The sequence below is a fragment of the Streptomyces sp. NPDC034111 genome, from assembly GCF_055575375.1.
In genome coordinates, this window is sequence record NZ_JBVIST010000031.1 from 1 (window position 1) to 55,397 (window position 55,397).

The following is a 55,397-nucleotide window of genomic DNA, read 5'->3' on the forward strand; positions in this document are numbered from 1 at the left end:
TGGTACTGCAGGGGGGACCCTGTGGGAGAGTAGGACGCCGCCGAACAAATTTTGGGAAGAGCCCCACACCGAATGGTGTGGGGCTCTTCTGCGTTTAGGGTCGACTCCATGCGCTACGACCTGATTATTTTCGATAACGACGGCGTCCTGGTGGACAGCGAACCGATCTCCAATCGGATCCTGGCCGGTTACCTCACCGAGCTGGGCCACCCGACCACATATGAGGAATCGCTGCGGGATTTCATGGGCGGCGCGATGCACCGTATCCACGAGGTGGTGCTGGCGCGGTCCGGCAAGCGGCTGCCCGACGACTTCGATGAACGCTTTCATGCCCGGGTTTTTGAGCAGTTCCGCCGGGAGTTGGCGGCGGTTGTGGGGGTGGGCGAGGTGCTGGAGAAGCTGACGGCCGATGAGGTGCCGTACTGCGTGGCGTCGTCGGGGAGTCATGAGCGCATACGGGTGGCGTTGCACAAGACCGGGCTCTTCGAGCGGTTCAGGGAGGAGCGCATCTTCTCCTCGCAGGATGTCGGGCGGGGGAAGCCGGCGCCGGATCTCTTTCTGCATGCGGCGCGGGAGATGGGCGTGGCGCCGGAGCGATGTGCGGTGGTGGAGGACAGTCCGCTGGGGGTGCGGGCGGCGGTTGCCGCGGGGATGGATGTCTACGGGTTCACGGCGATGACCGCGCGGGAGAAGCTGGCGGAGGCCGGCGCCACCGCGCTGTTCGCCCGGATGGCGGAGCTGCTGGCGTTGTTGCAGTAGGGCGAGGGTCGGGGTGCGGGGGCGTCGGTGTTCGCAAGTGATTCGGGATCACCCGTCGGATGTATGTCGGAATGGGCGGTGTGATCCAGCTAGCCGGCGGTAGTGGGGAGTTCTGGGCTGACCGGCCATGACGGCCCCTTGGGTACCAGGAGCGCAGCCGCGGCACGGCCGGATCTCGCTTGCGGTCAGCTTCTTCAACCAGGGGGCGGTCTTCGCCCTCCTTGTGACGCGGTTACCGGCGATCCAGGTCAGGTACGGGACCGGGTGCTGCGGTCTGTGCAGCCCGTGGTCTGTGTGGCGCTGCTGGCCGTCGGGGCGGTCGGCTCGCTGGCGCAGGTCGCGGTGGCGCCGGCGGTGTTCGGGCTGTCGGTGGGGGCCGTTCTGGTGCCGCTGGCGCTGCTGGTGGGCCGGTGAGTCGTGGATCAGGAGTCGATGGGCCGTCAGCCCTGGTACGGGCGCGTCCAGGAGGGGAACGGTGTGGGGCCGTGGTCGCGGTGGGTGGCTTTGCGGTGGTGGCGGCCGCGCCGGGGGCCTGGGCAGGGATGGCCGGGTGCACGCTGCTGGGGTTCGGGCTGTGTGTGATCGTGCCGGAGACCTTCGCGGCGGCGGGGCGGTACGCGTACGAGAACCATGGGCCGGAGGCTTCGGACGCGGCCATCGCCCGGTTGAACATCTTCGACTAGGTGGGCTTTCTGATCGGCTCTCCGTTGGTGGGGGCGCTCGGTGAGGCCTGGAGCTATCGGGGGGCGATGCTCGTACCGATGGCCCTGGTGCTGGTGACGCTCGTGTATGCCCGCTCGTTCGGGGCGCCGAAGGCCCGATACGGTGACGGGCATGAGCGGCCGCGCACAGCTGATGTGGGATGAGGCAGTAACGGGCTACGACTTCGGGTCCGGGCATCCGATGGACCCGGTCCGGCTCGCGCTGACCATGCGTTTGGTGGAGGCGTTCGAGCTCGACCGCGGGGGGCTGGAGGTGGTCGCGGCCAAGCCGGCCGGGGACTCCACCCTGCGGCTGGTGCATCGTCAGGACTACATCGACGCGGTCCGCCGGGCCTCGGCCGACCCGGCTGCCGCGGACCCCTCCTACGGGCTGGGTACGGCGGACGATCCGGCGTTCGTGGGGATGCACGAGGCGTCCGCGCTGATCGCCGGGCAGTCGGTCGGTGCGGCGGAGGCCGTCTGGCGCGGCGATGCGGTGCATGCGGTGAACTTCGCCGGCGGGCTGCACCACGGGATGCCCGGCGGTGCGTCCGGCTTCTGTATCTACAACGACGCCTCGCTGGCGATCGCCCGGCTGCTGGAGCTGGGCGCCGAGCGGGTGGCGTATGTGGACGTGGATGTGCACCACGGTGACGGGGTGCAGGCGACGTTCTGGGAGGACCCGCGGGTCCTGACGATCTCGCTGCACGAGCATCCGCGGACGCTCTTCCCGCAGACCGGCTGGCCGGAGGAGACCGGCGGCGACGGTGCGGTGGGCAGCGCGGTGAATGTGGCACTGCCGGCCGGGACCGCGGACGAGGGCTGGCTGCGGGCCTTTCACGCGGTGGTGCCGGACCTGCTGGGGGCCTTCCGGCCGCAGGTGATCGTGACCCAACATGGCGCGGACACCCACTTCGAGGACCCGCTCGCGCATCTCGCGGTGAGCCTGGACGCCCAGCGGGCGGTGGCCGAGTCGTGCCATGCGCTGGCGCATGAGCACGCGGAAGGCCGGTGGGTCGCGCTCGGTGGCGGCGGCTATGCGGTGGTGGACGTGGTGCCGCGCAGCTGGACACATCTGACGGCGATCGCGGCGGGCCGGCCGATCGACCCGGCCGCACGGGTGCCGGAGGCCTGGCGGCACGAAGTGTTCCGCCGGACCCGGCAGTTGGCGCCCCAGCGGATGACGGACGGACGTACGCCGCAGTGGCGGGACTTCGTCGACGCCGGCTACGACCCGGCCGACCGGCTGGACCAGGCGGTGCTGGCGACCCGCCGGGCGGTCTTTCCGGCGCACGGGCTGCTCCCGTAGGGCGACGGGCCGGGGGCTTCCGAACGGCCCGTGCGCCACGGAGGTGTGACGTTCCGTCGGTCGGGGCACCCGTAGGGCGGCCAACGGTCAGCATGGTGGGTGTGTGGGGCACCGGAGAGCTGCGGGCGCATCTGATCGAGGCGCGGCTCGCGGGGACGATCGCGACCGCGCGGGAGAAGAGCCTGGGGCGCTACCGGCTCTTCGCGGCGCGTGACCCGCGGGTGCTGCTGGGGCTGGATCCCGAACGGGACTGGGCATTCGGTGAAGTACTGAGACTGATGGGGCAGAAGTGCGGGGTTTCGGTCGATCCCTCGCATACTTCCGGCCCGGATGTGATTGATCCGGACCGCACGATCGCGGCGCTCGACCGGTTCGCCGAGCGGGTCGGTGAGGCGGCCGGCCGTGGCGCACCGGTGCTGCTCGGCACCGGCCATCCGCACCGGCTGCTGGACTTCTACGCCGCCCTCGCAGACGCCCTCTCGTCGGCGGGCTGCCCCGTACTCACCTCGGCGTATGGCTCTCGTGTCGACATAGCGACCCGGTTCGGCGTACGTACCGGCATCCTCGACTACGTACGAGGAGTCGCGATGATGCGAGAAACCGGCGTGCGGGGCGCGCCCGGGGCGGGGGGCGTGCACACCCATTCGCCGCTGCCGGTACGGACCGTTCTGGGGGCCGCGGCGGACGCCGGAGGGCCGCTTCCGGAGCTGGTGATCGGGGACCACGGCTGGGTCTGCGGAGCAGGTCAGCTGGGCATTGCGGCGATCGGACTGGCCGATGCGGACGACCCCGCGCCGTTCGTCGGACAGGCGGAGGGAAGGGTGCTCGAGGTGGTGCCGCTCGACGACGGGGCGCGGGCCGCGTCCTACCGGCCACTGGTCCGCTATGTGCTTAATCGTGCGGGTCTGTCACGGTAGGCGGCTGTTCGCTGCTCCTCTTCCCCACTCGCATCACCCGCCCCTAATCTGGGGAGTGAGCGCATAGCGACGAAGAGTCACCGGAGGGGAAGCCGGTGACCGTCTTATGCGGAAGGTGCAGGTGTGGCATGGCTGGTGACCAGAGGCCTCTGAACGAGGTTGTGTTCCTTACCGTGGCGGAAGTTGCCACGGTGATGCGAGTGTCCAAGATGACCGTGTACCGCTTGGTGCACAGCGGTCATCTGCCCGCTATTCGCGTGGGGAGGTCTTTCCGGGTTCCGGAGCAGGCGGTTCACGACTATCTCCGGGAGTCCTTCGTGGGGGTGGAATCAGCCTGACGGGTCCGTTGCCGACCCTCGGATTACGCCGTTCGCCCGGCGCCGGGTAGGCTGGCCCGATGTAGGTAGTGTGGGCTCGGACGCCCCGCACCGAGTGATTCGAAGTGAGCGAGGGTAGTCGTGGGCTCTGTTATCAAGAAGCGGCGCAAGCGGATGGCCAAGAAGAAGCACCGCAAGCTGCTCAAGCGCACCCGCGTTCAGCGTCGTAACAAGAAGTAAGCGACGCTGATCGCGATTTCGCAGCCCCCTGTCGCCTTGGTGCGATCGGGGGCTGCGGCGCGTTTGTGGGCCGTATGGACGGTGGTCGGACGGAAATGTCGCCGCAGGCATCCCGTGGTCATCACAGCGCAACACCGACCCGATAGCGTGGCCTGCACAGCTGGACCAGGGGAAGTCGCGGCGGGAAGGAAGGGCTGATCTTGGGAAAGGTCGTGCTCGTCACGGGAGTCGCACGGCAGCTGGGCGGTCGGTTCGTCCGCCGCATCCAGCGCGATCCCGACGTCGACCGGGTGATCGGGGTCGACGCCGTACCACCGGAGCACCATCTGGGCGGCGCCGAATTCCTCAAGGCCGACATCCGGCATCCGGCGATCGCCAGGGTCCTGGCCGAGACGGGCGTCGACACGGTCATCCATATGGACATCAACGGCACGCCGTTGGGCAAGCGCGGTGGCCGCACCTCGGTGAAGGAAACCAACGTCATCGGGACGATGCAGTTGCTGGGCGCCTGTCAGAAGGCACCCACCGTCCAGCGCGTGGTCATCAAGTCCAGCACCAGCGTCTACGGCTCCGCGCCCAGGGACCCCGCCGTCTTCACCGAGACCACCACCCCCAAGTCGCTGCCCAGCGGCGGCTTCGCCAAGGACGTCGTCGAGGTCGAGGGCTATGTCCGCGGTTTCGCCCGGCGCCGGCCCGATGTGGCGGTGTGCGTGCTGCGGTTCGCCAACATCCTCGGACCGTGCGCGGACTCCCCGCTCGCCGAGTACTTCTCGCTGCCCGTGCTTCCCACCGTCCTCGGTTACGACCCCCGGCTTCAGTTCGTCCATGAGGACGACGCCATCGAGGTGCTGCGGATCGCCGCCGCCGCGCCACGCCGCGGCACGCTCAACAGCGGCACCTTCAACATCGCCGGGGACGGCGTCCTGCTGCTGTCGCAGACCTCCCGGCGGCTGGGGCGGCCCACCCTGCCGCTGCTGCTGCCCACGGTGACCTGGGCCGGTACGGCGCTGCGGGCCGTTGGCATCACGGACTTCTCGCCGGAACAGATCCGGCTGCTCACGCACGGCCGGGTGGTCGAAACGACACAGATGCGCGAGACACTGGGGTTCCAACCGAAGTACACGACGGCGGAGACCTTCGCGGAATTCGCCCGCAGCCGCGGCCCCGGGCTGCTGCCGCCCGAGTCCCTCGCCCGCACCGTCGACCGGCTCGCCGGAGTGCTGCCCGCACGCGGCGCCCTGACCCAGTGAGGAGTTCACCCACGATGGCGGACGCCAAGGTCATCCCCTTCGGCGAGGAGCCCAGGGCGCGCAGAAAGGCCAGGCGGGCCGGGCGCGCGGGGCGCGGTACGGCGCTGGCGCCCGTACCGGAGGCACGGACCGAGCACCCGCCGACGGCGCCGCCGCGGCCGGGACCGCGGTCCCTGGACGAGCGGATCGCGGGCGGGCTGGCCTTCCTGCGCCGGCGGATCACCGGCGACTACGAGGTCGACGACTTCGGCTACGACGAGGAGCTGACCGACCAGGTCCTGATGTCGCTGCTGCGGCCCTTCTACGAGAAGTACTTCCGGGTCGAGGTCAAGGGCGTCGAGAACATCCCCGCGGCCGGCGGGGCGCTGATCGTCGCCAACCACTCCGGGACGCTGCCGCTGGACGGCCTGATGCTCCAGGTCGCGGTGCACGACAACCATCCGGCGCAGCGTCATCTGCGGCTGCTGGCGGCCGATTTGGTGTTCGTCCTGCCGGTGATAAACGAGCTGGCGCGCAAGGCCGGGCACACCCTGGCCTGTGCGGAGGACGCCCAGCGGCTGCTGGAGCGCGGCGAGATCGTCGGGGTGATGCCGGAGGGCTTCAAGGGCATCGGCAAGCCCTTCGCCGACCGCTACAAGCTTCAGCGCTTCGGGCGGGGCGGTTTCGTCTCGACGGCGTTGAAGGCCGGGGTGCCGATCGTGCCGTGCTCGATCGTGGGCGCGGAGGAGATCTACCCGATGATCGGGAACGCCAAGACCCTGGCGCGGGTGCTGGGGCTGCCGTACTTCCCGATCACGCCGACCTTCCCGTGGCTGGGGCCGCTGGGCGCCGTGCCGCTGCCGACGAAGTGGACGATCCAGTTCGGCGAGCCGATCCCGACGGACGGCTATCCGTCGGAGGCGGCGGACGACCCGATGCTGATGTTCAACCTGACCGACCAGGTCCGCGAAACGATTCAGCACACCCTGTACAAGCTGCTCGTGCAGCGGCGCTCGGTGTTCTTCTGAGAGAACGCCGAGCGCCGTCGGCGGACGCCTTCTGCTACTTCGGCAGGTCCTCGCCGTTGATGCCCAGCTCGGGCAGCAGGCCAGGGAGCAGCGGTGGCAGGGTGACATCGGGGTGGCTGCCTGTGTCACTGCCGCCGCGGTGCCTGCCCTCCTGCGGCGCCGTGCTCTCGCCCTTGGACGACGGGTCGAGCAGACCGCCCGTATCGCCGCCGAGCAGGCCGCCCTCCTGGGACGGCGAGGCCGACGGGCGAGGGCCGTGCGAGCCGGCGGCGTGCTTGCCGGAGGCGGAGTGGCTGCCGGACGGTGCCGGGCGGCCCTCGGGGCCGGAGCCGGTGCCCGCGGAGGCGGGCGTGTCGCGGGGGTGGCTCTTGCCGTCCGGGGTGGCCGGCAGCAGCGAGCGGAGCGGACCGACCTCTTGGTCTATGGCGTCGAAGACCGAACTGACCTGGTCCCGGACGTCCATGAGCTGCACCGGGAGCCGGTCGCGCAGCTGCGACCAGGTGCCGCGGTGCGACTTGGTGAAGGAGTTCAGCGCCTGGATGGGACCGAGCGAGCCGTCGCGCTTGTACGCCGCGTGCAGCAGGCGGTGGCCCTCGCCCGCGTCGTGGGTGACGCCGGAGAGCGCCCTGCGGACCGCGCCGAGCGCTTCATGGTCGAGGTGGCCGACCCGGTCGCGCTCAATCAGACGGCGGGCCTCCAGCATGCGGGTGGAGGCCTGGTCGAGGTAGAGCCGGCCGCGGTCGGAGTCGTCGTCGGCCATGCCCAGCCTGAGGTCCTCCATGCCCCGCTTGAGGCCGTAGAGGGAGTCGCCGGGGAGGGCGTCGGAGCTGGCCGCGGCGACCCCGCTGAAGGCCCCGGCGGCGACACCGACCGTCAGCCCGCCCGCCGCCAGCCCCTTGGAGAGGCGGGAGCGCGGCCGGAGCCGGCCGATCGTTTTCCCGGCGCGGTGCGCGCCCCTGTGTTCTCGCTGCTCGGGCACCCGGGCACCCTCGGACGGAGCGCCTTCGGCGAAGGCGGCCTCCATCGCGGCGAGGAGCTGGGCGCGCTGGACAGTCTTGACCTCGGCAGCCATCTCGGGCCTCGGGAGCCTCCCGAGGCCGTCGGCGACCGCCAACAGCCGTGTTTCGCCCGGCGCTTGCGCCGGATTGTCGACCTGGTCCTCGGCCGCCGCGCCCTCGAGGACCTGCTCCTCCAGGGCCTGGGCGAAGGCGTTGGCCCGCCGGTGCACCGAGACATTCACGATCACGGGCGGCACCTCCTCTCGTCATCCCGCTCGACTCCCCGGACTGGCTTTGACTATCCAGACGGGCCGGACGGTTGCACGCTGCTGTCCACGGCCACCCGATCGAGTGAGGGGCAGCGGGCATGGCGTGACCGCATGGAGCCTGCATCCCGCACAACGAGCGGCGCGGCACTCGGGTTACGCACTCACGATGATCTGACCGACCAGACATGGACGGTCACCGAGCGTGAGCGAAGCGCGGCGTGCGGACGGTCGGAGAGAGGCGTACGGGGGGGTGGGTAGGGGTCAGCGGGCGTCTTCGGGGAGAAGACGCGCCAGGGTTCGGACGGCGCGGTACTGGAGGGTCTTGATCGCGCCCTCGTTCTTGCCCATCACACGGGCGGTCTCGGCGACCGAGAGGCCCTGTAGAAAGCGCAGCGTGACGCATTCCTGCTGTTGGGGGTTGAGCTTGCGTACCGCCTCCAACAGGGCGGCGTTGGAGAGGGATTCGAGGACCGAGTCCTCGGGGCTGCGCTCGACCTCGTTGGCGTCGAGCATCTCTCCGGTGGTGACTTCCAGGCGGAAGCGCGAGGACTTGAAGTGGTCGGCGACGAGGTTACGGGCGATGGTCACCAGCCAGGCGCCGAAATCACGGCCCTGCCAGGTGAAGGTGCCGATGCGGCGCAGGGCGCGCAGAAAGGTCTCGCTGGTGAGGTCCTCGGCCGTGGCACGGCCGCCCACGCGGTAGTAGATGTAGCGGTAGACCGTGTCGGCGTACTGGTCGTAGAGGCGGCCGAAGGCCTCGGCCTCACCGGCCTGGGCGCGTTCGACGAGGTCCATCATGCGACGGCTGTCGCTGTCGGCGGGGCGGCGGGCGGTGGCCGTGCCGGCGCCGGAGCGGCGGGTCCTGCCGGCGGCCTTGCCGACCGCAGCACTCCCGTCGGCCAGGGCGTAGCAGGGTCCGGCGGCGGGGACGGCTGAGGCGAATGCGGGGACGGCGTACGCGGTGGGGACAAAACTGCGCAGGTGGTCGACGAGTGTCGTACGCAGCGTAGCCAGGCCCGAGGCGTCAACCCCGACGTGTGGGTACACGGGACTCCCAGAGGCAGAGCTTCCATCACGTGCAGTGCGGGACCGTTCACTCGTCGTAGGGACGTGTGGGTTCCGGATTGCGTCTGAGGAGAATAACGCTTCGTACAGGCAGCGCTACACCCAGTTGCTCAAATCATCGATTACTTACGGTCCGTGCCGGGTTGGTGGCAGATCAAGTATCGAATACTGAGCAACTATTGATCGGAAGGGAACGCAATCTGCCTGGTTGGAGGGCGTGTTGTGGCTGAGCGTCAGCAAGAGGACTGACGGGGCGGCGCGGGGGGTAGAGACCGGGGATGGCCCGCCCCGCCGCGCGGCGATCACACCTGGTCAGCGGCGTCGGCGCTGGAGGGCGACCGCGGCCGCCGCGCCGCCCGCGAGGGCGCCCACACCGGCCGCCGCCGGGATGCCGATCTTGGCCGCCTTGCGGCCGGTGCGGTAGTCCCGCAGCCGCCAGCCGTGCTCCCGGGCGTGCTTGCGCAGCCGGCTGTCGGGGTTGATGGCGTACGGATGTCCGACGAGCGAGAGCATCGGGATGTCGTTGGCCGAGTCGCTGTAGGCGGCGCAGTGCGACAGGTCCAGGCCCTCGGCGGCGGCCAGGGCGCGGACCGCCTCGGCCTTGGCCGGGCCGTGCAGCGGTTCGCCGACCAGCTTGCCCGTGTAGACCCCGCCGACGGACTCGGCGACGGTGCCCAGGGCGCCGGTCAGGCCGAGCCGGCGGGCGATGATCGTGGCGGTCTCCACGGGGGCCGCGGTCACCAGCCAGACCTTCTGGCCGGCGTCGAGGTGGGCCTGGGCGAGGGCGCGGGTGCCCGGCCAGACGCGTTCGGCCATGTACTCGTCGTAGATCTCCTCGCCGATGGACATCAGCTCGGCGACGCGGTGTCCCTGGACGATGGAGAGCGCGCTGTTGCGGACGTCCGCCATGTGCTCGGGGTTCTCCGAGCCGGCGAGCCGGAAGTAGATCTGCTGCCAGGCGAAGCGGGCCAGATCGCGCTTGTGGAAGAAGTGCCGCTTGTACAGGCCGCGGCCGAAGTGGAAGAGCGCGGCGCCCTGCATGACGGTGTTGTCGAGGTCGAAGAAGGCGGCCGCGGCGGTGTCCCCGACGACCGGGAACTCGGGCTCGGCGGCGGTCTCCTCGACGGGCGGTGCCTCCTGCGAGGACTTACGGGCGGCCTCGGCCGCGGCCTCGCCGGCCAGCACGCTGCGGGCCGTGGCGGGGCGTCGGCGGCGGGGGATCCAGCCCAGGTCGAAGAGCGCCGCGGAGGGCAGCCAGCCGGATCGGCGAGCGGGCGGCGAAGGGGGCGTCCCGTGGGAACTCCTGCCGGGGCGGTGGTCGGGCGACGGGCGGGCCATGCGGACAGCGTAGCCAGTTTGTTCGGTGCTTCCGGTTACGGGCGCGTGTCCGGAGGGCCTGGAGAGCCCGACGGTTGTATTACGGCCATGTCCCGGCGTGCGGCACCCGGCTCAGGCGCCCAGGGCCGTCCGCAGCCGCTTGGGGTCCACCCGCCAGAAGTCGTGCTGGGCGCCGTCGACCAGGACGACCGGAATCTGCTCCCAGTACTTGCGGTGCAGCTCGGCGTCCTCGGTGATGTCCTTCCTCTCCCAGGACGCGCCGGTCTCGGCGCACACCTTCTCGATCACCGCCTGGGCGTCGTCGCACAGGTGGCAGCCGGGCTTGCCGATGAGGGTGACCATCCGGTCGGCGGGGCTCTTGCGGGGGCTGCGGCTGAACAGGGGGGCCATGACCCCATTGTGCCGGGTCACCGCGGTCCGGGGCGGCTCTCCGCGGGGCGGGGTCGCTTACCATCGATGGGCGATTTGTAGGTTTCCGGGGGGATGGTGGTGAGGAGTGAGGGCGCGTGCTGCCGTTGGTGCTGCCGTGTTTCACGGGTGGCGCGAGTGAACGGTGTGACGTGGGAGTTGGTTCCACGGAGGCCCGTAAAGGGCGCGTGACCCCCATCACTTTGGCCGGACAAAGCGGACACCATCTTTGTGCACGCGTTCACAAAGACATAGCCTGCTGTAGACAGGGCGGTCGGGTTCCGTACGGGCGCCCGCAGCCCCGCTCTACCCGCAGGAGCACCGTGGCAACTGGCCGAACTCACCGACCGGCGACCCGAAGCCGAGGGATTCCCGAGGCCACCGTCGCCAGGCTTCCGCTGTATCTGCGCGCACTGACCGCGCTCTCCGAGCGCTCGGTGCCCACGGTCTCCTCCGAGGAGCTGGCCGCCGCGGCGGGGGTCAACTCCGCCAAGCTGCGGAAGGACTTCTCCTACCTGGGCTCCTACGGGACCCGGGGCGTCGGCTACGACGTGGAGTACCTCGTCTACCAGATCTCCCGTGAGCTGGGGCTGACCCAGGACTGGCCGGTTGTCATCGTCGGTATCGGTAACCTCGGCGCCGCGCTCGCCAACTACGGCGGCTTCGCCTCCAGGGGCTTCCGCGTCGCCGCGCTGATCGACGCCGACCCGGCCATGGCCGGCAAGCCCGTCGCGGGCATCGCGGTCCAGCACACCGACGAGCTGGAACACATCATCGAGAGCAACGGCGTCTCGATCGGCGTCATCGCCACGCCCGCCGGGGCCGCCCAGCAGGTCTGCGACCGCCTGGTCGCCGCCGGTGTCACCTCGATCCTCAACTTCGCGCCGACCGTACTGACCGTCCCCGACGGGGTGGACGTACGCAAGGTCGACCTGTCGATAGAGCTCCAGATCCTCGCCTTCCACGAGCAGCGCAAGGCCGGCGAGGAGGCCGGGCCCGAGGGCGGTGCCCCGGCCGACCGTGCCGCCGCCGTCGCGGCCGAGGCGATCGCGGGCGACCGCAAGGGACCTGACGGGGACGTGCCCGCCGTGATGCCGGCATGAGCGAGCGCAGCGAGCGAATCATGGAAAGGTGCGTCACAGACGAAGGCTGTGCCTCGCGAAGCGAGGTGCAAGCATGAGTCTGCTGGTCGTCGGACTGAGCCATCGCAGTGCGCCGGTGAGCGTGCTGGAGCGGGCCGCGCTCGCCCCGGAGGCGCGCGGCAAGCTGTTGCAGGACGCGGTGTCGGCCGAGCCGGTCACCGAGTCCGCGGTGCTCTCCACCTGCAATCGCATCGAGCTCTACGCCGACGTGGACAAGTTCCACGCCGGTGTCGCCGAGCTGTCCACCCTCCTGGCCCGCCACAGCGGCGTCGGCCTGGAGGAGCTGACCCCCTACCTCTACGTCCACTACGAGGACCGCGCCGTCCACCACCTCTTCTCGGTGGCCTGCGGCCTGGACTCGATGGTCGTCGGCGAGGGCCAGATCCTCGGCCAGATCAAGGACGCACTGGCCGTCGCCCAGGAACTGCACACCGCGGGCCGGCTGCTGAACGACCTGTTCCAGCAGGCCCTGCGGGTCGGCAAGCGCGCCCACAGCGAGACCGGCATCGACCGGGCCGGCCAGTCGCTGGTCACCTTCGGGCTCGAACAGCTCGCGGCGGGCCAGGACGTCGAGGCCTGGACGCGCGGCAAGCGGGCTCTGGTCATCGGCGCGGGCTCGATGTCGTCGCTGGCCGCCACCACCCTCGTACGCAACGGCATCGGCGAGCTGGCCATCGCCAACCGCACCGTCGAACGCGCCGAGCGGCTGGTACAGATCCTCACCGAGCCCGGCGGGCCCGGTGCCGGTGGGGGTACCTCCCTGTTCGAGCGGAGCCGAGAACTTGGGGGACGGCTGCGCGCCCGCGCGGCCGCGATGAGCTGCATCGAGCACGAGCTGGCGGTCGCCGACATCGTGGTCTCCTGCACCGGCGCGACCGGGCTGGTCCTCGGCGGCGAGCTGGTCGCGGCCGCGCTCAGCGGCCGCGAGGCGCCGCTCGCGCTGCTCGACCTGGCCATGCCGCGGGACATCGACGCCGCGGTCCACCGGTTCGAGGGCGCGCATCTGGTCGACATCGAGTCGCTGGCCGACGCGTCCGCCGACGCTCCGATGGCGGCCGATGTGGACACGGTGCGCGGCATCGTCTCCGACGAGGTCGCCGCGTTCGGCGCCGCCCAGCGTGCCGCGCACATCACCCCCACGGTGGTCGCCCTGCGCACCATGGCCGCGGACGTCGTCAGCAGCGAGATCGCCCGGCTCGACGGCCGCCTCCCCGACCTCGACGACAAGCAGCGCGCCGAGATCACCCAGACCGTACGCCGCGTCGTCGACAAACTCCTGCACGCGCCCACGGTGCGGGTCAAGCAGCTCGCCAGCGAGCCCGGTGGCGCCGGGTACGCCGATGCGCTGCGGGAACTCTTCGACCTCGACCCGCAGACGGTTGCCGCCGTCAGCCGGGCCGACACGCGCGGCGGCAGCCACGATGCACGGGAGCGGGCATGAACGACAGCACTACGAGAGCACTGCGGCTGGGTACCCGGCGCAGCAAGCTCGCGATGGCCCAGTCCGGGCAGATTGCCGAGGCGGTGCGCGAGCTGACCGGCCGCCCCGTCGAGCTGGTGGAGATCACCACCTACGGCGACACCTCCCGTGAGCACCTCGCGCAGATCGGCGGCAGCGGTGTGTTCGTCTCCGCGCTGCGCGATGCGCTGCTCGCCGGGGAGATCGACTTCGCCGTCCATTCGCTCAAGGACCTGCCCACCACGCAGCCCGACACCCTGGCCCTGGCCGCGGTCCCCGTACGGGAGGACCCCCGGGACGCGCTGATCGCCAGGGACGGGCTCACCTTCGAGGAGCTGACCGCCGACCCGGAGCGCACCGCCCGGATCGGCACCGGCTCCCCCCGGAGGATGGCGCAGCTCAACGCCTGGGCCAGGTCGCTGGGCCGGCGCATCGAGACCGTGCCGATACGCGGGAACGTCGACACCCGTATCGGCTTCGTCGAGAAGGGTGAACTGGACGCGGTCGTACTGGCCGCCGCCGGACTCACCCGCATCGGCCGCATCGACGTGGCGACGCAGCTGCTGTCGCCCGACGTGGTTTTGCCCGCCCCCGGCCAGGGGGCACTGGCGATCGAGTGCGCCAAGGTCAATGTGGACCTCGTCGCCAAACTGGCGGAGCTCGACGACCCGGACACCCGGGCCGCCGTGACCGCCGAGCGTTCCCTGCTCGCCGCCCTGGAGGCCGGCTGCTCCGCACCCGTTGGGGCGCTGGCCGACCTTTCCCCAAGCTCTCGACTTCGCTCGAGCAGGGGAGGCCCCAAGGCTGACGAGCAGGCTGTCACCGAATTGCATCTGCGTGGTGTCGTCGGCACGACCGACGGCAGCACGCTCGTGCAACTGTCCACCACCGGGCACGTACCCGCCTCTCCCGACGATGTGTCGGCCCCGCTGCTGCTGGGCCGTGAACTCGCCGCCGAGATGCTCGCAAAGGGTGCGGCCGGTCTTATGGGGGAGCGAGCACTTTGAACCCCACCGCCCCAAACCACTCCGCCTCCGGTCAGGTCACCTTCCTGGGTGCCGGGCCGGGAGACCCGGGCCTGCTGACGCTGCGTGCCGTGGAGGCGCTGGCCTCCGCGGACGTACTGATCGCCGACCCGCAGGTGCTGGACGTCGTGCGTGTGCATGCGCGAGCGCAGGTGGACACACCACTACAGGCATCAGCTGACGAGGCGTCAATCGCCGCCGACATCCCCACCCTTCGGGACACCGCCAATCTTGTCATGGCGGCCGCCCGTGCGGGCAAGCGGGTCGTGCGGGCGGTCACCGGTGACCCCGGCCTGGACGGGAACGTCGCCGAGGAGATGCTGGCCTGCGCCGCCGAGGGCATCCTCTTCGAGGTGGTGCCCGGCATCGCCGCGGCCGTCGGTGTGCCCGCGTACGCCGGTGTGCCGTTGCGCGATGCCCAGGGCACCGACGTGCGCTTCATCGACGCCCGCAGCGCCGATGACCGCTGCTGGTCCGAGGTCGGCACCAGCGACGCCACCGCCGTGGTCTCCACCACCCTCGACGCGGTGGCCGCGGCCGCCGCCGAGCTGGTCTCCGCCGGCCGTAAGCCCGACACCCCGCTGACCGTCACCGTCGCGGGCACCACCACACGCCAGCGCACCTGGACCGCGACCCTCGGGTCCATCGCCCAGGTGCTCAAGGCCGCCAAGGTGCTGCCCTCGCCGGACGGCGGCCAGCCGGTCATAGCCGTGGTCGGTGAGCGCAGCGCCGCAGCGCAGCGTGACCGCCTTTCGTGGTTCGAGTCCAAGCCCCTCTTCGGCTGGCGGGTGCTCGTGCCGCGTACGAAGGAGCAGGCCGCGTCGCTCTCCGACCAGCTCGTCTCGTACGGGGCGGTGCCGCACGAGGTCCCGACCATCGCCGTGGAACCGCCGCGCACCCCCCAGCAGATGGAGCGCGCGGTCAAGGGCCTGGTCACCGGCCGGTACGAGTGGATCGCCTTCACCTCGGTCAACGCGGTCAAGGCCGTCCGGGAGAAGTTCGAGGAGTACGGCCTGGATGCCCGCGCGTTCGCCGGGATCAAGGTCGCCGCGGTCGGCGAGCAGACCGCCAAGGCGCTGGTGGCCTTCGGTGTGAAGCCGGACCTGGTGCCGTCCGGTGAGCAGTCCGCCGCCGGACTGCTGGAGGACTGGCCGCCCTACGACCCGGTCTTCGACCCGATCGACCGGGTGTTCCTGCCGCGCGCCGACATCGCCACCGAGACCCTGGTCGCCGGGCTGATCGAGCTGGGCTGGGAGGTCGACGACGTCACCGCCTACCGGACCGTGCGGGCCTCGCCGCCGCCGGCCGAGACGCGGGAGGCCATCAAGGGCGGTGGCTTCGACGCGGTGCTCTTCACCTCGTCCTCGACCGTGCGCAACCTGGTCGGTATCGCCGGCAAGCCGCACAACGTGACCGTGATCGCCTGTATCGGTCCGGCCACCGCCAAGACCGCCGAGGAGCACGGGCTGCGCGTGGACGTCATGTCGCCCGAGCCCTCGGTGCACAAGCTGGCCGAAGCGCTCGCGGACTTCGGGGCGGCGCGGCGCGATGCCGCGATCGAGGCCGGTGACCCGGTCACCCGGCCGAGCGAGCGGCGGCCGGGGTCGCGCCGCCGGGCCCGCAGCTGACCCTTCCATGGCCGGCCGGGCGCCCCTTCCGGGGGCGCCCGGCCGACGCCGTGTTGGCAAAGGCGCCTGCGGGGCGGGCGTAGCGTGGACGGCATGACGAAGTACGGAAGCTTTCCGGGGGCGCGGCCGCGTCGGCTGCGTACTACCCCCGCCATGCGACGAATGGTTGCGGAACACCGCCTGAACCCGGCCGACCTGATCCTCCCGGCGTTCGTCCGGGAGGGCATCACCGAGCCGGTGCCGATCAACGCCATGCCCGGCGTCGTCCAGCACACCCGCGACACCCTGCGCAAGGCCGCCGTCGAGGCGGTCGAGGCCGGCGTCGCCGGGATCATGCTCTTCGGTGTGCCGCTGGACGAGAAGAAGGACGCGGCGGGCACGGCCGGCACGGACCCGGACGGCATCCTTCAGCACGCCATCCGGGATGTGCGGGCCGAGGTCGGCGACGACCTCGTGATCATGTCGGACCTGTGCCTGGACGAGTACACCGACCACGGCCACTGCGGTGTGCTGGACGCCGACGGCCGGGTGGACAACGACGCGACGCTGGAGCGCTACGCCGAGATGGCGCAGGTCCAGGCCGATGCGGGCGTCCATGTGGTGGGCGCCAGCGGCATGATGGACGGTCAGGTCGGCGTGACCCGTGACGCGCTGGACCAGACCGGCCACGAGGACGTCTCGATCCTCGCCTACACCGCGAAGTACTCCTCGGTGTTCTACGGGCCGTTCCGCGAGGCCGTGGGGTCGTCTCTGAAGGGCGACCGCAAGACCTACCAGCAGGACCCGGCCAACCTCCGCGAGTCGCTGCGGGAGCTGGCGCTCGACCTGGAGGAGGGCGCCGACATGGTCATGGTCAAGCCGGCGCTGCCCTACCTGGACGTGCTCGCCAAGATCGCGGACGCGGTGGACGTGCCGGTCGCGGCGTACCAGATCTCCGGCGAGTACGCGATGGTCGAGGCGGCCGCCGAGAAGGGCTGGATCGACCGGGACAAGGCGATCCTGGAGACCTTGACCGGCATCAAGCGGGCGGGCGCGAACATGATCCTCACGTACTGGGCCACCGAGGTCGCGCGGGGGCTGTGACGGAGCTCGCTGTTTGGGGGAGTCGCGGGGCGCGTATTCGTGAGCATGAGCAACTGCTCATCCGCGCCCCAACTCCCCTGAAGAGAAGAGCACTTCGGACGTGTTACGTACCCGCTTCGTCAGATGCGCGGTGGCTCCGGCCACCGCGCTCGCCCTTTTCATGGCCACCCCCGCCGTCGCCCGGCCCCGGCCCTCGGAGCCGGCCCCGGCGCTCGCCGCCTTCCGGCATGTGAAGGTCCCCGGCGCCCACGGCGCCGCGCTGGACGCCGCCACCTGGATCCACCAGGACACCACCCCCCGCCCCGCCATCGTCATGCCCGCCCCCTGGACGGGGATCGGCTGGCACACCTACACGGTGCTGGCGGCCAAGTACGCGCTGGCCGGCTACAACGTCCTCGCGTACACCCCGCGCGGCTTCGGCGCCTCGGAGGGCGAGGTGGAGGGCGGCGGCGAGGCCGACGTCCAGGACGGCTCCAAGGCGCTGGACCACCTCCTCGCGCACGCCCACGGCCGCACCACCAAGGTCGGCTTCACCGGCGAGTCCTACGGCTCCGGCCTCAGCCAGCTGATCGCCGCGCACGACACCCGGGTCGACGCGGTCGCCGCGCTGAGCACCTGGGGCGACCTGGGCGAGGCGTTCTACGAGAACCGCACCCGCCATCTCGGGGCCGTACGGGCCCTGCTGGCCATCTCCGGCCGCGCCCGGCTCAGCCCGCGCACCCGCCAGGCCTTCGACGACGTCCTGGCCGAGCGCCACATCTCCCGGACCCTGGCCTGGACGAAGCAGCGCTCCCCGCGGACCTTCCTCGCCGCCCTCAACAAGCGCCGGGTGCCGGTCTTCTACGCCCAGGCGTGGCACGAGACGCTCTTCCCTCCCAACCAGACGCTGAAGACCTTCAACCGCCTCACCGGGCCCAAGCGCATCGACCTGTCCATCGGGGACCATGCGGCACCCGAGATGGGCGGGATCACCGGCCTGCCCAACCACGTCATCAACGACTCCCGGCGCTGGTTCGACCGCTTCCTCAAGGGCGAGCGGAACGGCATCGACACCGAGGGCCAGGTCCACAGCCAGGTGATGTGGAAGTACTGGCCGTGGCTGCGCGAGACCCGGCCCGCCTGGAGCGCGTTCACCGAGCGCACCGAGCGCCTGAACCTGGCCGCGCCGGACGGCAACGGCACCGACGGCGCGCTGCGCACCGCACCGTCCACCGGCTGGCGGATGGCCCTGGCCTCCGGCACGGACACCACGGCGAGCGCCGCGGGCCCGGTCGTCTTCCTCGACGGATACCAGGAGATGCTCGGCCACCCCAGGACGTACTGGACCGGCACCATCTCCCGTCAGCACGCGGCCGTCTGGACCGGCGCGCCGGCCCAGAGCACCACCCGGCTGCGCGGCGCCCCCCGGCTGCGGCTGACCTACACCGCCGGCACGGCGCGGTCGACCGTCGTCGCCCACCTCTTCGACGTCGGCCCGCTCGGCACGGCGCATCTGATCACCCATGCGCCGTTCACCGCACCGGACGACCGTGCGGGCCGGCCCGTCACCGCCGACATCGCCCTTCAGGCCGCCGCGTACGACGTCCCGCAGGGCCACCGGCTGATGCTGGTCATCGACACCAAGGACCCGCTCTACAGCGACGCCAACGGCCCGGGCGGCACCCTCACCGTCACCTCGCCGCGGGCCAGGCCCTCGTACCTGGAGCTGCCGACCGGCTGAGCGGCCGGCCGGCCACCGCTCCGGCCGTGAAACGGAGCGGCCCCGTACAACAGCGATGCTGTACGGGGCCGTTGTGCCAGGTGCCCAGGACGTCTCCCGGGCGCCCGCGGGCTCAGAGACGCTCGGGGGTGCGGATACCGAGCAGCGCCATGCCCTGGTGGAGGGTGCGGCCGGTCAGATCGACGAGGAAGAGCCGGTTCTCGACCACCTCGGCCGGGTTGTCCGCGCTGATGACCTGGCACTTCTCGTAGAACGCGGTCAGGTGCGAGGCGAGCTGGTACAGGTACGCGGCCAGCCGGTGCGGCTCGTAGGACGCCGCGGCCTCGGCCAGCACCTCGCCGAACTGGTCGAGGTGCAGACCGAGCGCCCGCTCCGCCGGGGCCAGCGCCAGCTCCGGGTGGGCGGCCGGCCGGGTGTCGCCGGCCTTGCGCTTGATCGACTGGATACGGGCGTAGGCGTACTGGAGGTACACCGAGGTGTCGCCGTTCAGCGACACCATCTGGTCCAGGTCGAACTTGTAGTCCCGGGACGCGGACGTCGACAGGTCGGCGTACTTCACCGCGCCGATGCCGACCTGCGCACCGTTCTCGACGATCTCCTGCTCGCTCAGCCCGACCTTCTCGGCCTTCTCCCGCACGACGGTGGTGGCCCGCTCGACCGCCTCGTCCAGCAGGTCGACCAGCCGCACGGTCTCGCCCTCACGGGTCTTGAACGGCTTGCCGTCGGCGCCCAGCACGGTGCCGAACGCCAGCTGCACCGCGTGCGTCTTGTCGTTCAGCCAGCCGGCCCGCCGCGCGGTCTCGAAGACCATCTTGAAGTGCAGCGACTGCCGGGCGTCGACCACGTACAGCAGGGTCTCGGCGCCGAGGTTCTGCACCCGGTCACGGATCGCGGACAGGTCGGTGGCGGCATAGCCGTAACCGCCGTTGGACTTCTTGACGATCAGCGGGACGGGGTTGCCGTCCGGGCCCTTGACGTCGTCGAAGAAGACGCACAGCGCGCCCTCGGAGCGCACCGCGACACCGGACTCCTCCAGCAGCCGGCAGGTCTCCTCCAGCATGTCGTTGTAGCCGGACTCACCGACGACATCGGCGTCCCGGATGTCCATGTCGAGCTTGTTGAAGACCGAGTAGAAGTAGATCTTCGACTCGTCGACGAACCGCCGCCACATCTCCAGCGTCTCGTCGTCGCCGGCCTGGAGCTGCACCACCCGCTGCCGGGCCCGCTCCTTGAACTTCTCGTCGGCGTCGAAGAGGGCCCGCGACGCCTTGTAGAGCCGGTTGAGGTTGGACATGGCCTCCTCGCCGGAGACCTCCGCGCTCTTGTGGTCCAGCTCGTGCGGGTGCTCGGTCAGGTACTGGATCAGCATGCCGAACTGCGTGCCCCAGTCGCCGATGTGGTGCCGCCGGATCACCTTCTCGCCGGTGAACTCCAGGATCTCCACCATCGCCGCACCGATGACGGCCGAGCGCAGATGCCCGACGTGCATCTCCTTCGCGACGTTCGGCTGGGCGTAGTCGATCACCGTCGTCCCGGCCTTCGCCGCGTACGGCACGCCCAGCCGGGCGTCCGCGGCCCGCTCTGCCAGCGTCCGGACGATCGCCTCGTCCGAGACCGTGATGTTGAGGAAGCCGGGGCCGGAGACCTCGATCTCCGCGAGCACGTCGTCCGCGCCGATCGCGTCCACGACCTTGGCCGCCAGCTCCCGGGGGTTGCCCTTGAGCTTCTTCGCCAGCGCCAGCATGCCGTTGGCCTGGAAATCGGCCCGGTCGCTTCGGCGCAGCAGCGGGTCGACGGCGCCGGCCTCCGGCAGGGCTGCCGTGAGGGCGTCGGCGACGCGCTGGTTGACCGAGGCTGCGAGGGACGGGACCGAGGCCATGGAGCTGCACTCTCTACTGGGAGGCGGTGTCTTTGCGAGTGTGTTTGAAGGAGAAAGGGTTTGCCAGCGAGTATCCCACGCCGATACCACTGAATTTCTGTCCTGCGGACGTCTGGGAGAATGGGAGCCGTCAGGCTTTTGTGCGTCGGACGCGCAAGACGGCGCAAACGGGAAGCACCAGGAAGAGGAAGGGCCGATCGTGGCTCAGCAGAGCACCGAGACCGACTGGGTCTCCAGGTTCGCGGACGAGGTCATTGCCGAGGCGGAGCGCCGCGCCCCGGGCAAACCCATCGTCTGCGCCTCGGGCCTGAGCCCCTCCGGCCCGATCCACCTCGGCAACCTCCGCGAGGTCATGACCCCGCACCTGGTCGCCGACGAGATCCGCCGCCGCGGCCTTGAGGTCCGCCACCTGATCTCCTGGGACGACTACGACCGCTACCGCAAGGTTCCGGCCGGTGTCCCGGGCGTCGACGCCTCCTGGGCCGAGCACATCGGCAAGCCGCTGACCTCGGTACCGGCGCCGGCCGGCTCCGCGTACCCGAACTGGGCCGAGCACTTCAAGGCCGCCATGGCCGAGGCGCTCGCCGAGATGGGCGTGGAGTACGACGGCATCGGCCAGACCGAGCAGTACAACTCCGGCGCGTACCGCGAGCAGATCCTGCACGCGATGCGGCACCGCGACCGGATCGACGCCATCCTCGGCCAGTACCGCACGAAGAAGGACGGCGCCCAGAAGCCGCAGAAGTCGCAGAAGTCGCAGAAGCCGGTCGACGAGGCCGAGCTGGAGGCCGCCGAGGGCTCCGGCGCCGCGGCCGAGGACGACGGCAGCGGCGGTTCGGCCGGCTACTTCCCGTACAAGCCCTACTGCGGCCGGTGCGAGAAGGACCTCACCACCGTCACCTCGTACGACGACGAGACCACCGAGCTCGCCTACACCTGCACGGAGTGCGGCTTCGGCGAGACGGTCCGGCTGAGCGAGTTCAACCGCGGCAAGCTGGTCTGGAAGGTCGACTGGCCGATGCGCTGGGCCTATGAAGGGGTGATCTTCGAGCCGTCCGGCGTCGACCACTCCTCGCCCGGCTCGTCCTACGTCGTCGGCGGGCAGATCGTCCGCGAGGTCTTCGACGGCGCCCAGCCCATAGGGCCCATGTACGCCTTCGTCGGCATCAGCGGCATGGCGAAGATGTCCTCCTCCAAGGGCGGGGTGCCCACGCCGAGCGACGCCCTGAAGATCATGGAGGCGCCGCTGCTGCGCTGGCTGTACGCCCGCCGCAGGCCCAACCAGTCCTTCAAGATCGCCTTCGACCAGGAGATCCAGCGGCTCTACGACGAGTGGGACAAGCTCGCGGCGAAGGTCGCCGAGGGCACCGCCCAGCCCGCCGACGAGGCCGCCTACCTCCGGGCTGTCGGCACCGCGGCCGGTCCGCTGCCCGCCACCCCGCGCCCGCTGCCCTACCGCACGCTGGCCTCGGTCGTGGACATCACCGCCGGCCATGACGAGCAGACCCTGCGCATCCTGGGCGAGCTCGACCCGGACAACCCGGTCACCTCGCTCGACGAGACCCGGCCCCGGCTCGACAGGGCCGAGTACTGGATCACCACCCAGGTCCCGGCCGACCAGCGCACCGTCGTGCGCGAGGAGCCGGACGCCGAACTGCTGAAGTCCCTCGACGACACCGACCGCGAGTCGCTGCGGCTCCTGCTGGACGGCCTCGACTCGCACTGGTCGCTGGACGGACTGACCCACCTGGTCTACGGCGTGCCGAAGGTCCAGGCGGGCTTCTCCGCCGATGCGACGCCGAAGGAGCTGCCGCCGGAGATCAAGGTGGCGCAGCGGACGTTCTTCGCGCTGCTGTACCACCTGCTCGTCGGCCGGGACACCGGGCCGCGGCTGCCCACGCTGCTGCTGGCCGTCGGCGCCGACCGGGTGCGCAAGCTGCTCGGCGACTGACGCACGCGCCGGCGGGTGCGGCCGCCGAGTCGTAGCCCGCGGTGCGGGCCTGCGACCTTAGGGTGACAACGGGTTCGGCCTTGGGGAGGAGGATCCCCGGGGCCGGACCCGTCACGCTGGGGTCATGAGGGGATTCATCGGCTTCATCATCATGATCCAAGGGGCGATGGGCTTCATCGGCCAGGTGTTCTTCGACGGCGCCTGGGGGCTGCTCGCCCACTGGTTCGACGTGCCGTCACCCGCCTACCTCGGCCTCTTCGCGGCCGGCGCGGCGCTCGCCGTATGGGGCGACGCGGACAGGAAGCGCAAGCAGAAGCAGCTGGGGTCGGGGGAGGCGTAGGGCGGCGTGGGGCGGCGCGGGGGCGGCGTGGGTCGGGAATACGGCCTGCCCCCCGCCGCGTTGAGGCCCCGCAGGGGGCCCACGCGTCCCTTACGGGTTGTGTTCCCGCCCCCCTACGGAATGTGCTCGGTCCCCATTTCCATCCGGAACCGCAGCTGGAAGTCGCGGACGAACCCGCGCAGATAGCCCTCGCTCAGCGGGCCGCCCTCCCGTCCGGTGACCCCGTAGGAGTTCAGCAGATAGCGGCCGAACTGCCGGGAGTCGGGGAAGTCGTTCTTCTCCGCCACATACATGCGGTAGGCCGCGTAGTACGCCTCATCGCGCGGTACGTCGTCGGGGAGCGCCGCGACCGGCGGCAACTGCTCGGGTTCCGGCGGGAGTTCGGGCTCGGGGGCGGGCTCGGGCTCCGGCGCGTGGCCGCGTGGCCCGGGGACCGGCAGCGGATCGCCGGCGTTGCCCAGCGGGCGGCTGCGGCCGGGGCCGACCGGGACCGTCAACGGGGGCGTGGCGGTGGACTGTCCGGGCGCCGGCCCGTCGGACGCCTCGTGCAGCGGTTCGGGGGCGGCCTCGTGTACGGGCTCGTCGGCCCGCTCCCGTACGGGCTCGTCGACGAGCTCCTGGACAGGCCCGTCGGGGATCTCCTGTACGGGTTCGTGGGTCATTTCCCGTACGGGCCCTGGGGTTTGATCCCGTACGGGCCCCGGGGTTTGATCCCGTACGGGAGCCGCCACGGCCGCCGGTGCTCCGGCCGCCGCCGGCTCGACGGCCGGATGCTGCTCCGGTGCCGGCAGCTCGATGCCCGCCGCCGCCAGCCCGGCCGGCGCCGTCCTCGCCAGCGGTACGCCGTACCGCGCCAGCCGCAGCGGCATCAGCGCATCGACGGGTGCCCTGCGGCGCCAGGCGCGGCCGTAGCGGGCCCGCAGCCGTGCCTGGTAGACGAGCCGGTCCTGCTCCAGCTGGATGACCTCGTCGTACGAGCGCAGCTCCCACAGCTTCATCCGGCGCCACAGCCGGAACGTGGAGGGGAAGGCGAGCAGCCAGCGGGTGAGGCGGACGCCCTCCATGTGCTTGTCGGCGGTGATGTCCGCGATCCGGCCCACCGCGTGCCGCGCCGCCTCCACCGCGACCACGAACAGCAGCGGGATGACCGCGTGCATCCCGACGCCCAGCGCATCCGGCCACGCCGCCGCGCCGTTGAACGCGATGGTGGCGGCCGTCAGCAGCCAGGCGGTCTGGCGCAGCAGCGGAAACGGGATACGGATCCAGGTCAGCAGCAGATCCAGCGCCAGCAGCACCACGATCCCGGCGTCGATGCCGATCGGGAAGACCACCGAGAAGGCGCCGAAGCCCTTCTTCTCCGCCAGCTCGCGCACCGCCGCGTAGGAGCCGGTGAAGCCGATGGCCGCGATCACCGCCGCCCCGGCGGTGACCACACCGATGAGGATGCGGTGGGTACGAGTCAACTGCGCCGTGTGCGTCCCGGACACCCGCGGTCCCTCCCCGGCTCGGCGAAATGGCGCGCCTAGCGTGGCACACGCCCTTCAGGCCGCCGCTGGGAGGTGCCCCGGCCGGGCCGGAGCGCGGCCGGGACCGGGGCGTTCACCAGGGCGTTCGTCAGGCGTTGGCCTTGGTGGCGGCGGCGACCGCCTCCTTGGCGGCGGCCTGGGCCTTCTTCAGCAGATCGGCGCCCTTGGGGGTGTCGGCGCCGGCCAGGCCCGCGCCGTTGTAGTTGATCGTGACGACGATGTTGGAGGTACGGGCGACGATCGTGGTGTTCTTGAAGTCGTTGCCCTCCTTCTTCGCGTCGTAGGTGATCGCGGTCGCCTCGTCGCCGGTACCGGAGGTCTGGGCCGTCTTCACCTTCTTGGCGCCCTTGGCGTCCTTCGCGGCGGCCACCTGCTTGGTGTAGAAGTCCGAGGCCCGCTTCTCGGCCGAGCCGACGGTGGGCTCGGAGTCGTAGCGCTGGTAGCCGATGTCCAGCCAGCGGAACTGGGTGCCGTCGACGCCCTGCTCGTCCGAGCTGTTCCAGGAGCAGGTGCCGTGCGCCGCGTTGTCGGAGGATTCGCCCTGGTCGCCGGAGGCGTTCTTCACCTTCGGCAGCAGCTTCTTGATCGTGTCCTTGGAGAACGCCGCACACGGGTTGGGCAGCGTCTTGAACTTGGCGGGCGCGACGCTCGGCGACGGGCTGCCCGACTTGCTGGTGGAGGGCGCGGAGGAGGAGGCGTCACCGGAGCTGTCGCTGTCCGAGCCGGAGCAGCCGGCGACGAGCAGCACCGGTACTGCTGCGCAGGTGAGGAGGCTGGCGAGGCGCTTGGCTGAACGGTGCATGGTTCCTTCGCTGTTCGTCGTCGATCGGATCGGCTAGACGGCACGGTACGCGGCGCGGCGGGGCGGGTGACCGTTTCGTGTCGATGAGCACGACGGATGAAAAGGGCATGCGGGAACGAGATTGCCCCTTCGTGGCGGTTCGCCCAATCCGGACTATTCGCTGAGGCTGTCCGACAGCTCGCCGGCCAGCGAACGTGCCTTGTCCTGCAGTTCCTGGCTGTCCGGCAACATCGTCTTGTCCGTGGACCACTGGTCGTAGGTGAGCGTGACGATCACATTCGACGTGCGAAAGACCACAGTCACATCGCGGTGCACTCCGGAGTCCGCGGTGACCAGTTTGTCGTCGAGGAACGCCGCGTCGCCGAGGTCGTCCAGGACGCGCGAAGCGGTCGAGCCGCCGGGGGCCGCGCTGGGGCCGGTGGGCTGCGAAGGGCCCTTCGAGCCTGTCTTCCCGCCCTTGCCCGCCTTCTCGTCCGCGGTGTCCGCGGCCTTGTCCGTCTTCTTGCCGTCCGTCGCGGCCGCGCCCGAGGTCCCTGCCGTGCCGGTCTTGTTTGCCTCGGCGCCCTTCCTCGTCGTGGGGGAGGGCGGCGGGGTGCCCGGTGAGGCGGAGCCGGTGCTGTCGGTCGGGATCTTCGCCGCCAGCTCCTTGCTGTCGTAGATCCCCTGCGCCTTGTCGTCGTCGCTGACCGCGGCGTCGTAGGAGACCACCCGCTGGATGTCGAGGCTCAGATGGCGGGTGCCCTCGGTGGCCTCACGGGTCCAGCGGCAGCCCACCCGGCGGTCGGTGTCATAGGTGACATCGGCCTGGCCGGCGTAGAGCTTCTTCGCCTCCGCGCTCGACAGCTGCTGGTCGTCGCCGGGCAGCATGCTGCGCAGGGCGCTGCGCGACGGCAGTCCGCACGCCTCCGGGAGGGTCTGGTAGCGGCCCGGTTCGGCGGCCTGGCTCGCCGTGGAGGCATCACCGCTCTTCGCGTCCACGCCGCCACTGCCGGTGCTGGAGCCTCCGGTGCAGCCGGTGAGACCGGCGGCCAGCGCCGCGGCGGCCACCAGTGCGGCGCCGGGTACGAACGACCTCCGTGGCATCGTCCGCCGCTCCTTCCCCTGCGAAATGCGGTTGCCGCCCGATGGCGGCCGATGGACACAATGTCTACCGCACGCGTTGCCGCATACGCCGGTCCGGCGTCCAAGATCATGCATCTTGTCCGGCTTTTGCGTTTTTCGGATTTTCGGGGGAATGAGGAAGTTATGTCGTACGTCGAGGTGCCCGGCGCGCAGGTACCGATCCGGATGTGGACGGACCCGGCCACGGTCGAGGGCGTCGCCATGCAGCAGCTGCGCAATGTCGCCACCCTGCCGTGGATCAAGGGCCTGGCCGTGATGCCCGATGTCCACTACGGCAAGGGCGCCACGGTCGGCTCGGTGATCGCGATGCGCGGTGCGGTCTGCCCGGCGGCGGTCGGCGTCGACATCGGCTGCGGAATGAGCGCGGTGAAGACCTCGCTCACCGCCAACGACCTGCCCGGCGATCTCTCCCGCCTCCGCTCGAAGATCGAGCAGGCGATCCCGGTGGGGCGGGGGATGCATGACGACCCCATCGACCCGGGGCGGCTGCACGGTATGCCGACGGCGGGGTGGGGGGACTTCTGGGCGCGGTTCGAAGGGCTCGCGGACGCGGTCAAGTTCCGCCGGGAACGGGCCATGAAGCAGATGGGGTCGCTCGGCTCGGGCAACCACTTCCATGAGATCTGCCTCGACGCCGACGGGGCCGTGTGGATCATGCTGCACTCCGGATCGCGCAACATCGGCAAGGAGCTGGCCGACCACCACATGGGCGTGGCCCAGAAGCTGCCGCAGAACCAGGGGCTGGTCGACCGCGACCTCGCCGTCTTCATCTCCGACACCCCGCAGATGGCGGCGTACCGCAACGATCTGTTCTGGGCGCAGGAGTACGCCAAGCACAACCGCGAGATCATGATGGCCCTGACCCAGGACGTGATCCGCCGGGAGTTCAGGAAGGCGCAGGTGACCTTCGGCGAGGTCATCTCCTGCCACCACAACTATGTGGCGGAGGAGCAGTACGACGGCATGGACCTGCTGGTGACCCGTAAGGGCGCCATCCGGGCGGGCGACGGCGAGTACGGCATCATCCCGGGCTCGATGGGCACCGGCTCGTACATCGTCCGGGGTCTGGGGAACGCCGCGTCCTTCAACTCGGCCTCGCACGGCGCCGGCCGCAAGATGAGCCGGAACGCCGCCAAGAAGCGCTTCTCGACGCGCGACCTGGAGGAGCAGACGCGGGGTGTGGAGTGCCGTAAGGACTCCGGAGTGATCGACGAGATCCCGGGTGCCTACAAGCCGATCGAGAAGGTCATGGACCAGCAGCGGGACCTGGTCGAGGTCGTCGCCCACCTCAAGCAGGTGGTGTGTGTGAAGGGCTGACGGCCTTGGGGGAATTGAGTTCGGTGCGTGATGGCGCGGCGTTCGGCCGGGGGGTGTCGGGGAACTCCTTGGCCGGGCCCGTGCATCCGGCGTCGACCTGGGCTCTCACCGTCGGGCCACGGACCGCACGGGCCCAGGTCAGCTTCACAATTCACCCAACCCGTAAGGTCCTTGGCGCGTCACGAATTAAGCGCACCCGAGGCATTCCCCTCAATGCGGTTAGCGGGGCAAACGGGGTCGACCCACCCGCCGTCCCCCCGACACGTGCGTTCATCGCGCCGTCCGACATACTCATGCCACATGAACGAGGCATGGGAAGTACTCATTTTCATCGGCATGATCCTGTTCATGGCCGCTATCTTCGGACTCGGCATCTGGGCCTGGCGGTCAGGGAACAAAAGGGACGGCCGAAGCCCCCAACAGTGGGAAGAGCTCATCCAGTTCGTGGAGGCCCGGGGCTGGAGCCACACCGCTTGGGTTCCCGGCGGGGGAGACCGCTACTGCGGGGGAGACCCACTTCCCATGAAGGGCACCAATGTCCCCATCCGGGACCACATCGTCGGCGAATTCCGGGGTCGCCCGATCAGCTGCTTCGAGCGCAACTCGCGCGACATGAACGCGGACGGCCCGGACTCGGTGCTGTACTCCGCGGTGTTCGCCGTGACGATGCCGACGCCCGTACCTCGGATGGTCATCAAAAAGCCGCGGGCAGTGGACAAGGTGAACGCGCGCGCGGACGCCCTGTTCGGCGGCGGCAAGGTGATGGAGCTGGGCGACCCCGCATTCGACGAGGCATTTCGCCTGATCGCCAACGACGAAGAGTTCGCGCGCAGTGCCCTGACCGGCTCCATGGCGCAGTTCCTCACCTCCGACCCCCGCGCCAAGGACCAGCCTCTCCGGTTCCAGGAAAACCATCTGCTCACCTGGCACCGGGGGCGGCTCCGGGCGGAAGACATCGAACAGAAGCTGAACTACCTGTGCGACGTCCTGGACCGCTTGCCGGCGCAGGCATAACACCCCGCCTGAATGACGGCGCTTGCGGTGAGCCCCTCACGGATAAGGATCGCGAGGGGCTCACTCATGAGCGTCGAGGTGCCCAGGACTTACGCTGCGCCAGGGCTCGCCGGGCGAATGGACTTGACGAATTCCTCGTAGTCTTCCGCGACCTGATCCAGCTGGGACTGCTTGGCCGTCAACGCCAGCTCGATCACTGCGTGTGTGGACGGGTCGCGCGCATCCTGCATGAGCAGGTAGACCTGGCTCTGGACCAACTCCACAGGGAATCCGCGCAATGTGGTGGAGATCCGCAGCGTTTGGGTCAGCGCAGGCAATTCCGGGGTTCCCCCCTGCGTCTGCTTGGCGACGGTCACGGTCGCCCCCTCGCGCAGCCGCTCGACCGATTCGTGCGCGAGTGTCACCAGGTCGGTTTCATCCCGAATTTGACCGGCGATCGTGATATTCGCGGTGAACTTGTCCCGCGACCCGGGGTGCAGCGCAATGAAGGCCACTCCGGGAGCGCCCACCTCATCGGGGGGTGCAGGCTGCCAGCCCTCCGGCAATGAAAATTCGATCTTTACCGGCAGTGTGGTCGCCATCGTGGATCAACTCCTAGTGTGCGAAGTGCGAGGCCAGTGTCATCCGAAGGGGTTGATGGCATCCAGCCCATCGCCGACGGCGTCGAGGCCCTCACCCACCTTGTCACCGATGTCGCTGACCGTGTCGACGACCTTTTGCGGGTCGATCTCGGCCTGGAAGCCGACCTTGCCCCCGAGTCCGAGTCCCACGCCCACATCGGCGCCGATGACGAACTTCCCGTCTTTCATGCCGGCATCCGCATGGGCCGCAGCTCCGGCTCCGGCCCACCCTTCCGCGGTGGCACCGGCCCCGATACCGCCCACGTCCGCGTGGGCGCTCGCAGTCGCCTTGGCGCCCGCGAAAGCCTCGGCGCCCGCGTGCACTCCGTCCTTGCCCACGGATGTGTTTACCTGCGCCTCAGCGCCGGCGAAGGCCGTGGCGTCCGCCTTTGCAGCGGCGGGGCCGTACTCGACGCCACCCTCCGCGGAAGCCTGCGCCAGGTACGCCTTACCGCCGGCTCCGACCTGGACCCTGCCGTCCTTGATCGACGCACCCGCTGTGCCTTCCGCCCCGAGAAGTTTGAGACCGGCCTTCCCGGACACCTTCCCGTCGTCCCCGAACTGCGACTCGCCTTCCGCCTCTTTCTCCCAGGCATTCACCTCGGCCTTCCGCTCCCACAGCTTGGCCTCGAAGGACCGGGGCTTCTTGGCATTGGGATCCGCGGGCGCCGCATCGGGGTCGGGCTTCGACGCGCCATAGAACTTCTGACGCTGTTCGCTCAGCGGGTTGGATTCGTAGAGGTCCTTGAGGGTGGCACTGGTCTTTCCCGACTCCTTTTGCTGTTCGGCGGTCTTGCCTGCCCTTTGCAGCCAGGACGGAGCGTCGGAAGCGCCTCCGGCCGCGTCCTTCAGCTTTTCCGCCGCCGAATCAGCTTCGTCCCGTACGTGCTGTCGGGCGGTCTTCAGGATCAGCTGGGCCTGGCTTTCATCCCCGTCGTCCCACAGCTCGATTGCCTCCCGCGCCTGGCCCTGTGCCGCACTCAACGCCGTGGCGTACCTACTGACCGCGCCAGCCGCGTCGGACAGCGCATCGGAAGCGTAGAGCCAGTTCTTCTTCTCGCCGGAAAGCTGTTCCCAGAATCGGTCACTGGCCGCACCGTTCCAGCCGGATATCCGTACGGCGCCCAGCCCCTGTGCGACGGTCTCGAATTTGCCGGATTGTTTCTTCAGTGCCCGCGCGACGCTCTCGATTTGCCCTGCGTCGCCGGGGATGAGCCCCTTGGGGTCTTTGGTTTCGCCCAGCTCTTCCGTCATACCGTCCCCCGCTGCTACAGCCCCGAACCATTCTTATGCTGATCTATGTACTTTATGTATTCGCCGGTATGGGATTCGTTTTGCTCGTAGGTGTCCGCTTGGCTTTTTAGCTTGTCCGACATGTCACCTGCGCGGTCACCGAGAACGAGATAGGCCACGTCCCACGTCTCGCAAAAAGTTTCAAACTTATCGGCGAGGATCTTGTCGCCCTGGCCGGAACCATCAAAGTTCTCGTTCAGTGCTGAGAAATCGGCACCCTTTGCCGGGTTAAGGCATTTCAGTACATCCGAAGCCCCAGCCCTGAGCTCATCCGGATCGGCTTTAAAGCCATCGCGATTAATGGACACCCTCGAACCACCCCCCCGTGAACACGCGCTAATGACAGGCGAGTTGGCACTGTCGGTCGGGCGAATCTATCACCACCTGTGGGCCCGTCAGATCGCCGGGGCGGTTCGAGTCCTCCGTCCGCAACTCACCCTATTAATCCCGCTAGTTTCACAGATCGACCCATCGCCGAATTGTCCGGCCGACGCCTCGACATGAAGCAGGATGGGAGGTGGCGGCCCTCAAGTAGAGGAAAGCGCAGGGGAGTTCGAGCAATTAACCTCATCGCGACCGCGTAGGGCAATTATCCCGTCCCGCCGCTGACGATTCCTGGAGGCATCCACCCCACCTTCGCCAACCTCTTCAACGGAATGCTGACGCCCGCTCATCGTTATTCGGAAATCGCGGGACGATACGGAGCAATGAGGGTCGGTCAGGTACCACCGGCCCGGGCGCCGCCCCCAGCAGCCGTTGACCGCGCTGATGAAGGCCGCCACGGCCACCCGGTAGTCGCGCTCACTGCCCGCATCGCCGCGAGCGTGCCGACCGTGGCTCCTGGGCCCGTTCGTTGATGCGCAGGTGCAGCGCGGCGAGCACCCCTTCGACGTCGCTGAACTCCTCGTAGAACTGACGGGTGGACAGGCCCGCTTCCTCGCACAGGGCGCTCACCGACGTGGCGCGGTATCCGGGGCCGCCGCCGAAGAGTTGCAGTCCCGCTTCGAGCAGCCGCTGCCACAACTATGTGGCGGAGGAGCAGTACGACGGCATGGACCTGCTGGTGACCCGTAAGGGCGCCATCCGGGCGGGCGACGGCGAGTACGGCATCATCCCGGGCTCGATGGGCACCGGCTCGTACATCGTCCGGGGTCTGGGGAACGCGGCGTCCTTCAATTCGGCCTCGCACGGCGCCGGCGCAGGGCTGACCGGGACGGTCTCGCCGACCGGGGACGGTCTTGGGGCGGCGTGGCGCACAGGAGCGCCGCGCCGCTCTGGCCTGCCGGAGGGCTTCCGGCAGGCCAGGGGGGCTCAAGTGGTGCGGTGGACCTTGGTGTTGGAGGCCTGGGCGCGGGGGCGGACCACCAGGAGGTCGACATTGACGTGGGCGGGGCGGGTGATCGCCCAGGTGATGGTGTCGGCGACGTCCTCGGCGCTCAGCGGCTGGTCGACGCCCTCGTAGACCTTGGCGGCCTTGGCGTGGTCGCCGCGGAAGCGGGTGGTGGCGAACTCGTCGGTCTTGACCATGCCCGGGGCGACCTCGATGACCCGCACCGGCTCGCCGCACAGCTCCAGGCGCAGGGTTTCGGCGATCACATGGGCGCCGTGCTTGGCGGCGACATAGCCGCCGCCGCCCTCGTAGGTGCCGTGGCCGGCGGTGGAGGAGAGGACGACGACGGTGCCGTCGCCCGACGCGGTGAGCGCGGGCAGCAGCGCCTGGGTCATATGGAGCACGCCGAGCACATTGACCTCGTACATGGCGCGCCAGTCGGCCGGGTCGCCGGTGGCGACCGGTTCGGCGCCGAACGCCCCGCCGGCGTTGTTCACCAGGACGTCGACCGAGGGGTAGCTTTCGAGGGCCGCCGCGAAGTCGTCGACGGCGGCGCGGTCGGTGACGTCGAGCGCATAGGCCGTGGCGCCCGGCAGCTCGGCGGCGAGGGCCTCGATACGGTCCTTGCGGCGGGCGGTGAGGACCACGCGGTAGCCGGCGGCGGCCAGCGCGCGGGCGGTTGCGGCGCCGATGCCGCTGCTCGCTCCGGTGACGACGGCGGTACGGGCCTCGGCGGTCATGACGCTCTCCTCGGGACGGTGGGGGCTCCTGTTGCCGAGGAGCCTGGTGAGGTGGTGCGACCGTCAGGATATGCGGGTCCGGTCAGCGACCCCTGGGGACGTACATGATCACTGCCATGCCGGCCAGGCAGATCAGCGCGCCGATCACATCCCAGCGGTCGGGGCGGTAGCCGTCGGCGACCATGCCCCAGGCCAGCGAACCGGCGACGAAGAGCCCGCCGTACGCGGCGAGGATGCGGCCGAAGTCGGGGTCCGGCTGGAGGGTGGCGACAAAGCCGTACAGGCCGAGCGCGAGAACGCCGGCGCCGATCCAGATCCAGCCCTTGTGCTCACGGACCCCTTGCCAGACCAGCCAGGCGCCGCCGATCTCGAAGAGCGCGGCAACGACGAAGAGAGCGGCGGACCGGGCGATGAGCATGGGTGAAGCGTAGGGCGGGGCGCGTTCGTCCCGGCGCGGGATGTGGCCCTATGGGTACATCCGGGCAGGGCTGTCAGTGGGGTGTGAGAGCTTCGGAAGCATGCTGATCGAACGGGCTTACGTGGATCTTCCGCAGGGGGAGGGAACGGCCGAGGCCGGCTGGCCCTGGACGGTGCCGTGTGTGCGCCAGCTGACCGAGGAGGGGCTGGAGTTCCGTGCGCCGGTGACCTTTCTGGTGGGGGAGAACGGTTCGGGGAAGTCGACGCTGGCCGAGGCGCTGGCGGAGGGGTTCGGACTGGATTCCTACGGCGGGTCGGCGGGCTACAAGTACGCCAGCTCGCGGGAGGCCTCGGTGCTGGGCACCCGGATGCGGTTCGATCCGACCCGGGAGGGGCGCCGGATGGTGCGGGGACCGCGGACCCGCCGCCAAGGTTTCTTCCTGCGGGCCGAGACGGCCCTGGAGGCGCTGAGCGGCGAGCAGAGGGCGCAGCGGGTGTCCCGGCACCCGGACGAGATGAGCCATGGCGAGGGCTTCCTGATGGCCTTCCGCGAGCGGTTCGCACAGCGCGGGCTGTATGTGATGGACGAGCCGGAGGCGGCGCTGTCCTTCTCCTCCTGTCTCGAACTGATAGGACTGATGGACGAGTTGGCGAGCGGCGGCGCGCAGATCATCTGCGCCACGCACTCCCCGCTGCTGACCGCGCTGCCCGGTGCGGAGATCGTCGAGGTCGGCGCGCACGGCATGCGGTCGGCCACCTGGGCGGAGCTGGGGCTCGTCGACCACTGGCGGCGCTACCTCAACGACCCGCGGGCGTATCTGCGCCATGTGCTGGCGCCGGGATGACGGCCGGGCGGGCCGCGGCCATGGGGCCGGCTCCGGGGGCGGTGCCGGCCCAGTGGCGGAGCGCGGTGCGCAGGGCGGCGGTGCGCTCCGCGGGGTCGGTGGCGTCGGTGGCCCAGGCGATATAGCCGTCGGGCCGTACCAGCAGGGCCGTGCGCCGGTCGCTGTGCCAGGCGGCCCGCAGGGTCCGGTCGTCGACGGGGTGCAGGGGATCCTCGCCGCTCGGCAGAGCCCCGGGAACGGCGGGATCGTCGGCCGGGGCTATGAGGACGAACCTGCCCCGGCGGAGGAGTTCGTACAGTCGGCTGCCGTCCGCCAGCCGGATGTCGGGGGCGCGGTGGCCGGCGAGCCGGTGGGCGCCCGGCCCGGCCGGATAGGCGAGCCCGATGCCGGAGAGGGTGCGGATCGCACGACGGGAGAGCGGCCCCAGCCGGTTGATGAGCTGGGCGGCGAGACCGCGGGCGGCGCGGCCCGGTGCGGAGTGCAGCAGGGCGATACGGAGGATGGCGCCGCTGCTGCGCAGCACCTGCTTGCCCACGGCGTGCCGCTCGGTCTGATAGCTGTCCAGCAGTGACTCGGGCGCATGTCCCTGGACCACGGCCGCCAGTTTCCAGCTGAGGTTGGCGGCGTCCTGGAGGCCGGTGTTCATGCCCTGGCCTCCGGCGGGGGAGTGGACATGGGCGGCGTCGCCGGCGAGGAAGACCCGGCCGACGCGGTACTCGGGAACCTGGCGCTCATCGCTGTGGAAGCGGGACATCCAGCGGGCGTCATGCATGCCGTGGTCCGTACCGAGGGCGAGCCGGGTGACCTCGCGGACCTCGGCGAGATCGACGGGTGCGTCGTCGTCGGCCTGGCACTGACGGTTCCATCCGATGACGCGGTACCAGCCCTCACCGAACGAACCGATCAGGGCGAACGCGTCACTCGTGGCATTGACGGTGAAGGGGGACTCGGGCTCCTGGGCCAGCCGGACATCGGCGAGCACCACGGAGCGGATCACGGACTTGCCGGGGAAGGGCAGCCCGATCGCCTCGCGGACCGTGCTGCGCACACCGTCGGTGCCGACCAGGTAGGCGGCGCGGGCGCTGCCGGGGCCGTCGCCGGTGCGCAGCCGGACCGTCACCCCCTCCCCGTCCTGCTCCAGGCCGGTCACCTCCGAGTCGTACCGGAACACCACCCCGGCCTGCCGGGCCCGGCGCTCCAGCAGCCGCTCGACCTCGAACTGGGGCGTGATCAGCACGAACGGGAAGCGGGAGGGGAGCTGCGTCGGATCGAGGGTGGCCTTGCCGAACAGCCGGAGGCGGGGGATCGGATGGCCGCCGGCGACCAGCTCGTCGGCGAGACCGCGGGCGTCGAGCTGTTCCAGGGTCCGGGCATGGACGGTCAGGGCCCGGCTGAGGTTGCTGGTCGTATCGGCGCGGCGCTCGAGGAGGGTGACGGCGAGGCCGGCCTCGGCGAGGTCGCCGGCCAGCAGCAGCCCGGTCGGCCCGGCGCCGACGACGAGGACATCGGCATCGCGGGGCCCGGCCGCCGCCCGCCCCGTGCTCGCGCGCTCGCTCTCTCCCGGCTTGTGGTTCATGGCATCCATGGCTGTTGCCTCCTGTGCCTTCCGACTCCCCCGATGCCAACGCGTGTGGGTCAACGCGCGTTGGTCAACGCTTGTTGGCAAGCGTAGGACCCCTCGCGCTGGCATGTCAACAGTCGTTGGCCTACAGTTGTTGACATGCCTGAAGCCCCCGCCCTCACCAGCACCGATCCCGCCCCGGACCCCCTGCCCGGTGCCACCGCTGCCCCCGCCGGCCCCGACGCCTCCGAGGCCCCCGACGGCGACGCCCGCCCCCGCCGCTCCGCCGCCACCCGGGCCGCGATCCTCGCCGCCGCCCGGGACCGCTTCGCCGCCGACGGCTACGAGCGCGCCACGATCCGCGCCATCGCACGGGAGGCGGGCATCGACCCGTCGATGGTGATGCGCTACTACGGCAACAAGGCCGGCCTGTTCGCCGCCGCCTCCGAGATCGATGTGCACGCCCCCGACCTCACCCACGTTCCGCACGACGAGCTCGGCGTCCGCCTCGTACGCCACTTCCTCGAACGCTGGGAGTCCGACGAGACACTGACCGGCATGCTGCGCGTCGGCGCCACGAACGAGGCGGGCGCCGAGCGGATGCGGGGGGTCTTCGGCGAGCAGATCCGACCGGTCCTCGCCGCGGTCTGCCCCGTACCGGAAGAGGCCGCGGTCCGCTCCGCGTTGATCGCCTCGCAGATACTGGGCATGGCGCTGTGCCGCTACGTCCTGCACATCCCGCCGGCCGTCGGCCTCAGCCACGACGAGGTCATCGCCTGGCTGGCCCCCACCGTCCAGCGCTATCTGACGGACGAACTGCCCTGAAGCGCCGCGCCTCCGGGCTCAGCGGACGTACGCCGTCGGCGGCACCCCGACCGTCGCGGTCACCTCGCGGACCAGATGCGCCTGATCGCTGTACCCCAACTCGGCGGCCAGCGCGGCCCAGTCGACCTCCGCGTCCGAAGTGGCGCGCTCCAGGGCCTCATGGACCCGGTAGCGCAGCAGCACCCACTTGGGGCTGACCCCGACATACCCCGCGAAAAGCCGCTGTAGCGACCGTACGGACATCCCTTCATCGCGGGGGAAGTCCGCGACGCGGCGGATCGTACGGTCCCGGCGGATCCGGTCGGCCAGCCCCATCGCGAGCTCGGCCTGGGCGAGGACCCGCGGCTCGGCCCGCAGCAGAGGCATCAGGAAGGCGTCGACCGCGGCCACGCGGTCGTCCTCGTCCTCCGGCTCCAGTACGGCGGACGCGGCATCGGCGCTGCCGGGGGCGTACGGGCCGGCCGCGGCGCTCCCGAAGACCGTCGCCAGCGGCAGCCGGCGGTCCGTCCAGTCCGTGGCCGGCCGCTCCGGGGTGAACGGCCGGAACCCGCCGGGCCGGAACTGCACCCCGCACACCCGCCCCCGCCCCGCCAGCTTCTGCTCGTACAGCTCCAGCCCGACACCCGCGACCTCGCCGAACGCGGGCCGGCCGGCGTACCGCTGGAAGACCAGGTTCACGCACGGGTGCGGGACGACATGGGCGGCGTACGGCTCGGCCAGATCCCAGTCGATCAGCCAGTAGTGCTCGACGTACGGGCGCAGCGCGGCGGCGGGGGAGCGGCGACGGAACCGCACCCGTGTGAAGAGCTCCGGGGCGTCGACGATGCCCCGCGTGTCGCGCCGTGGAGCGGCCATGCCCCGGATCCTAGGGCGCCCGGCGGACCTGTCGCATTTCTTCAAGCCGTCGCCGCTGCCCGGCCGTAACGTCATCCGCATGAGCGACATGCGAGACGTAACGGACGAAAAGCGCGAAGCCGAAGCCGCCCAGGAGACCGCCCCGATCAGCGCGCTGCTGGCCGCCGCGGCCGAGGCGGCGCTCCCCGTGGTGCGGGCGGTGGACGAGGACCAGATGGGGCGGCCGACCCCCTGCGCCGAGTACGACGTACGCGCGCTGCTCAACCACCTCTTCCACGTCGTCGTCGCCTTCCAGGACCTGGCCGCCAAGAAGGACGCGGACTTCAGCCGGACCCCCGACCGGCTCGGTGAGTACGGCGCCCGGTGGCCCGACCGGTTCGCGGACGAGACGGCGCGGCTGGCCGAGGCCTGGGCGGCACCGGGCGCGGAGGACGGGCTGAGCGGCGGGATGCAGCTGCCCGCGCGGACCGTCGGGGCGATGGTGCTGCTGGACCTGACGGTGCACACCTGGGACCTGGCGCGGGCGACCGGACGGCCGTACGCACCGCCCGCGCAGTGCGTGGCCGAGCTGCGGACGCTGGTCGCGCGGATGGGCCCGACGGCCCGGAAGATGAACGTCTTCGCCGAGCCGGCCCCCGTACCGCCCGGCGCCGGCGCCTTCGACGCCCTGCTGGCGGAGACGGGCCGGGACCCCCGCTGGACCGCCGGCTGACGGAGCCCGGACGGCCTTGGAGACATGGCCCGAATGTGGCGGCTCCTGCGCCGCCGCGGTCTCTAGGGTGGATCACCACCGACATCCACACCGCCGGCCGGCGGACGAGTGGGAGGTCCCCACCGATGGACGAGCCCGGCACGACCCGCGCCCCGCTCCCCGAGGGCCTGATCGACTTCTACGGGCTGACGCCGCTGCCCCGCGAGGGCGGTCGGTTCCGGCAGACGTGGGCGGGCCCGCGGCGCCCCGACGGGCGGCCCGAGGGAACGGCGATCGTGATGCTGCTGACCTCCGAGCCGGGCGACTTCTCCGCCCTGCACCGGCTGCCGACCGACGAGATCTGGCACTTCTACACGGGCGACCCGCTCACCCTGTTCCTCCTGCCCGGGAACGAAGCCGCCAGCCTGGCCACCGGCCACGCCAACGCCAACGCGAACGCCGACGGCCACGCCAACGCCAACGCGAATGCCAACGCGAACGCCGACGGCCACGGCAACGCCAGCGCCAGCGCGAACGCCAACGGCACCGGACCCCCCGGCCGGCCCCGTACCGTCGTCCTCGGCCCGGACGTCCTGGCCGGGCAGCACGTCCAGTTCACGGTGCCGGCCGGTACATGGATGGCCGCCGAGGTCGCCGACGGCGGCGCCTGGACGCTCTTCGGCTGCACGCTGGCGCCCGGATTCACCTTTGAGGACTACGAGCACGGCGACGCCGCGGCCCTGACCGCGAGCTTCCCCGAGGAGGCAGCGCGGATCGCCGCGCTGAGCCGGCCATGACAGAGGCGCTGACCCCTTGTGAGCCCAACGCCGGTGAGGGGGCGGGGACTTCCGGTGTGGCCGGGCGGCCGGCCGGTTCCGGACATGCGGGGCTGCCCGGTCTCAGCGGGCAGGTGGCCCTCGTCACCGGAGCCGCCGGCGGCATCGGGCAGGGCATCGCGCTGCGGTTCGCCGCCGCGGGGGCCGCGGTGGTGGTCCATCACCGTACGGGCGCCGAGGCGGCCGGTGCGCTGGTCGCGCGGATCGAGGAGGAGGGCGGCAGGGCGCTGGCGCTGCGCGCCGATCTGGCCGTCGAGGAGGAGTGCCACCGGCTGGTGTCGGAGGCGGCCGCCTGGCGCGGCCGGCTGACCGCGCTGGTCAACAACGCCGGGGTGCAGCCGACGCAGGAGCTGGCGGGGATGTCGCTCGCCGACTGGCGGGCGGTGGCCGACACGAACGTGCACTCCGTGTTCGCCTGCACCCAGGCCGCGGTGGAGGTGATGCGGGCCACCGGCGGCGGTTCGGTGACCCATATCGCCTCGATCGAGGCGGACCGTCCGGCGCCGCTGCACGCCCACTACTGCGCGTCCAAGGCGGCGGTGGTGATGCATGCGCGCTCGGCGGCGCTGGAGTACGGGCCCCACGGCATCCGCGTCAACAGCGTCTCGCCGGGCCTGATCGCCCGCCCCGGCCTGGAGGCGGACTGGCCGGAGGGGGTGCGGCGCTGGCAGGCGGCGGCGCCCGCCGGACGGCTGGGGCGGCCGGAGGACATCGGCGATGCCTGTGTGTTCCTCGCCTCACCGATGGCGTCGTGGATCACCGGGCACGATCTCGTCGTGGACGGCGGGGTCTCGGCCCGCCCCACCTGGTGAGCGGCCCGGCAGCCCACCACCGGGCCGCCGGGTCACGGACACCCGCTCACCCACCGGACGGCCCGGCCGGACGGCCCTCCGGCCGCCCAGCTGAACCGTTACGGCCAGACCAGGCAGTACGCCTGATGCCCCGCCTCGTGCAGCCGGTGGCTGAAGTCCTGCCACTCGTGCAGCAGCTGGTAGACGCTGAAGGCGTCGCGCGGGCCGCCGCGGTCGGGGACGGTGGACCAGATGAACGCGGCCGCACCGACCGACTCCTCGCCGACGCCGCGCAGCGGGTCGACCACGGTCATGGGGAGCTTGACGACGGCGTAGTCGGGGTGGAGCACGACGAGTTCGAGCGGTGGAACCTTATGGAGCGGTATGCCCTCTATACCGGTGAGGACCATGGCGGCCATGGTCTCCGGCTTGATCTTGGTGAACATACCGCCCATACCGAGCTCGTCACCGCCGAGTTCCTCAGGGCGCATGGAGATCGGGACACGGGCGGCGGTGGCGCCGTTGGGTGCACCGAAGTACTTGTACGTCACCCCCATGCGGCCGCCTCTGATGTCCCCGCCCTTGGTTTCCTCACGCCGGTGACGGCCGCGCTGGGCGCGGCCGGGACCCCGGTCATCGGTTCCCTCGCCCAGTTCGCCACCGCGATGCATATCTCCACCCGACCACTCGCAGCCCCAGCCGCGCAACCCGATCATCGTCTCAGAGACCTCCCCCGTCACCGGCGCGTGAAACGCCCGGCCGCACGCCCCCGTGCGCCTCTGAGACCATTGCTTGCGTGACTTACTCGTACGTCGCCCCAGTTTCGCAGACGAGTGGGGTCTGACGCCCGGTCGGAAGCGAGAGGAATCAAAAAAGGATCGAGCGGGAACCGCACGGCCCCTTGGGTGGTCCAAGCGGGGATTCCCGCACGTTGTCAGCCGGGCCGTGTCCGCGCGTCGCCGCCCTCCCCGTTTATGCAGGTCAGGATCACAGTGTCTTTTCCGTATGAAGCCCCTGTTTCGCAGTCGCTGTTCGAGCGTGCGTCCGCGGTGACGCCGGGCGGCGTCAACTCTCCGGTGCGCGCGTTCCGCGCCGTGGGTGGTACGCCCCGTTTCATGGTGTCCGGTACCGGTCCGTACCTCACCGACGCCGACGGCCGTGAGTATGTCGACCTCGTGTGCTCGTGGGGTCCGATGATCCTCGGCCACTCCCACCCCGAGGTGATCGCCGCCGTCCAGGAGGCCGTCGCCCGCGGTACGTCCTTCGGCACGCCCGGCGCGGGCGAGGTCGAGCTGGCCGAGGAGATCGTGGCACGGATCGAGCCGGTCGAGCAGGTGCGGCTGGTCTCCAGCGGCACCGAGGCGACGATGTCGGCGATCCGGCTGGCGCGCGGTTTCACCGGCCGCCCCAAGGTGGTCAAGTTCGCCGGCTGCTACCACGGGCATGTGGACGCGCTGCTGGCCGCGGCCGGTTCGGGCGTGGCGACCTTCGGTCTGCCCGACACGCCGGGGGTGACCGGCGCGCAGGCCGGCGACACGATCGTGCTGCCGTACAACGACCTGGAGGCGGTGCGGGCCGCGTTCGCCGCGCACCCCGGCGAGATCGCCTGTGTGATCACGGAGGCGTCGGCCGGCAACATGGGCGTGGTGCCGCCGCTGCCCGGCTTCAACCAGGGCCTGAAGGATCTGTGCTCCGCCAACGGCGCGCTGTACATCTCCGACGAGGTGATGACCGGCTTCCGCGTCAGCAAGTCCGGATGGTACGGAATTGATGGCGTACGCCCCGATCTGATGACCTTTGGAAAGGTGATGGGCGGCGGCTTCCCGGCAGCTGCCTTCGGCGGGCGCGCGGACGTCATGGCGCACCTCGCCCCGGCCGGCCCGGTCTACCAGGCGGGCACCCTCTCCGGGAACCCGATCGCCACCGCGGCCGGCGTCGCGCAGCTGCGGCTGCTGGACGACGCCGCGTACGAGAAGGTCGACGCGGTCTCCGCCGAGGTGCGGGACCTGGTCACCGCCGCGCTGGCCAAGGAGGGCGTGGCACACCGCCTCCAGGTCGCGGGCAACATGTTCTCGGTCTTCTTCACCGGCTCGGACGTCACCAACTACGACGAGGCCAAGGCGCAGGAGTCCTTCCGCTTCACCGCCTTCTTCCACTCGATGCTGGCGCAGGGCGTCTACCTGCCGCCGTCCGCGTTCGAGTCGTGGTTCGTCTCGACCGCACACGACACACAGGCCGTCGAGCGGATCGCGGCCGCCCTGCCGGCCGCCGCGCGGGCCGCCGCCGAAGCGAGCGGATGATGGGTGACATGAGCAGCGAAGAGATCACCGTCGTCCATCTGATGCGGCACGGCGAGGTGCACAACCCCGAGGGCGTCCTCTACGGGCGCCGTCCCGGCTACCACCTCTCCGACCTCGGGCGGAAGATGGCCGACCGGGTCGCCGAACATCTCGCGGACCGCGACATCACCCATGTCGTGTCCTCTCCGCTGGAGCGTGCGCAGGAGACCGCGGCGCCGGTCGCCGCCGCGCACGGCCTGGATCTGGCCACCGACGAGCGGCTGATCGAGGCGGCCAATGTCTTCGAGGGCAAGACCTTCGGGGTCGGCGACGGCGCGCTGAAGAAGCCGGGGAACTGGAAGTACCTGACGAACCCGTTCCGGCCGTCGTGGGGCGAGCCGTACCTGGAGCAGGTCGTACGGATGATGGCGGCGCTCGGCGCGGCCCGGGACGCGGCACGCGGCCACGAGGCGGTGGCGGTCAGCCACCAGCTGCCGATCTGGGTCGTACGTAGCTTCGCGGAGCGGCGGCGGCTGTGGCACGACCCGCGGAGGCGGCAGTGCACGCTGGCCTCGCTGACGTCGTTCACGTTCCACGGCGACAAGATCATTTCGGTGGGGTACAGCGAGCCGGCGCGCGACCTGGTTCCCTCCCATCTTCTGGCGGGCGCCAAACCCGTCAAGGGAAAGGCCAAGGCTTTCGGTGCCTGACGCTGCATCACTTGGCGGAACGTCAAAGCCGGGCGAAATGAAATATCCGAGCGAATAGCCCGGAGCTCCCATCGCTCAACATGCCCTCCACTCCGTTGTCCGTTTATATGGACATTGAGTTCCGCGAGCACGGATGGGGATCAGGGTATGCGCGCGATCAGTCGGCGAAGCCTGCTAGGCATGGGAGTTGGTGCAGCCGCGGCGCTGGGCGTCGCCGGCTGCTCCTCGTCCGACTCAGGCGCGGGGGCGGACAAGCAGAAGGTGAAGAACTCCGTCCAGGCCCGCCCCAAGCTCATCGGTGACGGCTCCACGGCGAATTACGGCGTGCAGCCCCATCAGCCGAAAGCACCCCAACGGCTCGAGCCCGGACAGACCCCTCCACAGTTCGTGGTCTTTTCCTGGGACGGCGCGGGAGAGGTCGGCAACGGCCTCTTCCCCCGCTTTCTCAAGCTCGCCAGGGACCACGGCGCGGCCATGACCTTCTTCCTGTCCGGCCTCTACCTCCTCCCCGAATCCCAGAAGCACCTCTACGAGCCGCCGAACAACCCGCGCGGCGCCTCCGCCATCGGCTATCTCAGCGACGACCACATCAAGGAGACGCTGAGGTATGTGCGCCAGGCCTGGCTGGACGGCCACGAGATCGGCACCCACTTCAACGGCCACTTCTGCGGCGAAGCCGCGACCTCGGTCAAGCACTGGACCCCCGCGCAGTGGCAGTCCGAGATCGACCAGACGATGGACTTCGTCACCAAGTGGCGGACCAACACCGGCTTCGCCGACCTAGAACCGCTGCCTTTCGATTACCGGCGGGAACTGGTCGGCAGTCGTACGCCATGTCTGCTCGGCCAGAAAAATCTGCTGCCCACCGCCAGGGAACTCGGCTGGCGCTATGACGCCAGTGCGCCCGGCGGTCTGCAGATGTGGCCGAAGAAGAAAATGGGCCTCTGGGATTACCCGCTCCAGCTGATTCCCTTCCCGGGGCACTCTTCCGAGGTGCTCTCGATGGACTACAACATGCTCTTCAATCAGTCGAGGAACTCCACCAAGGCCCCGCCGGCCAACTACCCGGGCTGGCGGCGGCAGGTCACCGACGCATATATCTCCGGATTCCGCCGGGCCTACGAGACCAACCGTGCCCCCCTCTTCATCGGCAACCACTTCGAGCAGTGGAACGGCGGCATCTATATGGACGCCGTCGAGGACGCCCTCAAGCACATCGCCAATGAGCAGAACCGGGATGTCCATCTGGTGTCCTTCCGGCAATTCACCGACTGGCTCGACGCCCAGGACCCCGAGGTGCTGCGCAAGCTCCAGCAGCTCCCCGTCGGCAAGCGCCCGAGCGAGGGCTGGAAGAGCTACCTCTCCGCGGCCTGACGTCCCCCCTTCGTCCGGGGGCAAAGCCACGCGAGGGGGGCGCGGAAGATCCGCAAATGGCCCATGCGAAACTTTTCACATGAGTGCTGACCGCGCCCCCCGCCGCCGCACGCGCCGCCGCCGGACCGCCCTGCTCGCCGCAGGGGCCGCGGCCGCCTCGCTGATGCTGAGCGCCTGCGGTGACGGCGCCTCCGGCGGCTCCGCCCAGACCCGCTTCGTCCAGGGCAAGAACGGCGTCGACACCGTCAAGCAGGCCGACCGGCAGCCGGCCCCCGACCTGTCCGGCGAGACGACCACCGGCAAACAGCTGGACGTCGCCGACTACAAGGGCAAGGTCGTCATCCTCAACGTCTGGGGATCATGGTGCGGGCCCTGCATCGCCGAGGCGGACAACTTCGCCAAGGTCGCCCACGACACCAAGGACAAGGGCGTCCAGTTCATCGGGATCAACACCCGCGACTCCGAGAAGTCGCAGGCCACCAGCTTCGAGGAAGAGCACAAGGTGCCCTATCCGAGCCTGTTCGACCCGACCGGACGGCTGATGCTGCGCTTCCCCAAGGGCAGCCTCAACCCGCAGTCGATCCCCTCCACGATCGCCATCGACCGGCACGGCAAGATCGCCGCCCGCTCGATCGGCCCGCTCACCGAGGACGATCTGCGCAAAATGGTCGCCCCGCTGATCGCCGAGAAGTGATCGCGTGATCGAGCTCGCCGCCGTGGCCGGCCAGAACCAGACCGTGCTGTCCGGCACCCTGCTGGCCGCCGTACCCGTCGCCCTGCTCGGCGGACTGGTCTCCTTCTTCTCCCCCTGCGTCCTGCCGCTGGTCCCCGGCTACATGTCGTACGTCACCGGTGTCACCGGCACCGACCTCGCCGAGGCCCGCCGCGGCCGGATGCTGGCCGGCGCCGCCCTCTTCGTCCTCGGCTTCACCGCCGTCTTCGTCTCCGGCGGGGCCCTCTTCGGCTACTTCGGCAGAAACCTCCAGGAGTACCGGGACATCGTCTCCCGGGTGCTCGGCGTCCTGCTGATCCTCCTCGGACTGGCCTTCGCGGGCGTCCTCAAACGGTTCGGCCAGGTCGAACTGCGCTTCCACAAGAAGCCCGCCATGGGGCTGCTCGGCGCGCCGGTGATCGGCGTGCTCTTCGGCGTCGGCTGGACGCCGTGCCTGGGCCCCACCCTCACCGCCGTCCAGTCCCTCTCCTACTACGAGGCCAGCGCCGCCCGCGGCGCCCTGCTGAGCGTCGTCTACTGTCTGGGCCTGGGCCTGCCGTTCATCGTCGCCGCCCTCGCCTTCCGCCGGGTCCTCGGCGCGTTCGGCTGGGTCAAGCGGCACTACGTGTGGGTCATGCGGACCGGCGGCGGCATGATGGTCGCGCTCGGCATCCTCCTCGTCACCGGCGTCTGGGGGGACCTGATGTCCGAGCTGCAGAGCTGGACACAAAGCACCACCGTTGGGATCTGATCGATGTCCACCAAGACCGACACCCCCCGCGAACCGGAGCCCGGCACACCCGCCGTGGCCGGCGCGGGCAGCGATCTCGGCGCGGCCGGATCCCAGCTCTCCACCGCGCCCACCGAGGACACCACCGTCCCCGCGCTCGGCCCCGTCGGCTGGGCGCGCTGGTTCTGGCGGCAGCTGACCTCGATGCGGGTGGCGCTGCTGCTGCTCTTCCTGCTGTCGATCGGCGCCATCCCCGGCTCGCTGATCCCGCAGACCAGCATCGACCCGGTCAAGGTCGACCAGTTCAGGTCCGACCACCCCACCCTCGGCGACATCTACGACAAGCTCGGGATGTTCCACGTCTACAGCTCGGTGTGGTTCTCGGCGATCTACCTGCTGCTGTTCATCTCCCTGATCGGCTGCATCGTGCCGCGCAGCTGGCAGTTCGTCGGACAGCTCCGCGGCCGCCCGCCGGCCGCCCCGCGCCGGCTGACCCGGCTGCCCGCCTACACCACCTGGCGCACCGAAGCCTCGCCCGACGAGGTCCTCGACGCGGCCGAGCGGATGCTGAAGAAGCGCCGCTTCCGTGCCGACCGCACCGGCAGCGCGGTCGCCGCCGAGAAGGGCTATCTGCGTGAGGTCGGCAACCTCGTCTTCCACATCGCGCTGATCGTGATGCTGGTGGCGTTCGCCGTCGGCAGCCTGTGGAAGTCCGAAGGCGGCAAGCTGATCACCGAGGGCGACGGCTTCGCCAACAGCCTCACCCAGTACGACGACTTCAAGTCCGGTGCCTTCTTCGACACCGACACCATGGAGCCCTTCGGCTTCACCCTCGACAAGTTCGTCGCCACCTACGAGCGGTCCGGCCCCCAGAAGGCCACCCCGCGCATCTTCCGCGCCGACGTCACCTACTTCTCCGGCGCGGACGGCAAGGAGCACAAGACCTCGATCGAGGTCAACACCCCGCTCGACATCGCCGGCTTCCGGGTCTACCTGCTCTCGCACGGCTACTCACCGCAGGTCACCGTCAAGGACGGCCGCGGCAAGGTCGTCTACAAGGGCGCGGTGCCCTTCCTCCCGCAGGACACCAAGAACTTCACCTCCACCGGTGTGGTCAAGGTGCCGGGCGCGCAGACCAAGGACGGCAAGCGCAACCAGCTCGGCTTCCAGGGCTTCTTCGTGCCGACCTTCGGCGGCAGGGGCTCCGGCTCGATGTTCTCGCAGTTCCCGGCGCTGGATAACCCCCGCCTGGTACTGACCGCCTACCACGGCGACCTGGGCGTCGGCTCCGGACTGCCGCAGAACGTCTACCAGCTTCAGATGAAGAACCTCAAGCAGTACAAGCAGGACGGCCGGGCGGTCGCCGAGATGATGCGGCCCGGCCAGACGATGAAGCTCCCGAACGGCGACGGCAGCATCACCTTCAACGGCGTCAAGTCCTGGGCCAGCTTCAAGATCAGCCACCAGTCGGGCAACGGCCTCGCCCTGACCGGCGCGGTCGCCGCCCTGCTCGGCCTGGCCGGCTCGCTGTTCATCCAGCGGCGCCGGGTATGGGTGCGGGCCGAGGACAACGGGGCCGGCACCACCGTCGTCGAGCTGGCCGGCCTCGGCCGCAGCGAGTCCGCCCGGCTGCCGGAGGAACTCGCCGGCCTCGCGCTGGCCCTGGAGCCCGACGCCCCCCTCGCCCCGCACCCCGAAGACCCCGCGGAGCCCACCGACTCCGACGATCCTGCTGAACCCTCCGAAGGAGCGCGCGCGTGAACATCGCTGCCGCAGCCAACGAGACACTGGCGCACAACAGCAATGTCCTGGTCTATTCGGCGATGGCGATCTATACGCTCGCCTTCCTCGCGCACATGGCCGAGTGGGTCTTCGGCAGCCGCAGCAAGGTCGGCCGCACCGCCGCCGCCCTGACCGCCGAGGCGACACCGTCCGCGGCGGCCCCCGCCCAGGCGGCCCGGCAGGGCGGCGGCACCGCCGTACTGGAACGCCCCAAGGTCGTCACCAGGTCCGTCGCCGGCAGCCGCGATGTCCCCGACGGCCCCGGTGCCGCCGGCGGTACGGAGAAGGGCGACCTCTACGGACGGATCGCCATCTCGCTGACCGTGCTGTCCTGGGCGCTGCACGTCGGCGGCGTGGTCACCCGCGCCCTGTCCGTACAGCGTGCCCCCTGGGGCAACATGTACGAGTTCTCCACCACCTTCGCCGCGGTCGCGGTCGGCCTCTACCTGCTGCTGCTCGCGCTCAAGAAGAACGTCCGCTGGATCGGCCTGCCCCTGGTCACCAGCGTGCTGCTCGACCTCGGCCTCGCCGTCTCGGTGCTCTACACCGCCAGCGACCAGCTCGTCCCGGCCCTCCACTCGTACTGGCTGTGGATCCACGTCAGCTGCGCGATCATCTCCGGCGCCGCGCTCTACCTCGGCGCCGTCGCCACCCTGCTGTTCCTCTTCCGCGACCGCTACGAGGCCAAGCTCGCCGACCCGTCCGGCAAGCAGCCCGGCGCCTTCGCCGCCTCCGTCCTGGAGCGGCTGCCCGCGGCGGCCTCGCTCGACAAGTTCGCCTACCGCATCAACGCCACCGTCTTCCCGCTGTGGACGTTCACCATCATCGCCGGCGCCATCTGGGCCGAGGCCGCCTGGGGCCGCTACTGGGGCTGGGACCCCAAGGAGGTCTGGTCCTTCATCACCTGGGTCGCCTACGCCTGCTATCTGCACGCCCGCGCCACCGCAGGCTGGAAGGGCCGTAAGGCCGCCTGGCTCGGCCTGATCGCCTTCGTCTGCTACCTGTTCAACTACTACGGCGTGAACATCTTCGTGACCGGTCTGCACTCCTACGCCGGAGTCTGATCCACCGGCACCCCACGGTGCCGTACGGGCCGCCGGGCCCACCCCGAGCCCGGCCCGTACGGCACCGTCGTGCTTTCCCGAAGACGACGAACGGGCGCCGGGCCCCGGGCCTCAGCGCCGCTTGCGCCGCCCCCGCTCCTGCCACGGCTGCCGCTGCCCCGCCCCCGGCAGCGTCGGCTTCGGCAGATGCGCCACCTCCCACTGCGCCCGGGCCAGCTGCTCGGCGGTGTCGTCCGGCAGCCGCGGCGGCCGGTGCACCGCGCGGCGGAAACCGAACGCGGAGGTCAGATCGCCGAAGGCCTCCCGCCGCCAGTCGCTGATGTTCGGCTCCGCCACCCCCGTCCAGCGCTCCAGGAACTGCAGCACCGACGTGTGGTCGAACGGGTCTCCCGCCGCCCAGCCGCCCACCGTCCACGGCGACACGATCAGACACGGCACCCGGAATCCGCCCCCGATCGGCAGGCCCCCGACGAACTCGTCCTTCGTCCCCGGCGGCGGCACCGGCGGCGGCACATGGTCGAAGAGCCCGTCGTTCTCGTCGTAGTTGAGGATGAAGACCGTCTTGGCCCACACCTTCGGGTTGGACGCGATCGCCTCGATCTTCCGCGCGACGTAATCGGCACCGGCGGCCGGCAGATAGTCCGGGTGCTCGGACTGGTGGCTGGTGGGGATCAGCCACGACACCGCCGGCAGCCGGTCGCCGCGCGCATCGTCCTCGAACGTACCGGCCGGCTGCGACCGCACCCCGCGCTCGTACAGCGGCTCACCCGGCCCGGCGTCCCGGAAGGTCTGGAACTGCTCCAGCAGATTGCAGCCGTAGTCGTCCTCCTCCTGATAGACCTGCCAGCTGATACCGGCCGCCTCCAGCCGCTCGGCGTACGTCGTCCAGCGGTACGGCCGGGGCGCGGTGTTGTTCAGCACCGGACCGCCCAGCTTGCCGCCCGGGTCGAGGGTCCCGGTCATCCAGTACAGCCGGTTGGGCCAGGTCGGCCCGAAGACCGAGCAGAAGTAGTTGTCGCAGAGCGTGAACGCCTCGGCGAGGGCGAACTGGAAGGGGATGTCCTCACGGGTGTGATAGCCCATCACATACGGGCCGTTGACCCCGTCGGCCTTACGGTGCGCCGGCAGCCAGCGGTCCATCTTCCCGCCGTTCCACGCCTCGTGCTGCACCGACCAGGCGTGGCTGGTCGACGGGATCGCCTGGGCGCTGGAGGTATGGGTGTTGAGACGGAACGGCAGCAGATAGCCCTCCGGGTTCTGCGCGTCCGGCTGGTGGAAGACCGACCGGCCGTCCGGCAGCGTCAGCGCGTCCGGGTCGGCGAAGCCCCGGACGCCGCGCAGGGTGCCGAAGTAGTGGTCGAACGACCGGTTCTCCTGCATGAGCATGACGACGTGCTCGATGTCGTGCAGCGAACCGTGCCGCGCCGGTCCGGCGGCGACGGCCTTCTGGACACTGGGCGGCAGCAGTGACAGCGCGGCGGCGCCGCCGACCGCACCGGCCGCGGAGCCGAGGAGTCTGCGTCGGGTCATGTCGGGCATATGTGCCACTCTCCCTGAGTCGCGTGAGCCCTCAGTGGGCCGCACCGACTGTGGCGGCGGGAGAGTTACCCGGGCAGGGGACGGGGACCGAACGGTGCATCAAATGGCCGTGAACGGACGCGAGTTGGCCGGCCGTCCCGACGTCCCGTACGTCACCCGAAGCAGCGCCCGCCGGACCGTGCGGGGGCCGGAATGACGCGTGCGCGAAGCCGCTTCAGGACACGCGCCCAAGCCCCGGAGTTCCCCCGGGTGCCGGGTACGGGCGCTCCACCGGCAACAGCGCGGCGGCCCCCGCGGCATCCCCCGACCGCACCAGCGCATGGACCTCATGGGCAAGCGGAGTGACGTCCGTGATCGCCACCGTCCACTCGTCCGCGTACCGCCGCGACGCCTCACCTGCCAGCCCCAACTGGAGCGAACGGTACGGCAACGGCCTCAGGTGCAGATCACGCTCCGGATCCCACTGCACCCGCGCCGGCGAACCCGCCAACTGCCGCCGCCAGGCGTCCCGGTCGAGGTGCTCCTCCCGGTCGTAGTGCGACAGACAGGCGTGCCGCAGCGCCCAGTCGAAGCCCGCCCGGTCGATCTCGACGGCCAGCACCGTCTCCTGGTCGGCCTTGGCCCCCCAGCCGCAGCGGTACATCATCCACAGGAACGACGGCTTGATCCATGTCATCCGCTCCCGCTTCCAGGCCGCCGGGAACCGCCCGTCCCGCGCGGCCGGCACACCCAGCGCGGGCGCATACGCCTGATAGACCGTGACGGTCTCCTCGGAGTACAGCGCACGGATACGACGGACCGGCTCGGCGGGCTCTACGGGTACGGGGGCGTGCGCGCGGTCCGGTACCGGCACACCGGGGAGGGTGCTCATGACCGCATCCTGACGGAGCGCCCCGCGACCGGGCCACCGAATTGGCGGGTCCGCGCCGGCGCCCGGCTCAACCCTTGGCCGGCGGGGTGTCCTCCGGGCCGTTCGGGGCCTCGTCCTGCGAGCCCTGCTTGCGGCGCAGCTCCTCCTCGCGGCGGCGCAGATCCGCCTCCCAGTCCTTGAGCAGCGCCTCGTCCTTCGTGTTCTCTTCCTTCAGCGACCGCAGGAACTCCGGGTTGTCGTCCGGCGCCACCCACTTCGCACCGTGGTTGCGGTGCCACTCCGAAGGCGTACTGCCGCCACCGCCCGCCGGCTGCCGCTGCTTGCCCGCCACCAGCCAGGCGACCGGCCCGATCAGCACCTCTCCGAAGAGCAGGATGACGATCACCCACACCACCTTGGGCAGGCCGCGGACCTGCGATTCAGGGGTGTTGAGGCAGTCGATGAACGCGTAGATCCACAGCGCCAGCACCAGTAGGAACGGCAGATACCTGAGCATTGCGGAGCGGGCCCCCTGCACGCGACGGCGGGCCCTCGACGGGGCCCGGTGACCCGTCCAGGGTAGTGCGTACCCGATACTGGAACGCATGGCTTACGACGATCTCCGCTCGTTCCTGCGCGCTCTTGAGCGGGAAGGCGACCTCAAGCGCATCAAGGCCGAGGTCGACCCGTATCTGGAAGTCGGCGAGATCGTGGACCGGGTGCAGAAGTCCGGTGGCCCCGCGCTGCTCTTCGAGAACGTCAAGGGCTCGGCGATGCCGCTCGCCATGAACGTCTACGGCACCGACCGCCGCCTCCTGAAGGCGCTCGGCCTGACGTCGTACGAGGAGATCAGCGGCAAGATCGGCGGACTGCTCAAGCCCGAACTGCCCCAGGGCTTCGTCGGTATCCGCGAGGCGTTCGGCAAGCTCGCGGGCATGACCCACGTCCCCCCGAAGAAGGTCAAGGGCGAGAGCGCACCCGTCCAGGAGGTCGTGCTCCAGGGCGACGAGGTCGATCTGGACAAGCTGCCGGCGCTGTTCACCTGGCCCAAGGACGGCGGCTCCTTCTTCAACCTCGGGCTGACGCACACCAAGCACCCCGAGACCGGCGTACGCAACCTGGGCCTCTACCGCCTCCAGCGCCACGACAAGCGCACCATCGGCATGCACTGGCAGATCCACAAGGACAGCCGCAACCACTACCAGGTCGCCGCCCGGCGCGGTGAGCGGCTGCCGGTCGCCATCGCCTTCGGCTGCCCCCCGGCCGTCACCTACGCCTCCACCGCCCCCCTCCCCGGCGACATCGACGAATACCTCTTCGCCGGCTTCCTCCAGGGCAAGCGGATCGAGATGGTCGACTGCAAGACCGTCCCGCTCCAGGTCCCGGCGAACGCCGAGGTCGTCATCGAGGGCTGGCTGGAGCCCGGCGAGATGCTGCCCGAGGGCCCCTTCGGCGACCACACCGGCTTCTACACGCCCCAGGAGCCCTTCCCGGCCCTGACCATCGACTGTGTGACGATGCGTAAGCGTCCGCTGCTCCAGTCGATCGTGGTCGGCCGCCCGCCGACCGAGGACGGCCCGCTCGGCCGGGCGACGGAGCGCTTCTTCCTCCCGCTGCTCAAGATCATCGTCCCGGACATCGTGGACTACCACCTCCCCGAGTCCGGCGGTTTCCACAACTGCGCGATCGTCTCGATCGACAAGAAGTACCCCAAGCACGCCCAGAAGGTCATGCACGCCATCTGGGGCGCCCACATGATGTCGCTGACCAAGCTGATCGTCGTCGTGGACGCGGACTGCGACGTCCACAACCTCCACGAGGTCTCCTGGCGCGCCCTCGGCAACACCGACTACGCCCGCGACCTGACCGTCGTCGAGGGCCCCGTCGACCACCTCGACCACGCCTCCTACCAGCAGTTCTGGGGCGGCAAGGCGGGTATCGACGCCACGAAGAAGTGGCCCGAGGAGGGCTACACGCGGGACGGGGGCTGGCCGGACATGGTCGAGTCCGACCCGCGCACGGCGGCGCTGGTCGACCGCCGCTGGAAGGAGTACGGCCTCTCGTGAGCAGCGCATCCGCCGCCGTCCCGCAGCCCGGCCGCACCCGGGCGTTCCTGCGCCTGGTCATGATCGAGCACTCGGTCTTCGCCCTCCCCTTCGCCTACATCGCGTCCCTGACCGCGATGTACGAGGGGGACCGGACCATCCACTGGGGCCGGCTGCTCCTCGTCACCCTGGCCATGGTCGGCCTGCGCACCTTCGCGATGGCCGCCAACCGCATCATCGACCGCGAGATCGACGCCCGTAACCCCCGCACCGCCCAGCGCGAACTGGTCACCGGCGCGGTCTCGGTGAAGTCCGCGTGGACGGGCGCACTGATCGCCCTCGTCGTCTTCCTGGGCGCCGCAGCCCTGTTGAACCCCTTGTGCCTGGCGCTCGCCCCCCTCGCCGTCGTGCCGATGGTGGTCTATCCGTACGGCAAGCGGTTCACCAACTTCCCGCAGGCGATCCTCGGCCTCGCCCAGGCCATGGGCCCGGTCGGCGCCTGGATCGCGATCACCGGTGTCTGGTCCTGGGAGGCGGTGATCCTCGGCCTCGCGGTCGGCATCTGGATCGGCGGCTTCGACCTGATCTACGCCTGCCAGGACGTGGAGACGGACCGCGAGGTCGGCGTCCGCTCGGTCCCGGCCCGCTTCGGCATCCCGGCCGCGGTCCGGGGCGCGCGCGGCTGCCACCTCGTCACGACGGCCCTCTTCGTCTGGTACGCCCTGGCGACCGGCGCGGGCCCGTTCTTCTGGCTGGGCCTGCTGATCGTGGCAGCGGCCTTCGTGTACGAGCACACGATCGTCAAGCCGCATGACCTCACCCGGCTCAACCGGGCCTTCTTCCAGGTCAACGGGTTCATCGGGATCGCGCTCTTCGTGTGCGCGCTGCTGGATCTGCTGGTGCGGGGGTTGTCCGTCTGACGGGCGGTCGGCCGGCGGGCCGGGGTTGCCCCCAGGTGTCCGGGGCGGATCAGCCCTTGCTCAGCGGCCAGGCGATCAGGCGGGGGTAGGTCCAGAGTTCGCCGCGGGTGGCCTTGACCGTGGCGATGATGGCGCAGACCAGGCCGGATATGCCGTACGCGGCCATGATGGCGATAACGGTCAGCAGCGGGACCGCCAGGCCGGAGCCGTTGCGCTGGGCCTCCGTGGCGGCCGCGGTGAAGATGAAGGCGCTGGCGAAGTAGAGCACCGTGCCGAGCGCGGCCATGACGGCCTGGGTGATGCCGAAGTTCAGCGCCTGGGTGGCGTGGTGGCGGATGTACGGGTCGTGCTTGTGGCGGTCGTTGCCGCGGACGTTCAGCGGGAAGATCCAGCCGAGGAAGGCGCCCAGACCGCAGCACATCATCGAGCCGGCGGTGACGATCAGCAGCGTGCCGAGGTGGGCCCACATCGCGGGGCCCGTCGAGGGCGTGGACGGTGGCTGGGGGCCGTACCCGGGCGTTCCGTATCCGGGACTGCTGTATCCGGGATCGCCGTAACCCGTACCGCCGTAGCCGGGAGTGCCGTGTCCGGGTCCACCGGGGTATCCGTAGCCGGGCGTTCCGGCGTGCCCGTGGTCGTACCCGTGGCCCTGGCCGCCGGCGTACGGGTTCGGCCCGTACCCGGGCTGCTGGTAGTCGGACATGGTCTGCACACCCCCGTGTGAACTGCTTCGTGCTGCCGTGCGGTTGTCCGGCCTGTGCTACGTGAGGTTACGGGACAGGTCTGACAGCGGACGTGGCGGTGCGGGACGCGGACCGCTCCCGCAGGGCGAAGGCCGCCAGGACGCCGCCGATCAGGCCGAACAGATGGCCCTGCCAGCTGACGCCGCTGTCGGTGGGCAGGGCGCCCCACAGGATCGAGCCGTAGACCGCGCCGACGGTCAGGCCGATGCCGATGTCGAGGAGCTTGCGCTCGATGAAGCCGCGCACCAGGAGGTAGCCGAAGAGGCCGAAGACCACGCCGGAGGCGCCCGCGGTGTTGCTGTCCGGGGCGGCGGTCAGCCAGACGCCCAGGCCGCTGGCGAGGATGATCAGCGCGATGACGGCGAGGAAGCGGCGCAGTCCGCTGCGCAGTGCGGCGAGGAAGCCGAGCAGCAGCAACGGCAGGGTGTTGGCGGCCAGATGGCCGAAGCCGAAGTGCATGAAGGCGGCGGGGACCAGGTCCACCAGCTCGCCGGGGTCGCGCGGCTGTATGCCGAAGGTGTCCAGCGCGCCGCCGGTGACGAAGTCGACGCCCTCCAGCAGCCAGAGCAGCGCGACCCAGCCCAGCATCAGGCAGAGCGCGGGCAGCACTCGTCCGGCGGTCCGCCCGGCCGGTCGTCCGGCGGTCCATCCGGCCGTCGGCCCGGTGGTGTGTTCTGGCATCTCCGGCCGTCCTTCCCGTCCCCCGCGCGCGGCGGCCCCGGCGGGGCCCGGCGAGGGGCGCACAGGTAAGAACGGCCGTGACGGGGTCTGCGGTTCCGCCGGATAGGCTCGATGCGTGGAGCCGCCGCACAACAACACCAGCACGCAGGACCCGGGCCGCCGCCGTCCGTGGGTCGTGGGGATCTCCGGCGCGTCCGGGACGCCGTATGCGGCTTCCGTGGTGCGCGGGCTGCTCGCGGCCGGGGAGGCGGTGGATCTGATCGTCAGCCGGGCGTCGCGGCTGACGCTGCTGGACGAGACCGGGATCGCCTTCCGGGATGCTCATTGGCGCGCTGACCTGCGGGAATGGCTGGCGCGTGGGGCGGACGGCAAGCCGGCGACGTTTCCGGTGACGGACGCGGATCTGGCGCGGGTGCGCTACTGGGCGGCCGGGGATCTGGCGGCCGGCCCGTCGTCGGGCTCGTATCCGGTCAAGGGGATGCTGATCGTCCCGGCGAGTACGGCGTGTGTGGCCGGGGTGGCGCTGGGGCTCTCGAAGGACCTGCTCCAGCGGGTGGCGAGCGTGACGCTCAAGGAGC

The 55,397-nt window shown here is 70.4% G+C and carries 54 protein-coding genes and 3 pseudogenes (1 of these 57 running past the window's edge); 35 read left to right on the forward strand and 22 right to left on the reverse strand.

Annotated elements, in window-relative coordinates; translation table 11 throughout:
* Positions 1–108 precede the first annotated feature (108 nt).
* The 9 genes and pseudogenes from ACZ55A_RS36065 to ACZ55A_RS36105 all read left to right on the forward strand — a co-directional run bounded on the left by ACZ55A_RS36065 (position 109) and on the right by ACZ55A_RS36105 (position 6,500).
* The gene (locus ACZ55A_RS36065) at positions 109–759 is read left to right on the forward strand and encodes an HAD family hydrolase (RefSeq protein ID WP_468849186.1); all 651 of its coding nucleotides are present in this window, start codon (positions 109–111) and stop codon (positions 757–759) included.
* Between the two features lie 264 nt (positions 760–1,023).
* Positions 1,024–1,173: a hypothetical protein gene (locus ACZ55A_RS36070; protein WP_468849187.1), complete on the forward strand. Its 150-nt coding sequence runs from the start codon at positions 1,024–1,026 to the stop codon at positions 1,171–1,173.
* A gap of 59 nt (positions 1,174–1,232) precedes the next feature.
* Positions 1,233–1,625: pseudogene (locus ACZ55A_RS36075) on the forward strand (MFS transporter); the annotation flags it as partial.
* Complete coding sequence (locus ACZ55A_RS36080; protein ID WP_468849189.1) at positions 1,594–2,769, forward strand: acetoin utilization protein AcuC; 1,176 nt, start codon at positions 1,594–1,596, stop codon at positions 2,767–2,769. The pseudogene ACZ55A_RS36075 and the gene ACZ55A_RS36080, both read left to right, overlap by 32 nt.
* Before the next feature lie 101 nt (positions 2,770–2,870).
* A complete protein-coding gene (locus ACZ55A_RS36085; RefSeq protein ID WP_468849190.1) occupies positions 2,871–3,686 on the forward strand; it encodes a phosphatase in 816 nt (271 codons plus the stop codon).
* A gap of 128 nt (positions 3,687–3,814) precedes the next feature.
* Positions 3,815–4,024 carry a helix-turn-helix domain-containing protein gene (locus tag ACZ55A_RS36090; RefSeq protein ID WP_030985880.1) on the forward strand — a complete coding sequence of 70 codons (210 nt, stop codon included), beginning with the start codon at positions 3,815–3,817 and terminating at the stop codon, positions 4,022–4,024.
* A gap of 120 nt (positions 4,025–4,144) precedes the next feature.
* On the forward strand, positions 4,145–4,243 hold the full coding sequence (locus tag ACZ55A_RS36095) for a 30S ribosomal protein bS22 (protein ID WP_003948845.1): 99 nt from the start codon (positions 4,145–4,147) through the stop codon (positions 4,241–4,243).
* Between the two features lie 200 nt (positions 4,244–4,443).
* Positions 4,444–5,493, forward strand: a complete 1,050-nt coding sequence (locus tag ACZ55A_RS36100) for an NAD-dependent epimerase/dehydratase family protein (RefSeq protein WP_468849192.1) — start codon at positions 4,444–4,446, stop codon at positions 5,491–5,493.
* A 14-nt stretch (positions 5,494–5,507) separates the two neighbouring features.
* The gene (locus ACZ55A_RS36105; RefSeq protein WP_468849193.1) at positions 5,508–6,500 is read left to right on the forward strand and encodes a lysophospholipid acyltransferase family protein; all 993 of its coding nucleotides are present in this window, start codon (positions 5,508–5,510) and stop codon (positions 6,498–6,500) included.
* 34 nt (positions 6,501–6,534) lie between these two features.
* Here the strand turns inward: ACZ55A_RS36105 and ACZ55A_RS36110 are convergent, their stop codons facing one another.
* From ACZ55A_RS36110 to ACZ55A_RS36125, 4 genes are all read right to left on the reverse strand, one after another.
* On the reverse strand, positions 6,535–7,746 hold the full coding sequence (locus ACZ55A_RS36110; protein WP_468849195.1) for a DUF5667 domain-containing protein: 1,212 nt from the start codon (positions 7,744–7,746) through the stop codon (positions 6,535–6,537).
* Between the two features lie 282 nt (positions 7,747–8,028).
* On the reverse strand, positions 8,029–8,814 hold the full coding sequence (locus tag ACZ55A_RS36115) for an ECF subfamily RNA polymerase sigma factor, BldN family (RefSeq protein ID WP_468849196.1): 786 nt from the start codon (positions 8,812–8,814) through the stop codon (positions 8,029–8,031).
* 330 nt (positions 8,815–9,144) lie between these two features.
* Positions 9,145–10,017, reverse strand: a complete 873-nt coding sequence (locus ACZ55A_RS36120) for an HAD family hydrolase (RefSeq protein WP_468849272.1) — start codon at positions 10,015–10,017, stop codon at positions 9,145–9,147.
* Positions 10,018–10,281: 264 nt separating this feature from the next.
* The gene (locus tag ACZ55A_RS36125) at positions 10,282–10,560 is read right to left on the reverse strand and encodes a glutaredoxin family protein (RefSeq protein WP_468849198.1); all 279 of its coding nucleotides are present in this window, start codon (positions 10,558–10,560) and stop codon (positions 10,282–10,284) included.
* Between the two features lie 341 nt (positions 10,561–10,901).
* Here ACZ55A_RS36125 and ACZ55A_RS36130 point away from each other — a divergent pair, with 341 nt between their 5' ends.
* From ACZ55A_RS36130 to ACZ55A_RS36155, 6 genes are all read left to right on the forward strand, one after another.
* Positions 10,902–11,681: a redox-sensing transcriptional repressor Rex gene (locus tag ACZ55A_RS36130; protein ID WP_468849200.1), complete on the forward strand. Its 780-nt coding sequence runs from the start codon at positions 10,902–10,904 to the stop codon at positions 11,679–11,681.
* A 73-nt stretch (positions 11,682–11,754) separates the two neighbouring features.
* Positions 11,755–13,161 (forward strand): glutamyl-tRNA reductase, encoded by a 1,407-nt coding sequence (locus ACZ55A_RS36135; RefSeq protein ID WP_468849202.1) that lies wholly within the window; start codon positions 11,755–11,757, stop codon positions 13,159–13,161.
* Positions 13,158–14,186, forward strand: coding sequence for a hydroxymethylbilane synthase (hemC, locus tag ACZ55A_RS36140; protein ID WP_468849204.1), 1,029 nt, complete (start codon positions 13,158–13,160; stop codon positions 14,184–14,186). Before ACZ55A_RS36135 ends, hemC begins: the two co-directional genes overlap by 4 nt.
* Complete coding sequence (locus ACZ55A_RS36145; protein ID WP_468849206.1) at positions 14,183–15,832, forward strand: bifunctional uroporphyrinogen-III C-methyltransferase/uroporphyrinogen-III synthase; 1,650 nt, start codon at positions 14,183–14,185, stop codon at positions 15,830–15,832. The genes hemC and ACZ55A_RS36145 overlap by 4 nt, the downstream gene beginning before the upstream one ends.
* Before the next feature lie 93 nt (positions 15,833–15,925).
* On the forward strand, positions 15,926–16,915 hold the full coding sequence (gene hemB / locus ACZ55A_RS36150) for a porphobilinogen synthase (RefSeq protein ID WP_468849207.1): 990 nt from the start codon (positions 15,926–15,928) through the stop codon (positions 16,913–16,915).
* A 100-nt stretch (positions 16,916–17,015) separates the two neighbouring features.
* Positions 17,016–18,635, forward strand: a complete 1,620-nt coding sequence (locus ACZ55A_RS36155; protein WP_468849209.1) for a CocE/NonD family hydrolase — start codon at positions 17,016–17,018, stop codon at positions 18,633–18,635.
* A 112-nt stretch (positions 18,636–18,747) separates the two neighbouring features.
* Here ACZ55A_RS36155 and argS read toward each other — a convergent pair whose 3' ends face one another.
* Complete coding sequence (argS, locus tag ACZ55A_RS36160) at positions 18,748–20,514, reverse strand: arginine--tRNA ligase (protein WP_468849210.1); 1,767 nt, start codon at positions 20,512–20,514, stop codon at positions 18,748–18,750.
* A 196-nt stretch (positions 20,515–20,710) separates the two neighbouring features.
* Here argS and lysS point away from each other — a divergent pair, with 196 nt between their 5' ends.
* Both lysS and ACZ55A_RS36170 read left to right on the forward strand, forming a co-directional pair.
* Positions 20,711–22,465: a lysine--tRNA ligase gene (lysS, locus tag ACZ55A_RS36165; protein WP_468849273.1), complete on the forward strand. Its 1,755-nt coding sequence runs from the start codon at positions 20,711–20,713 to the stop codon at positions 22,463–22,465.
* Positions 22,466–22,589: 124 nt separating this feature from the next.
* Positions 22,590–22,805 (forward strand): hypothetical protein, encoded by a 216-nt coding sequence (locus ACZ55A_RS36170; protein ID WP_468849211.1) that lies wholly within the window; start codon positions 22,590–22,592, stop codon positions 22,803–22,805.
* Positions 22,806–22,918: 113 nt separating this feature from the next.
* Here the strand turns inward: ACZ55A_RS36170 and ACZ55A_RS36175 are convergent, their stop codons facing one another.
* The 3 genes from ACZ55A_RS36175 to ACZ55A_RS36185 form a co-directional block, all read right to left on the reverse strand.
* Complete coding sequence (locus tag ACZ55A_RS36175; protein ID WP_468849212.1) at positions 22,919–24,268, reverse strand: DUF2637 domain-containing protein; 1,350 nt, start codon at positions 24,266–24,268, stop codon at positions 22,919–22,921.
* Between the two features lie 151 nt (positions 24,269–24,419).
* Positions 24,420–25,133: a DUF3558 family protein gene (locus ACZ55A_RS36180; protein WP_468849213.1), complete on the reverse strand. Its 714-nt coding sequence runs from the start codon at positions 25,131–25,133 to the stop codon at positions 24,420–24,422.
* A gap of 153 nt (positions 25,134–25,286) precedes the next feature.
* Positions 25,287–26,216, reverse strand: coding sequence for a hypothetical protein (locus ACZ55A_RS36185; RefSeq protein ID WP_468849214.1), 930 nt, complete (start codon positions 26,214–26,216; stop codon positions 25,287–25,289).
* 162 nt (positions 26,217–26,378) lie between these two features.
* Here ACZ55A_RS36185 and ACZ55A_RS36190 point away from each other — a divergent pair, with 162 nt between their 5' ends.
* Together ACZ55A_RS36190 and ACZ55A_RS36195 are read left to right on the forward strand one after the other, a co-directional pair.
* Entirely contained in the window at positions 26,379–27,572 is a 1,194-nt protein-coding gene (locus ACZ55A_RS36190) for an RtcB family protein (RefSeq protein WP_468849216.1), read from the forward strand.
* A 300-nt stretch (positions 27,573–27,872) separates the two neighbouring features.
* A complete protein-coding gene (locus ACZ55A_RS36195; protein ID WP_468849218.1) occupies positions 27,873–28,586 on the forward strand; it encodes a hypothetical protein in 714 nt (237 codons plus the stop codon).
* Positions 28,587–28,675: 89 nt separating this feature from the next.
* Here ACZ55A_RS36195 and ACZ55A_RS36200 read toward each other — a convergent pair whose 3' ends face one another.
* The 4 genes and pseudogenes from ACZ55A_RS36200 to ACZ55A_RS36215 form a co-directional block, all read right to left on the reverse strand.
* Positions 28,676–29,167 (reverse strand): hypothetical protein, encoded by a 492-nt coding sequence (locus tag ACZ55A_RS36200; protein WP_468849220.1) that lies wholly within the window; start codon positions 29,165–29,167, stop codon positions 28,676–28,678.
* A gap of 39 nt (positions 29,168–29,206) precedes the next feature.
* On the reverse strand, positions 29,207–30,460 hold the full coding sequence (locus ACZ55A_RS36205; RefSeq protein WP_468849222.1) for a putative T7SS-secreted protein: 1,254 nt from the start codon (positions 30,458–30,460) through the stop codon (positions 29,207–29,209).
* A 14-nt stretch (positions 30,461–30,474) separates the two neighbouring features.
* A complete protein-coding gene (locus ACZ55A_RS36210; protein WP_468849223.1) occupies positions 30,475–30,807 on the reverse strand; it encodes a hypothetical protein in 333 nt (110 codons plus the stop codon).
* A gap of 529 nt (positions 30,808–31,336) precedes the next feature.
* Positions 31,337–31,516 (reverse strand): annotated as a pseudogene (locus ACZ55A_RS36215) (TetR/AcrR family transcriptional regulator); the annotation flags it as partial.
* Between the two features lies 1 nt (position 31,517).
* On the opposite strand from ACZ55A_RS36215, the pseudogene ACZ55A_RS36220 reads away from it, so the two are divergent.
* Positions 31,518–31,701 (forward strand): annotated as a pseudogene (locus ACZ55A_RS36220) (RtcB family protein); the annotation flags it as partial.
* Between the two features lie 109 nt (positions 31,702–31,810).
* Here the strand turns inward: ACZ55A_RS36220 and ACZ55A_RS36225 are convergent.
* Together ACZ55A_RS36225 and ACZ55A_RS36230 are read right to left on the reverse strand one after the other, a co-directional pair.
* Positions 31,811–32,569: an SDR family oxidoreductase gene (locus tag ACZ55A_RS36225; RefSeq protein WP_468849225.1), complete on the reverse strand. Its 759-nt coding sequence runs from the start codon at positions 32,567–32,569 to the stop codon at positions 31,811–31,813.
* Between the two features lie 82 nt (positions 32,570–32,651).
* Positions 32,652–32,987 carry a YnfA family protein gene (locus tag ACZ55A_RS36230; RefSeq protein WP_468849227.1) on the reverse strand — a complete coding sequence of 112 codons (336 nt, stop codon included), beginning with the start codon at positions 32,985–32,987 and terminating at the stop codon, positions 32,652–32,654.
* 100 nt (positions 32,988–33,087) lie between these two features.
* On the opposite strand from ACZ55A_RS36230, the gene ACZ55A_RS36235 reads away from it, so the two are divergent.
* Entirely contained in the window at positions 33,088–33,831 is a 744-nt protein-coding gene (locus ACZ55A_RS36235; protein ID WP_468849229.1) for an AAA family ATPase, read from the forward strand.
* On the opposite strand, the gene ACZ55A_RS36240 is transcribed toward ACZ55A_RS36235, so the two are convergent.
* Entirely contained in the window at positions 33,785–35,416 is a 1,632-nt protein-coding gene (locus tag ACZ55A_RS36240; protein WP_468849231.1) for an FAD-dependent monooxygenase, read from the reverse strand. The two genes, ACZ55A_RS36235 and ACZ55A_RS36240, sit on opposite strands and share 47 nt — an antisense overlap.
* A gap of 135 nt (positions 35,417–35,551) precedes the next feature.
* Between ACZ55A_RS36240 and ACZ55A_RS36245 the strand changes: the two genes are divergently transcribed.
* The gene (locus ACZ55A_RS36245; RefSeq protein WP_468849233.1) at positions 35,552–36,217 is read left to right on the forward strand and encodes a TetR/AcrR family transcriptional regulator; all 666 of its coding nucleotides are present in this window, start codon (positions 35,552–35,554) and stop codon (positions 36,215–36,217) included.
* 18 nt (positions 36,218–36,235) lie between these two features.
* On the opposite strand, the gene ACZ55A_RS36250 is transcribed toward ACZ55A_RS36245, so the two are convergent.
* A complete protein-coding gene (locus ACZ55A_RS36250; protein WP_468849235.1) occupies positions 36,236–37,072 on the reverse strand; it encodes a DUF6597 domain-containing transcriptional factor in 837 nt (278 codons plus the stop codon).
* Positions 37,073–37,151: 79 nt separating this feature from the next.
* Here ACZ55A_RS36250 and ACZ55A_RS36255 point away from each other — a divergent pair, with 79 nt between their 5' ends.
* The 3 genes from ACZ55A_RS36255 to ACZ55A_RS36265 all read left to right on the forward strand — a co-directional run bounded on the left by ACZ55A_RS36255 (position 37,152) and on the right by ACZ55A_RS36265 (position 39,411).
* Positions 37,152–37,784, forward strand: a complete 633-nt coding sequence (locus ACZ55A_RS36255; protein WP_468849237.1) for a TIGR03086 family metal-binding protein — start codon at positions 37,152–37,154, stop codon at positions 37,782–37,784.
* Between the two features lie 125 nt (positions 37,785–37,909).
* On the forward strand, positions 37,910–38,560 hold the full coding sequence (locus tag ACZ55A_RS36260) for a cupin domain-containing protein (protein WP_468849238.1): 651 nt from the start codon (positions 37,910–37,912) through the stop codon (positions 38,558–38,560).
* Positions 38,557–39,411, forward strand: a complete 855-nt coding sequence (locus tag ACZ55A_RS36265; protein ID WP_468849239.1) for an SDR family NAD(P)-dependent oxidoreductase — start codon at positions 38,557–38,559, stop codon at positions 39,409–39,411. Before ACZ55A_RS36260 ends, ACZ55A_RS36265 begins: the two co-directional genes overlap by 4 nt.
* 98 nt (positions 39,412–39,509) lie before the next feature.
* On the opposite strand, the gene ACZ55A_RS36270 is transcribed toward ACZ55A_RS36265, so the two are convergent.
* Complete coding sequence (locus ACZ55A_RS36270) at positions 39,510–40,061, reverse strand: hypothetical protein (protein WP_468849241.1); 552 nt, start codon at positions 40,059–40,061, stop codon at positions 39,510–39,512.
* A gap of 303 nt (positions 40,062–40,364) precedes the next feature.
* On the opposite strand from ACZ55A_RS36270, the gene hemL reads away from it, so the two are divergent.
* The 7 genes from hemL to ccsB all read left to right on the forward strand — a co-directional run bounded on the left by hemL (position 40,365) and on the right by ccsB (position 48,041).
* On the forward strand, positions 40,365–41,690 hold the full coding sequence (hemL, locus tag ACZ55A_RS36275) for a glutamate-1-semialdehyde 2,1-aminomutase (protein ID WP_468849243.1): 1,326 nt from the start codon (positions 40,365–40,367) through the stop codon (positions 41,688–41,690).
* 8 nt (positions 41,691–41,698) lie between these two features.
* Entirely contained in the window at positions 41,699–42,379 is a 681-nt protein-coding gene (locus tag ACZ55A_RS36280; RefSeq protein ID WP_468849244.1) for a histidine phosphatase family protein, read from the forward strand.
* A gap of 147 nt (positions 42,380–42,526) precedes the next feature.
* Positions 42,527–43,753: a polysaccharide deacetylase family protein gene (locus ACZ55A_RS36285; RefSeq protein ID WP_468849245.1), complete on the forward strand. Its 1,227-nt coding sequence runs from the start codon at positions 42,527–42,529 to the stop codon at positions 43,751–43,753.
* Positions 43,754–43,832: 79 nt separating this feature from the next.
* A complete protein-coding gene (locus ACZ55A_RS36290) occupies positions 43,833–44,447 on the forward strand; it encodes a TlpA family protein disulfide reductase (protein WP_468849246.1) in 615 nt (204 codons plus the stop codon).
* 7 nt (positions 44,448–44,454) lie between these two features.
* Positions 44,455–45,216, forward strand: a complete 762-nt coding sequence (locus ACZ55A_RS36295) for a cytochrome c biogenesis CcdA family protein (RefSeq protein ID WP_468849275.1) — start codon at positions 44,455–44,457, stop codon at positions 45,214–45,216.
* Positions 45,217–45,219: 3 nt separating this feature from the next.
* A complete protein-coding gene (gene resB / locus ACZ55A_RS36300; protein WP_468849248.1) occupies positions 45,220–46,956 on the forward strand; it encodes a cytochrome c biogenesis protein ResB in 1,737 nt (578 codons plus the stop codon).
* Positions 46,953–48,041: a c-type cytochrome biogenesis protein CcsB gene (gene ccsB / locus ACZ55A_RS36305; RefSeq protein WP_468849249.1), complete on the forward strand. Its 1,089-nt coding sequence runs from the start codon at positions 46,953–46,955 to the stop codon at positions 48,039–48,041. Before resB ends, ccsB begins: the two co-directional genes overlap by 4 nt.
* A gap of 111 nt (positions 48,042–48,152) precedes the next feature.
* Here the strand turns inward: ccsB and ACZ55A_RS36310 are convergent, their stop codons facing one another.
* From ACZ55A_RS36310 to ACZ55A_RS36320, 3 genes are all read right to left on the reverse strand, one after another.
* Entirely contained in the window at positions 48,153–49,580 is a 1,428-nt protein-coding gene (locus ACZ55A_RS36310) for an alkaline phosphatase family protein (protein ID WP_468849251.1), read from the reverse strand.
* 214 nt (positions 49,581–49,794) lie between these two features.
* The gene (locus ACZ55A_RS36315; protein ID WP_468849252.1) at positions 49,795–50,451 is read right to left on the reverse strand and encodes a DUF4291 domain-containing protein; all 657 of its coding nucleotides are present in this window, start codon (positions 50,449–50,451) and stop codon (positions 49,795–49,797) included.
* Between the two features lie 67 nt (positions 50,452–50,518).
* Positions 50,519–50,947 (reverse strand): PLD nuclease N-terminal domain-containing protein, encoded by a 429-nt coding sequence (locus ACZ55A_RS36320; protein ID WP_468849254.1) that lies wholly within the window; start codon positions 50,945–50,947, stop codon positions 50,519–50,521.
* A gap of 88 nt (positions 50,948–51,035) precedes the next feature.
* On the opposite strand from ACZ55A_RS36320, the gene ACZ55A_RS36325 reads away from it, so the two are divergent.
* Entirely contained in the window at positions 51,036–52,496 is a 1,461-nt protein-coding gene (locus ACZ55A_RS36325; protein ID WP_468849256.1) for a menaquinone biosynthesis decarboxylase, read from the forward strand.
* Positions 52,493–53,395, forward strand: coding sequence for a menaquinone biosynthesis prenyltransferase MqnP (gene mqnP, locus ACZ55A_RS36330; RefSeq protein WP_468849260.1), 903 nt, complete (start codon positions 52,493–52,495; stop codon positions 53,393–53,395). The genes ACZ55A_RS36325 and mqnP overlap by 4 nt, the downstream gene beginning before the upstream one ends.
* A 49-nt stretch (positions 53,396–53,444) precedes the next feature.
* Here the strand turns inward: mqnP and ACZ55A_RS36335 are convergent, their stop codons facing one another.
* Together ACZ55A_RS36335 and ACZ55A_RS36340 are read right to left on the reverse strand one after the other, a co-directional pair.
* The gene (locus ACZ55A_RS36335; protein WP_468849262.1) at positions 53,445–54,098 is read right to left on the reverse strand and encodes a magnetosome magnetite crystal formation protein family; all 654 of its coding nucleotides are present in this window, start codon (positions 54,096–54,098) and stop codon (positions 53,445–53,447) included.
* Positions 54,099–54,165: 67 nt separating this feature from the next.
* Positions 54,166–54,819 carry a rhomboid family intramembrane serine protease gene (locus ACZ55A_RS36340; RefSeq protein WP_468849264.1) on the reverse strand — a complete coding sequence of 218 codons (654 nt, stop codon included), beginning with the start codon at positions 54,817–54,819 and terminating at the stop codon, positions 54,166–54,168.
* Positions 54,820–54,934: 115 nt separating this feature from the next.
* Here ACZ55A_RS36340 and ACZ55A_RS36345 point away from each other — a divergent pair, with 115 nt between their 5' ends.
* Positions 54,935–55,397, forward strand: partial view of a UbiX family flavin prenyltransferase gene (locus tag ACZ55A_RS36345; RefSeq protein ID WP_468849266.1) — the 5' portion only. Its footprint extends 272 nt past the window's final position; only the first 463 of its 735 coding nucleotides appear in the window; its start codon is at positions 54,935–54,937; its stop codon lies beyond the right edge, outside the window.

Coding starts and splice junctions, on each gene's coding strand:
- ACZ55A_RS36065 (WP_468849186.1), top strand. CDS start 109: ATGCGCTACGACCTGATTATTTTCGATAACGACGGCGTCCTGGTGGAC.
- ACZ55A_RS36080 (WP_468849189.1), top strand. CDS start 1,594: ATGAGCGGCCGCGCACAGCTGATGTGGGATGAGGCAGTAACGGGCTAC.
- ACZ55A_RS36090 (WP_030985880.1), top strand. CDS start 3,815: ATGGCTGGTGACCAGAGGCCTCTGAACGAGGTTGTGTTCCTTACCGTG.
- ACZ55A_RS36105 (WP_468849193.1), top strand. CDS start 5,508: ATGGCGGACGCCAAGGTCATCCCCTTCGGCGAGGAGCCCAGGGCGCGC.
- ACZ55A_RS36125 (WP_468849198.1), bottom strand. CDS start 10,560: ATGGCCCCCCTGTTCAGCCGCAGCCCCCGCAAGAGCCCCGCCGACCGG.
- ACZ55A_RS36135 (WP_468849202.1), top strand. CDS start 11,755: ATGAGTCTGCTGGTCGTCGGACTGAGCCATCGCAGTGCGCCGGTGAGC.
- hemC (WP_468849204.1), top strand. CDS start 13,158: ATGAACGACAGCACTACGAGAGCACTGCGGCTGGGTACCCGGCGCAGC.
- hemB (WP_468849207.1), top strand. CDS start 15,926: ATGACGAAGTACGGAAGCTTTCCGGGGGCGCGGCCGCGTCGGCTGCGT.
- argS (WP_468849210.1), bottom strand. CDS start 20,514: ATGGCCTCGGTCCCGTCCCTCGCAGCCTCGGTCAACCAGCGCGTCGCC.
- ACZ55A_RS36170 (WP_468849211.1), top strand. CDS start 22,590: ATGAGGGGATTCATCGGCTTCATCATCATGATCCAAGGGGCGATGGGC.
- ACZ55A_RS36180 (WP_468849213.1), bottom strand. CDS start 25,133: ATGCACCGTTCAGCCAAGCGCCTCGCCAGCCTCCTCACCTGCGCAGCA.
- ACZ55A_RS36185 (WP_468849214.1), bottom strand. CDS start 26,216: ATGCCACGGAGGTCGTTCGTACCCGGCGCCGCACTGGTGGCCGCCGCG.
- ACZ55A_RS36190 (WP_468849216.1), top strand. CDS start 26,379: ATGTCGTACGTCGAGGTGCCCGGCGCGCAGGTACCGATCCGGATGTGG.
- ACZ55A_RS36195 (WP_468849218.1), top strand. CDS start 27,873: ATGAACGAGGCATGGGAAGTACTCATTTTCATCGGCATGATCCTGTTC.
- ACZ55A_RS36200 (WP_468849220.1), bottom strand. CDS start 29,167: ATGGCGACCACACTGCCGGTAAAGATCGAATTTTCATTGCCGGAGGGC.
- ACZ55A_RS36205 (WP_468849222.1), bottom strand. CDS start 30,460: ATGACGGAAGAGCTGGGCGAAACCAAAGACCCCAAGGGGCTCATCCCC.
- ACZ55A_RS36225 (WP_468849225.1), bottom strand. CDS start 32,569: ATGACCGCCGAGGCCCGTACCGCCGTCGTCACCGGAGCGAGCAGCGGC.
- ACZ55A_RS36230 (WP_468849227.1), bottom strand. CDS start 32,987: ATGCTCATCGCCCGGTCCGCCGCTCTCTTCGTCGTTGCCGCGCTCTTC.
- ACZ55A_RS36235 (WP_468849229.1), top strand. CDS start 33,088: ATGCTGATCGAACGGGCTTACGTGGATCTTCCGCAGGGGGAGGGAACG.
- ACZ55A_RS36240 (WP_468849231.1), bottom strand. CDS start 35,416: ATGGATGCCATGAACCACAAGCCGGGAGAGAGCGAGCGCGCGAGCACG.
- ACZ55A_RS36245 (WP_468849233.1), top strand. CDS start 35,552: ATGCCTGAAGCCCCCGCCCTCACCAGCACCGATCCCGCCCCGGACCCC.
- ACZ55A_RS36250 (WP_468849235.1), bottom strand. CDS start 37,072: ATGGCCGCTCCACGGCGCGACACGCGGGGCATCGTCGACGCCCCGGAG.
- ACZ55A_RS36255 (WP_468849237.1), top strand. CDS start 37,152: ATGAGCGACATGCGAGACGTAACGGACGAAAAGCGCGAAGCCGAAGCC.
- ACZ55A_RS36260 (WP_468849238.1), top strand. CDS start 37,910: ATGGACGAGCCCGGCACGACCCGCGCCCCGCTCCCCGAGGGCCTGATC.
- ACZ55A_RS36265 (WP_468849239.1), top strand. CDS start 38,557: ATGACAGAGGCGCTGACCCCTTGTGAGCCCAACGCCGGTGAGGGGGCG.
- ACZ55A_RS36270 (WP_468849241.1), bottom strand. CDS start 40,061: ATGCATCGCGGTGGCGAACTGGGCGAGGGAACCGATGACCGGGGTCCC.
- hemL (WP_468849243.1), top strand. CDS start 40,365: ATGCAGGTCAGGATCACAGTGTCTTTTCCGTATGAAGCCCCTGTTTCG.
- ACZ55A_RS36280 (WP_468849244.1), top strand. CDS start 41,699: ATGAGCAGCGAAGAGATCACCGTCGTCCATCTGATGCGGCACGGCGAG.
- ACZ55A_RS36285 (WP_468849245.1), top strand. CDS start 42,527: ATGCGCGCGATCAGTCGGCGAAGCCTGCTAGGCATGGGAGTTGGTGCA.
- ACZ55A_RS36290 (WP_468849246.1), top strand. CDS start 43,833: ATGAGTGCTGACCGCGCCCCCCGCCGCCGCACGCGCCGCCGCCGGACC.
- resB (WP_468849248.1), top strand. CDS start 45,220: ATGTCCACCAAGACCGACACCCCCCGCGAACCGGAGCCCGGCACACCC.
- ACZ55A_RS36310 (WP_468849251.1), bottom strand. CDS start 49,580: ATGCCCGACATGACCCGACGCAGACTCCTCGGCTCCGCGGCCGGTGCG.
- ACZ55A_RS36315 (WP_468849252.1), bottom strand. CDS start 50,451: ATGAGCACCCTCCCCGGTGTGCCGGTACCGGACCGCGCGCACGCCCCC.
- ACZ55A_RS36320 (WP_468849254.1), bottom strand. CDS start 50,947: ATGCTCAGGTATCTGCCGTTCCTACTGGTGCTGGCGCTGTGGATCTAC.
- ACZ55A_RS36325 (WP_468849256.1), top strand. CDS start 51,036: ATGGCTTACGACGATCTCCGCTCGTTCCTGCGCGCTCTTGAGCGGGAA.
- ACZ55A_RS36335 (WP_468849262.1), bottom strand. CDS start 54,098: ATGTCCGACTACCAGCAGCCCGGGTACGGGCCGAACCCGTACGCCGGC.
- ACZ55A_RS36340 (WP_468849264.1), bottom strand. CDS start 54,819: ATGCCAGAACACACCACCGGGCCGACGGCCGGATGGACCGCCGGACGA.